Source organism: Streptomyces sp. NPDC003248 (genome assembly GCF_055563235.1).
Genome location: NZ_JBVHDT010000026.1, coordinates 13,945 through 55,311 on the forward strand (window position 1 = coordinate 13,945; position 41,367 = coordinate 55,311).

The 41,367-nt window shown below is 72.2% G+C and carries 47 protein-coding genes and 1 pseudogene; 31 read left to right on the forward strand and 17 right to left on the reverse strand.

The features are described from left to right. The 15 genes and pseudogenes from ACZ3KJ_RS34545 to mobF form a co-directional block, all read left to right on the forward strand. Window positions 1-1,035: pseudogene (locus tag ACZ3KJ_RS34545) on the forward strand (hypothetical protein); the annotation flags it as partial. Window positions 1,036-1,043: 8 nt separating this feature from the next. After that, window positions 1,044-1,457, forward strand: a complete 414-nt coding sequence (locus ACZ3KJ_RS34550; RefSeq protein WP_467532818.1) for a hypothetical protein — start codon at window positions 1,044-1,046, stop codon at window positions 1,455-1,457. Window positions 1,458-1,528: 71 nt separating this feature from the next. After that, a complete protein-coding gene (locus ACZ3KJ_RS34555) occupies window positions 1,529-2,377 on the forward strand; it encodes a hypothetical protein (RefSeq protein ID WP_467532819.1) in 849 nt (282 codons plus the stop codon). 142 nt (window positions 2,378-2,519) lie between these two features. Then, window positions 2,520-3,779: a DNA/RNA helicase domain-containing protein gene (locus ACZ3KJ_RS34560; RefSeq protein ID WP_467532820.1), complete on the forward strand. Its 1,260-nt coding sequence runs from the start codon at window positions 2,520-2,522 to the stop codon at window positions 3,777-3,779. Between the two features lie 86 nt (window positions 3,780-3,865). Further along, on the forward strand, window positions 3,866-4,357 hold the full coding sequence (locus ACZ3KJ_RS34565) for a hypothetical protein (RefSeq protein ID WP_467532822.1): 492 nt from the start codon (window positions 3,866-3,868) through the stop codon (window positions 4,355-4,357). Window positions 4,358-4,406: 49 nt separating this feature from the next. After that, a complete protein-coding gene (locus tag ACZ3KJ_RS34570) occupies window positions 4,407-4,685 on the forward strand; it encodes a hypothetical protein (RefSeq protein WP_467532823.1) in 279 nt (92 codons plus the stop codon). Window positions 4,686-4,761: 76 nt separating this feature from the next. After that, window positions 4,762-5,001 (forward strand): hypothetical protein, encoded by a 240-nt coding sequence (locus ACZ3KJ_RS34575; RefSeq protein ID WP_467532825.1) that lies wholly within the window; start codon window positions 4,762-4,764, stop codon window positions 4,999-5,001. Beyond that, complete coding sequence (locus tag ACZ3KJ_RS34580; RefSeq protein ID WP_467532826.1) at window positions 4,998-5,345, forward strand: DUF7739 domain-containing protein; 348 nt, start codon at window positions 4,998-5,000, stop codon at window positions 5,343-5,345. Before ACZ3KJ_RS34575 ends, ACZ3KJ_RS34580 begins: the two co-directional genes overlap by 4 nt. After that, window positions 5,342-5,791, forward strand: a complete 450-nt coding sequence (locus tag ACZ3KJ_RS34585) for a Pycsar system effector family protein (RefSeq protein ID WP_467532827.1) — start codon at window positions 5,342-5,344, stop codon at window positions 5,789-5,791. The genes ACZ3KJ_RS34580 and ACZ3KJ_RS34585 overlap by 4 nt, the downstream gene beginning before the upstream one ends. Before the next feature lie 15 nt (window positions 5,792-5,806). Beyond that, on the forward strand, window positions 5,807-6,460 hold the full coding sequence (locus ACZ3KJ_RS34590; RefSeq protein ID WP_467532828.1) for a hypothetical protein: 654 nt from the start codon (window positions 5,807-5,809) through the stop codon (window positions 6,458-6,460). Between the two features lie 817 nt (window positions 6,461-7,277). Continuing rightward, window positions 7,278-7,841 (forward strand): hypothetical protein, encoded by a 564-nt coding sequence (locus ACZ3KJ_RS34595; protein WP_467532829.1) that lies wholly within the window; start codon window positions 7,278-7,280, stop codon window positions 7,839-7,841. Beyond that, window positions 7,838-8,077: a pRL2-19 gene (locus ACZ3KJ_RS34600; RefSeq protein WP_467532831.1), complete on the forward strand. Its 240-nt coding sequence runs from the start codon at window positions 7,838-7,840 to the stop codon at window positions 8,075-8,077. Before ACZ3KJ_RS34595 ends, ACZ3KJ_RS34600 begins: the two co-directional genes overlap by 4 nt. Window positions 8,078-8,106: 29 nt before the next feature. Continuing rightward, window positions 8,107-8,472 (forward strand): hypothetical protein, encoded by a 366-nt coding sequence (locus ACZ3KJ_RS34605; protein ID WP_467532833.1) that lies wholly within the window; start codon window positions 8,107-8,109, stop codon window positions 8,470-8,472. An 83-nt stretch (window positions 8,473-8,555) separates the two neighbouring features. Further along, the gene (locus tag ACZ3KJ_RS34610) at window positions 8,556-8,891 is read left to right on the forward strand and encodes a hypothetical protein (RefSeq protein ID WP_467532835.1); all 336 of its coding nucleotides are present in this window, start codon (window positions 8,556-8,558) and stop codon (window positions 8,889-8,891) included. A 756-nt stretch (window positions 8,892-9,647) separates the two neighbouring features. Then, entirely contained in the window at window positions 9,648-13,880 is a 4,233-nt protein-coding gene (mobF, locus tag ACZ3KJ_RS34615) for a MobF family relaxase (RefSeq protein WP_467532837.1), read from the forward strand. 87 nt (window positions 13,881-13,967) lie between these two features. On the opposite strand, the gene ACZ3KJ_RS34620 is transcribed toward mobF, so the two are convergent. Both ACZ3KJ_RS34620 and ACZ3KJ_RS34625 read right to left on the reverse strand, forming a co-directional pair. Then, complete coding sequence (locus ACZ3KJ_RS34620; protein WP_467532839.1) at window positions 13,968-14,513, reverse strand: GNAT family N-acetyltransferase; 546 nt, start codon at window positions 14,511-14,513, stop codon at window positions 13,968-13,970. Further along, on the reverse strand, window positions 14,498-15,784 hold the full coding sequence (locus ACZ3KJ_RS34625) for an XRE family transcriptional regulator (RefSeq protein WP_467532841.1): 1,287 nt from the start codon (window positions 15,782-15,784) through the stop codon (window positions 14,498-14,500). The genes ACZ3KJ_RS34620 and ACZ3KJ_RS34625 overlap by 16 nt, the downstream gene beginning before the upstream one ends. A 203-nt stretch (window positions 15,785-15,987) precedes the next feature. Here ACZ3KJ_RS34625 and ACZ3KJ_RS34630 point away from each other — a divergent pair, with 203 nt between their 5' ends. From ACZ3KJ_RS34630 to ACZ3KJ_RS34640, 3 genes are all read left to right on the forward strand, one after another. Continuing rightward, the gene (locus tag ACZ3KJ_RS34630; RefSeq protein WP_467532843.1) at window positions 15,988-16,374 is read left to right on the forward strand and encodes a hypothetical protein; all 387 of its coding nucleotides are present in this window, start codon (window positions 15,988-15,990) and stop codon (window positions 16,372-16,374) included. Further along, the gene (locus ACZ3KJ_RS34635) at window positions 16,371-16,592 is read left to right on the forward strand and encodes a hypothetical protein (protein ID WP_467532844.1); all 222 of its coding nucleotides are present in this window, start codon (window positions 16,371-16,373) and stop codon (window positions 16,590-16,592) included. Before ACZ3KJ_RS34630 ends, ACZ3KJ_RS34635 begins: the two co-directional genes overlap by 4 nt. Window positions 16,593-16,796: 204 nt before the next feature. Continuing rightward, complete coding sequence (locus tag ACZ3KJ_RS34640) at window positions 16,797-17,381, forward strand: hypothetical protein (protein WP_467532846.1); 585 nt, start codon at window positions 16,797-16,799, stop codon at window positions 17,379-17,381. A gap of 371 nt (window positions 17,382-17,752) precedes the next feature. Here ACZ3KJ_RS34640 and ACZ3KJ_RS34645 read toward each other — a convergent pair whose 3' ends face one another. The 3 genes from ACZ3KJ_RS34645 to ACZ3KJ_RS34655 all read right to left on the reverse strand — a co-directional run bounded on the left by ACZ3KJ_RS34645 (window position 17,753) and on the right by ACZ3KJ_RS34655 (window position 21,291). Further along, window positions 17,753-19,021: a competence protein CoiA gene (locus ACZ3KJ_RS34645; protein WP_467532848.1), complete on the reverse strand. Its 1,269-nt coding sequence runs from the start codon at window positions 19,019-19,021 to the stop codon at window positions 17,753-17,755. Window positions 19,022-19,308: 287 nt separating this feature from the next. Further along, entirely contained in the window at window positions 19,309-19,662 is a 354-nt protein-coding gene (locus ACZ3KJ_RS34650; protein ID WP_467532850.1) for a hypothetical protein, read from the reverse strand. A 237-nt stretch (window positions 19,663-19,899) separates the two neighbouring features. Beyond that, window positions 19,900-21,291 (reverse strand): hypothetical protein, encoded by a 1,392-nt coding sequence (locus ACZ3KJ_RS34655; protein WP_467532852.1) that lies wholly within the window; start codon window positions 21,289-21,291, stop codon window positions 19,900-19,902. Window positions 21,292-21,529: 238 nt separating this feature from the next. On the opposite strand from ACZ3KJ_RS34655, the gene ACZ3KJ_RS34660 reads away from it, so the two are divergent. The 5 genes from ACZ3KJ_RS34660 to ACZ3KJ_RS34680 all read left to right on the forward strand — a co-directional run bounded on the left by ACZ3KJ_RS34660 (window position 21,530) and on the right by ACZ3KJ_RS34680 (window position 25,280). Next, window positions 21,530-22,210, forward strand: coding sequence for a hypothetical protein (locus tag ACZ3KJ_RS34660; RefSeq protein WP_467532853.1), 681 nt, complete (start codon window positions 21,530-21,532; stop codon window positions 22,208-22,210). Next, the gene (locus ACZ3KJ_RS34665) at window positions 22,207-22,821 is read left to right on the forward strand and encodes a hypothetical protein (RefSeq protein WP_467532855.1); all 615 of its coding nucleotides are present in this window, start codon (window positions 22,207-22,209) and stop codon (window positions 22,819-22,821) included. The genes ACZ3KJ_RS34660 and ACZ3KJ_RS34665 overlap by 4 nt, the downstream gene beginning before the upstream one ends. Then, window positions 22,818-23,942, forward strand: coding sequence for a site-specific integrase (locus ACZ3KJ_RS34670; RefSeq protein WP_467532857.1), 1,125 nt, complete (start codon window positions 22,818-22,820; stop codon window positions 23,940-23,942). Before ACZ3KJ_RS34665 ends, ACZ3KJ_RS34670 begins: the two co-directional genes overlap by 4 nt. Before the next feature lie 32 nt (window positions 23,943-23,974). After that, the gene (locus ACZ3KJ_RS34675) at window positions 23,975-24,667 is read left to right on the forward strand and encodes a DCL family protein (RefSeq protein WP_467532858.1); all 693 of its coding nucleotides are present in this window, start codon (window positions 23,975-23,977) and stop codon (window positions 24,665-24,667) included. A 382-nt stretch (window positions 24,668-25,049) separates the two neighbouring features. After that, window positions 25,050-25,280, forward strand: coding sequence for a hypothetical protein (locus tag ACZ3KJ_RS34680; protein ID WP_467532860.1), 231 nt, complete (start codon window positions 25,050-25,052; stop codon window positions 25,278-25,280). Between the two features lie 253 nt (window positions 25,281-25,533). Here ACZ3KJ_RS34680 and ACZ3KJ_RS34685 read toward each other — a convergent pair whose 3' ends face one another. The 6 genes from ACZ3KJ_RS34685 to ACZ3KJ_RS34710 form a co-directional block, all read right to left on the reverse strand. Next, window positions 25,534-26,442 carry a hypothetical protein gene (locus ACZ3KJ_RS34685; protein ID WP_467532862.1) on the reverse strand — a complete coding sequence of 303 codons (909 nt, stop codon included), beginning with the start codon at window positions 26,440-26,442 and terminating at the stop codon, window positions 25,534-25,536. Window positions 26,443-26,687: 245 nt separating this feature from the next. Further along, window positions 26,688-27,671 carry a helix-turn-helix domain-containing protein gene (locus ACZ3KJ_RS34690; RefSeq protein WP_467532864.1) on the reverse strand — a complete coding sequence of 328 codons (984 nt, stop codon included), beginning with the start codon at window positions 27,669-27,671 and terminating at the stop codon, window positions 26,688-26,690. An 11-nt stretch (window positions 27,672-27,682) separates the two neighbouring features. Then, a complete protein-coding gene (locus tag ACZ3KJ_RS34695) occupies window positions 27,683-27,946 on the reverse strand; it encodes a hypothetical protein (RefSeq protein WP_467532866.1) in 264 nt (87 codons plus the stop codon). Between the two features lie 642 nt (window positions 27,947-28,588). After that, window positions 28,589-29,110, reverse strand: a complete 522-nt coding sequence (locus ACZ3KJ_RS34700) for a hypothetical protein (protein ID WP_467532868.1) — start codon at window positions 29,108-29,110, stop codon at window positions 28,589-28,591. 2 nt (window positions 29,111-29,112) lie between these two features. After that, a complete protein-coding gene (locus ACZ3KJ_RS34705) occupies window positions 29,113-29,589 on the reverse strand; it encodes a hypothetical protein (protein WP_467532869.1) in 477 nt (158 codons plus the stop codon). Window positions 29,590-29,960: 371 nt separating this feature from the next. Then, complete coding sequence (locus tag ACZ3KJ_RS34710; RefSeq protein WP_467532870.1) at window positions 29,961-30,728, reverse strand: replication-relaxation family protein; 768 nt, start codon at window positions 30,726-30,728, stop codon at window positions 29,961-29,963. 363 nt (window positions 30,729-31,091) lie between these two features. Between ACZ3KJ_RS34710 and ACZ3KJ_RS34715 the strand changes: the two genes are divergently transcribed. Beyond that, the gene (locus ACZ3KJ_RS34715) at window positions 31,092-31,469 is read left to right on the forward strand and encodes a hypothetical protein (RefSeq protein ID WP_467532872.1); all 378 of its coding nucleotides are present in this window, start codon (window positions 31,092-31,094) and stop codon (window positions 31,467-31,469) included. A gap of 108 nt (window positions 31,470-31,577) precedes the next feature. Here ACZ3KJ_RS34715 and ACZ3KJ_RS34720 read toward each other — a convergent pair whose 3' ends face one another. The 5 genes from ACZ3KJ_RS34720 to ACZ3KJ_RS34740 all read right to left on the reverse strand — a co-directional run bounded on the left by ACZ3KJ_RS34720 (window position 31,578) and on the right by ACZ3KJ_RS34740 (window position 35,489). Continuing rightward, complete coding sequence (locus ACZ3KJ_RS34720) at window positions 31,578-32,270, reverse strand: zinc finger domain-containing protein (protein ID WP_467532873.1); 693 nt, start codon at window positions 32,268-32,270, stop codon at window positions 31,578-31,580. Beyond that, complete coding sequence (locus ACZ3KJ_RS34725; RefSeq protein WP_467532874.1) at window positions 32,267-32,806, reverse strand: hypothetical protein; 540 nt, start codon at window positions 32,804-32,806, stop codon at window positions 32,267-32,269. The genes ACZ3KJ_RS34720 and ACZ3KJ_RS34725 overlap by 4 nt, the downstream gene beginning before the upstream one ends. A gap of 199 nt (window positions 32,807-33,005) precedes the next feature. Continuing rightward, on the reverse strand, window positions 33,006-33,215 hold the full coding sequence (locus ACZ3KJ_RS34730) for a hypothetical protein (RefSeq protein ID WP_467532876.1): 210 nt from the start codon (window positions 33,213-33,215) through the stop codon (window positions 33,006-33,008). Further along, window positions 33,215-34,267 carry a hypothetical protein gene (locus tag ACZ3KJ_RS34735; protein WP_467532877.1) on the reverse strand — a complete coding sequence of 351 codons (1,053 nt, stop codon included), beginning with the start codon at window positions 34,265-34,267 and terminating at the stop codon, window positions 33,215-33,217. Before ACZ3KJ_RS34735 ends, ACZ3KJ_RS34730 begins: the two co-directional genes overlap by 1 nt. 586 nt (window positions 34,268-34,853) lie before the next feature. Beyond that, window positions 34,854-35,489: a hypothetical protein gene (locus tag ACZ3KJ_RS34740; protein WP_467532879.1), complete on the reverse strand. Its 636-nt coding sequence runs from the start codon at window positions 35,487-35,489 to the stop codon at window positions 34,854-34,856. A 300-nt stretch (window positions 35,490-35,789) separates the two neighbouring features. Here ACZ3KJ_RS34740 and ACZ3KJ_RS34745 point away from each other — a divergent pair, with 300 nt between their 5' ends. The 7 genes from ACZ3KJ_RS34745 to ACZ3KJ_RS34775 all read left to right on the forward strand — a co-directional run bounded on the left by ACZ3KJ_RS34745 (window position 35,790) and on the right by ACZ3KJ_RS34775 (window position 40,480). Next, window positions 35,790-36,716, forward strand: a complete 927-nt coding sequence (locus ACZ3KJ_RS34745) for a ParA family protein (RefSeq protein WP_467532881.1) — start codon at window positions 35,790-35,792, stop codon at window positions 36,714-36,716. Further along, entirely contained in the window at window positions 36,713-37,033 is a 321-nt protein-coding gene (locus ACZ3KJ_RS34750; protein ID WP_467532883.1) for a hypothetical protein, read from the forward strand. The genes ACZ3KJ_RS34745 and ACZ3KJ_RS34750 overlap by 4 nt, the downstream gene beginning before the upstream one ends. Window positions 37,034-37,180: 147 nt before the next feature. Beyond that, window positions 37,181-38,452: a site-specific integrase gene (locus ACZ3KJ_RS34755; RefSeq protein WP_467532884.1), complete on the forward strand. Its 1,272-nt coding sequence runs from the start codon at window positions 37,181-37,183 to the stop codon at window positions 38,450-38,452. 335 nt (window positions 38,453-38,787) lie between these two features. Continuing rightward, window positions 38,788-39,036 (forward strand): hypothetical protein, encoded by a 249-nt coding sequence (locus ACZ3KJ_RS34760; RefSeq protein ID WP_467532886.1) that lies wholly within the window; start codon window positions 38,788-38,790, stop codon window positions 39,034-39,036. Window positions 39,037-39,265: 229 nt separating this feature from the next. Then, on the forward strand, window positions 39,266-39,430 hold the full coding sequence (locus ACZ3KJ_RS34765; protein ID WP_467532887.1) for a hypothetical protein: 165 nt from the start codon (window positions 39,266-39,268) through the stop codon (window positions 39,428-39,430). Further along, window positions 39,427-39,933: a DUF6420 family protein gene (locus ACZ3KJ_RS34770; protein ID WP_467532888.1), complete on the forward strand. Its 507-nt coding sequence runs from the start codon at window positions 39,427-39,429 to the stop codon at window positions 39,931-39,933. Before ACZ3KJ_RS34765 ends, ACZ3KJ_RS34770 begins: the two co-directional genes overlap by 4 nt. Before the next feature lie 85 nt (window positions 39,934-40,018). Next, window positions 40,019-40,480, forward strand: a complete 462-nt coding sequence (locus ACZ3KJ_RS34775; RefSeq protein WP_467532890.1) for a hypothetical protein — start codon at window positions 40,019-40,021, stop codon at window positions 40,478-40,480. Between the two features lie 43 nt (window positions 40,481-40,523). On the opposite strand, the gene ACZ3KJ_RS34780 is transcribed toward ACZ3KJ_RS34775, so the two are convergent. Further along, window positions 40,524-41,111: a DUF6245 family protein gene (locus ACZ3KJ_RS34780; RefSeq protein ID WP_467532891.1), complete on the reverse strand. Its 588-nt coding sequence runs from the start codon at window positions 41,109-41,111 to the stop codon at window positions 40,524-40,526. Between the last annotated feature and the right edge of the window lie 256 nt (window positions 41,112-41,367).

Sequence of the window (41,367 nt, forward strand, 5' to 3'; positions counted from 1 at the left end):
GCCAAGGCGAAGAAGACCGGCAAAGGCACGTCCACCGGCCCGTCCACTGGCCCGTCCACCGGTCCGGCGACGTCGCCGAAGGTCAACCTCAAGAAGGCCAAGGCGAAGAAGACCGGCAAAGGCACGTCCACCGGCCCGTCCACTGGCCCGTCCACCGGTCCGGCGACGTCGCCGAAGGTCAACCTCAAGAAGGGGTCGGGGGCGAAGAGGCCGAAGGTCAACCTCAACAAGCCCAAGGCCAAGAAGAAGACGTCGACCGGTCCCGGTCCCACGTCGCCGACCGGCACCGGGCCGACGGGGACGGGGCCGACGGGCGGCGGGAAGAAGTGGTTCGGCCGCAAGCCCGGGTCCAAGTCGCGGCGTAACCAGCAGCAGCAGCCCCCGCCCCGGCAGACGCCGCGTACGGACGGCGAGTGGCTGCGCCCGCCGCCCGGGATGAACGCGGCCTACGTCACCACCCTCGAACGGCTCGACAAGGAGAAGCCGCAGCCGAGCGCCCCGCCGGCCGCCATCACCCAGGGGCGGGCGGGGCTTCCGGCCGGGAAGCCGAAGCCCTCGAAGGCCACCACCGCCGCGCCGACCGGCGCGGCGGCAGCACCACAGAAGGGAGCACGCCCGATGGGCACCAGCGGACCGGCCGCGGTGAAGGATGTCCAGTTCGCCGACGCCGAGTTGACGGTCTACGACGTCATCGAGTCCGACGCCGACATGGCCGAGGAGATCACGGCGGGCGCCGAGCACGCCAAGCAGGTCGCCGACCGCTGCCAGAAGCTGGTGAGCTCGCTGGAGTCCCTGCAGGCCGAGCTGGCCGCCAAGAGCGTCCCCGGCCGTCTCCTCGGATGGTGCACCCGCCTGATCGAGCGGGCGGGCGTCGTCGAGACCAAGGCGGACGCCCTCGCCAAGGGCCTGCCCGCCGCGTCGGAGGCCATCGCCCACGCCGGGCAGGTGGCAGCCGACTACGACAAGCACCCCGCCGATGTCACCAAGGACATGGGGCACACCGCACCCGCCGACGCCTCGTATCACCAGGAGTAGCAGTGTCCATGGATCTCGCACGCATCGGCGGCAGGGTCGCCGACGTCATCGCGGACGGCGTCACGTACACGATCATCCTGGCGCGGCTGGCCGCCGCATCGCTGGCCATGCTCTCGCTCAGCGAGGCCGTCCGGGGCGCCTTCAACTACGTCGAGGAATGCGCGACGTCGGTCAACAGGCTGGCCGACACCGCCGCCGGCCTCGGCGTGGACGACGCGGTCGTCAGCGCGCACAACGACGCGGCCACCGTCATGCGCGGTGTCCTCGCCGACGCCGAGTCGCTGTCCAACGAGGCCGCCGAGTTGTCGCGCGACTTCGAGGCCGCCAAGGCCGAGCACGAGGCCGACTACGGGCCGGTGCACGAGGCGATGACGAACAAGCCGGGCGCCATCGCCGACCGGACGTACTACAGCAACCGCTGAATCCCCTGGTGGGGCGGCCGGAGCCTGCGGGCCCGGCCGCTCCCTTCCGTTTCTGACCGGAGGTACCTTCCATGCTCGTCGCTCGCGTGCGTGCCGTGGCCGGCCGCGTCGCCACCGTCGCCGGGTCCGCGGTTCTCACCGGGGGCCTGTTCGCCGAACCCGTCGCCCTCCCCGGCGTGTTCGCCGCCGCCGCAGCCGCCGGTGTGGGCCTGGCGACGAACGGCAAGATCCTCCGTGCCCCCGACGCCGCGAAGGGCACGGCCATCGCGGTCTACGCCGCGCCGCACGCGGGCGTCGCCGCCCTCCTGGTCGGCGAGCGCCTGGCGCCGGACGGCACGGTGTCCGTGCTCGTGCAGGCGGGCATCGTGGCGCTGTGGACCGGCGCCACCTGGTGGATGCGCCCCGGCCAGCTGGCCCGCGAACTCGTCGACGAGAGCGTGGACCAGGAGATCGCCGAGGCGAACGGGGAGGACACCGACGCGGCCACCGAGGTCGCCATCCCCGAACAGCCCGCCTACGCAAGCCCGGCCGCCCGCTGGTGGGCCGAGGAGATCGCCGTCGAGGACGGCATCGCCCCCGGCACCGTGCTCCTGGAGCACGACCAGGTCGACGAGAACTGCGTCGCCGTCATCTTCGGTTCCGGCAAGCGCGGAACGCCCGTCACCGTGCCCAGCGACGCCAAGGCCCGCCTGTCGGCGTACCTGGACGTGCCGGAAGAACTGATCGAGATCGGGCCGGTTTCCGGGCGCGGCGCGGGAGTTCGGCTTTTGGTCGTCGGCCAGCGGCCCAAGCCCGCCGAGGAAGAGAAGAAGACCAGCAGCAGTGACGAAGAGGTGTGGGCGGAAATCGCCGCCACCGCAATGCCGGGTGTCGAACTCGTCGAGGCGGCCACCTACGAAATCCGAAGGGAGCTCACCTGAAATGCCGGTCGTCAAAGAATACGTGCTGAGCACCCCGCCGGGCGGGGTGAAGCGGTACGACCACGAAGCCCTGTGTGACCTGCTGAAAGTCGATGACCGGAGCAGGGTCATCTTCGAACAGGGAGTAGGGCGTGAGGCAATCGTGAGGATCTACCCCTCGAACCCGCTCATGAACATGCGCGAGATCAGCGTCAACGACCTGCTGATGGATGAGCGCGGCCGCATCGTGCTCGGCACCTATTACGACAGTTCCCCGCTGCGTTTTAGGCTGTTCGACCCGAAGACCGGAAACGCGCAGCGCGGCGCGGTATTCGGCACCACCGGCGCCGGGAAGTCCCGCCTGTGCCAGGCGATCCTGATCGCCTGCAAGCTCTCCGGGATCGTCGTCCACCTCGCCGACCTCAAGTCGGGGCAGTCGGTTCCCGAGGCCAAGGGACAGGTCGCCACCCGGGTCACCACGCAGTACGAGACGATCCTGATGCTGCGGGGCCTGGTCGCCGAGGCCGAACGCCGGATGAAGGCGTACGCCGAGATGGGCCGCTCCGGGTTCGTCAAGGATCTTCCGGACCCGCTGGTGTACGGGATCGTCGACGAGGCCAACCGGCTGCTGGAGAAGGGCGCTCCGTTCCGCGACGAGGGCGCCTACCTCATCAAGGAGCTCGGGCGGACCGGCCGGAGCGTCGGCGTCGGCATCATCATCCTCGCGCAGGCCGGCCACCTCGACGAGCTCGGCGGCAGCGACACGTTGCGCGCCATGTTGAAGGAGGGCGAGGTCATCCTGCTGCGCTGGAGCAGCGGCATGATGCAGCAGCTCGTCTCCGACGGCCTGCTCCCCCGCGGCGAGGCCCTCCAGCCGATCCCCAAGGTCGTCGGCCGCGTCCAGCGGGTCCGCCGGTACAACGAGGTGGCCACCGACGACGACGAGGACGCCAACTCGCAGGGAATGCTCTACCACCTCACCGGCGCCCGCCCGATGAGCATGGCCCGCACGTTCATCGTCGGCTCCGTCGAGCCGACCGAGGGCTTCGACCCGCTGATCCTCTCCCTGTACGGCGACCACGCGCCGCCCGGCGAGCCCATCGACCTCATGGCGTACGTGACGGAGAAGGAGCTCAAGGCCCTGCGCGACGCCCCCGACGGCGACGGCCCCGCCGCTGCCGCCGCGGCCGCCGCGCCTCCCGAGCAGTCCACCGCGCCGAGGACGACCGCGCAGCGGATCCTCGCCGTCCTGCCGGCGGACGGCATGACCGAGCCGGAACTGCTGGCCGCCCTCAACGCGGACGGCGGCCGCGAGGTCAGGCGCGGTTCCGTGATGACCACCGTCAGCACCCTGCGCGGCAAGGGCCAGCTGGCCCGCCCCGACGGCAGCAACCGCATCGTCCCCGTCCAGCAGGGCGGCTGACCCTCCCGCAACGACCAGGACCCCGGAGACCGGATCTCCGGGGTCCTCGCCGTCCCCCACCCTCGTCACAGAAGGAGGCACCCGTCATGGTGTCCGAGCCCCGCAACCTCACGGACCAGCCCGAGGCCGAGCGTCTGATCAAGGACGCCTACGACGGACCGGCGTACGACGGGCCGACCTCGTACCGCGACCACAGCCCCACCCCCCGCGTCGGCACCGCGCCGCCCGTGCCGCAGACCGGCCGGGCCCCGATGTCGCAGCGGGCCGTCGACGTCAGCACGATGATGCTGTCGGCCAGCGCCGCCACCATCCCCCCGGGCGCCATCGTCATCGGCGTCATGCTCGCCTCCGGCTCCGCCAACCCCACCGTGATCGGCATGATCTGCGCCGCACCGGCCGCCGTCGCCGTTCCGATCTTCGCCGTCGCCCGCGCACTGCGCCGCGCCAAGGAGGTCGCGCAGGCCGCCCCGCCCACGCACCACCACCACTACGAGGGCACGGTCGTCCAGGACCACAGCAGCGTCACCACGACCACGCGCGGCATGATCGCCCGCACCAACAACGACCTCCGCCGGTGACCGACGCTCTCCCCTGGACGACGCCACCCGCGCCCGGGCCACGATCCCCGTGGGCCTGGACCGGCTCCGCGAACTCGCCCTCGGCGACATCGCCGACATCGAGGACACGGCCGGCGCCCTGCAGGCCCTGCACCACGGCGGCGACTCACGCGACGGCGCCCTGGACGTCCTCGCCGACCTGCTCGACGACATCGCGGCCCGCTGCGACGACGACGGCCAGGAGCACGCCGCCGAGCACCTCAGCGAGGCGGCCGCCGCCATCCGGGGCCAGGCCATCCCCCGCCTCCGCAGCGCACTGGCCGACCTCGAACGGCTCCCCGGCGAGTAGCCGCCCCCTCGCAACGCACCAGATGAACACCCATCAGACCTATTAGCCCCAACACCCCTAACCGGAAGGTCCCGTCATGGAGTTAGAGCCCGGCAAGCGCTACGAGTTCACCGGCACCCTCACCCCCGCCGCCCCGGCCGCCGCGGCCGCGTCCCGGATGCCCGGCTGGGTGTACCGGGGCGGGATCGGTCTCGCCCTGCTCGCCGCCCTGTGGCTGATCGGACAGCAGGACAAGGCCGCCCCCGCCGGTACGCCGAGCCCCACGGCCACCACCCAGCCTGCCGACGCCCGTCCCGGTCAGGAGGTGCACAAGTGACCGGCTCCGCCATCACCGTCAGCCACGGCAGCGACTTCTTCGGCGTCGACACCGTCCCCGTCAAGGCCGTGCGCGAGCTCGGCGAGTACGTGCGCGGCATCCTCCCGGCCGCCGACCGGGAGCCGCTCGCCCGGCTCCTGGAGACCGCCGGCGAAGCCGAGCGGCGTATCGACTCCGATCAAGCCGCGCTGCTCGCCGTCCTGCTGCGCCGCACCGCCGCGGCGAAGGGCCTGAAGAAGAAGTACGCCGAGATCGCCGCCCGGCTCGGCATCGCGGCCGCCAACTCCGTCGCCGACGCCGAGCCGTGGACCTGGACGCTCACCGACGAGGGCAGCGACTCATGAGCGACATCGACGCCCGCCTCGACGCCGCCAGCACCACCGTCCTCGCCGAGATCTCCCGCACGGACGCGAAGTCCGGCGTGCTGCTCACCTCGTTCAGCCTGCCGCTGGCCGCGCTTGTCGCCGCCGTGCCCGGGCACGCCTTACCGCCCGCGGCCGCCGTCCTCATCGGGGCCGGCACCGTCGGCCTGGTCGCCGCGATGCTCGTCGTCCTCCTGGTCGTCCGCCCCCGGCTGACCGGCGCCCCGCGCGGCAGCTTCCTCTACTGGTCGCTGTGCACGCCCGAGGACCTGGTGAAGGACCTGCAGAACCCCGGCGACCGTGCCGCCCACGTCATCCACCTCTCGCGGATCGCCCGCCGCAAGTACCGCGGCTTGCGCCTGGCCGGCGACATCACCGGTGCCTCGCTCGTCACCCTCGCCGCCGCCCTGCTCGCCGCCCTGATCTGACCGAGGAGACACACCATGCACGTCGGAAACCGCATCGAGCTGACCGCCGAGATCGAGGCGTTCGGCCGCGTCGCCAAGGTCGGCGACCAGGGCGTCATCCAGGAGATGCACACCGGCGGCCACCTCACCGTCCGCATGGACGACGGCCGCCCCCAGTTCCCCCGCCGCGAGGAGGTCACCGTCCTCGACGTCGCCGCCCCGGGCTCGACCTGCGAACGCGACCTCGCGGCCGCCAAGCGCGCCCGCCGGGTATGGGGCTGCACCTGCGGCGCCGACAACCCGGCCTCGTACGACGCCTGCCACGAGTGCCAGCGCCCGTCCTGGAGCTGCGCGGCCTGCGGCACGGTGAACACCTGCGGACGCAGCGACTGCAACGAGTGCGGCAACACGATGCCCGCCGAACTCCTGGGCAGCCGGGAGGAGGGCTTCGAGATGACGTACGAGGAGTGGATCGCCACCCAGATCGGGCCCCGCGTCGTCGGCGGCCGCTACGACCACGGCGACGACGCCACGGCGTACGACGTCCTCGCCATCGACCCCGGCCCGCGCCCCCTCGGAACCTGGCCGGTCTGGCAGATCACCGTGCGCGGCACCGACGGCCAGGAGCGCACCCACTGCTCCGGCTGGGACCCCTGCCGCGACCGCGTCCGCACCGACCAGACCCGTTAGACCCAACACCCCTAATGGTGAGGTTCGGGCGGATCCGCCCGCACTGTCACCGCCACACGACAGCATGAGCCCGGGGCCGCCGAAACCGGCCCCGGGCTCTCTGAGAGGAAACCATGGCCACCACCGACAGCCCCACCACCGAAGGACCCGTCTTCTCCGCCGAGGCGTACGCCGCCGTCGAGAAGGCCGCCAAGGGCCGCCGCGCCCTGTACGTGCCCAGCGTCCTGGAGCACGCCGCCGAACTCCTCACCGCGCTGTGGGCCGCCGGCGAGAAGCACGGCGTCACCCCGACCGACTGGAACTGGACGACCGACCTGGCGGGCGGCGCGCTCGACGTCGTCTCCCGCCAGTACGAGTACGAGAGCGCCCCGAAGCCCGGGGCGCACCATCGCCGAGGTCGTCTCCCTGCAGGGCCACCTCGTCAGCGCCCTGAAGGAGCTCGGGCTCACCGCCCGGCTCGGCGGCCCGGGCGTCATCGTCGACCGCGGCCCCGACACCCCGCGCGGCGGCTACCACGGCGACGCCGACGTCGACGTCCGCATCCACAGCGACGGCGGCTGGGCGTTCTCGTTCGCCGCCCAGGGCGCGTCCGTCATGTCGATCGTCGCCCCGGCCTCCCAGGCCGGCGCCTCCCAGGTCGCCGAGATCATCCGCGCCTTCGTGCGGGGCGAGCTCGGCAACGTCTTCCGCTACTGACCCCACCCCGACCGACCCGGCGGGGCCGCCGAAACCGGCCCCGCTCCTCTTGAGGAGCCCCACCGTGACCGACTGGTCCAGTACCACCCTTGTTCGCGTCGCAGACGACTACGGCCGCGAGATGGGTGACAGCAACGCCCCGCTCGACAGCCGCTTCGGCCGCTACCTCGCCCAGCACATGAACGACCTGTGGGACGAGGACCGCACCGACCCGGCCGCCTTCCTCGTGTGGGCCTGGAGCGTCGGCACCGGGCCGATCATGTCCCCCGGTTACGTCCGCATCCGCCCCGACGTCGGCGCCGTCCGGCTCACTCAGTCCCAGGAGGACGGCCGCCTCCTGGTCGAGGTCGAGACCCCCGTCCAGCACGGCCAGCTCGCCCCCAGCGTGCGCCCGCCGTACGCCGCCGTCCGCGACTGGGAGACCGACCGGTACGCGTACTCCTCCGACGGCCCCAGCCCCCTGCAGGCCCCCCAGGACGAGTCCAAGCCCGCGCTGCTCCTGGCCGCCACCCTGCGGGTGCCGGCGGACGGCTGGACACTGCACCGGCCCGCCGGGAAGTGGCCGGTCGAGGAGCTGCTCATCGACGACGCCAAGCAGGCCGTCGCCGTCGCCGTGGCGGCCATCAACCGCGACGTCGGCCCGATGGTGGCCAAGCTCGTCGGCGCCGAGGGCGGCCACTGGTGAGCGGCCTGCCCGACCCGGCGGACCTGTCCCACGCCGCGCTGATCGCCGTCCTGATGCACCACGGCGGGAGCATGGACCTGCCCGCCGCCGCGTTCGAGCCCGACGCCCTCGGCGACGGCCGCGGCGCCCACCACGCGCTGCAGATCACCGCGCTCGACGACCACACGGTGCGGCTGTCCGTCGTCGCCCGCCCGCCCGGCGACGACAACGCCGGCATCGAAGTCCACCACCCGTGATCACCCCCCGCGTACGAGAGGATGGAGGCATGAGCGAGGACGAACTGCTGCGCCGCCTGAACGAGCTGGAGGGCAAGGTCGCGCGCATCGGCGAACTCGAGGCGGAGGTCGCCCGGCTGCGCGAGGACGCCGCCTCCGCCCGCGCCCTGGCGGGCATGGCCGACCGCGACGTCGCCGAGATGCGCACCACCATGCGCGGCCACACCGGCGTGCTCAACGCCCTGCGCGAGACGCAGCTCGAACACGGCCAGGCCCTCAACGCGGTGAACGCCACCGTGCGCCAGGTCGCCGAGGTCCTCGGCGGCGTCGCCGCCGGACAGATGCAGATCGCCGAGCAGCTCGCCGAGCACCGCGAGATCCTCGACCGGCTCGACCCCGGCGAACCGCAGTCCTGACCGCACCGCGCAGCGCCCCCGACGGACCACCCGCCGGGGGCGCTGTCGTCTTCCCGGCCGTCGCGCGAGAGGAGCCGAACACCGTGCGTGTCCCCGGTCTGCTGTACGCCGCCCTGCACGCCTGCCACCCACCCGGAACCCTCCCGGACTGGCTCACCGCGCGCGGCCCGCGCTGCGCGACCGGCACCGCCGCCGACGTCGACCAGGAGCACGCCGAGGAACTGGCCGACCTGGTCGCCACGGCGTGGTGGGAGTGCCTGCAGGACGACGCCGCCGACCCGTTCACCGCCGCCTTCGCCGCCGCGTGCGAGGCGTACCTCCACCCCCCGCCCCGTCCGCCGGCCACCGCATCGGGAACACCCCGGCTCGACCCGAACGACGGCCGCGGCCGTCTCCGCGCCGACACCGCAGACCGGTGACCGCGCCACCGCCCGACACCCCTTTGAAGCCCCCGACCGCGCACCCAGCGGTCGGGGGCTTCTGTCGTTTGGGGACCGGTCCCCGCGCACCGGAACACGTCGCGCGAACCGGGGACGGTCCCCCCGACGGGGGTGTCACGGGGACCGTCCCCCTGACACTCAGTCGGGGACCGAGCGGCCACGAAACCGCGCCGACCAGCGGGTAAAGCGGGGGCAAAGTGTGCGCGGAACGCGGTCCCCGAAGAACACCAAGAACAAGCAAAGCGCGTGTGCGCCGGGGGTCGTCACGGGACGGAGGCGGGGACCGTCACGGGGGCGCCGGGGCGGTCGCCCGGGGGCCGGGAAGGGGGCCGTCGACGACGACGGCGACGCCGTCCGGCGGCGCGGTCCGGCCCCCGTCGGCCTCGCCGCGGCGACGACCGCCGGCCACCGTCCGCAGTCACCTCCCGGGGAAACCGTCCGCGAATCGCGGACGGCTCCCGGGCCGGGTTCCCCGCCCGGCAGGGCCGCCCGGACGCCTCCCGACAGACCTCCTGGCAGACCTGTACCGAGCCGGCCGTCCCACCAGGCCAGACGTCTTTTCGGCAACCGTTGATCTAGAGCTACTGTCAATGATCCCTGTGGCTGATTCGATCACCTGTCCACAGGTTCAAGATCAGACAAGACCTAGGCACAAAGGGACCTCCCCCCGGCGGGGGAGGTCCGGCACGGCCGGGCCGAACAGCGCACAAGCGCACAAGCGGGGAGGGTGGCCGGATGGCCTGGCTGACGAAGATCAAGGCGGACGCACAGGTCGAGTACCGGCTGCGCGAGCAGGCCGGATGCGGTGTCGTCGAGGCCGACGCGGCGGAGACCCTCGTCCTGGACGACTCGGTCGACGCCGCCGTCGACTACCGGCTGCGACCGGAGGGCGACGGCCACCTGGTGTGGGTCGGCAGCGGCATGAGCACCTTCGGGTACGCGGCGGGCGAGCGCCTGGACGACGAAGCGAAGGACGCCGCACGCCGGATCATGAACGGCTGCCACCCCGCGACCGGCGCCCGGCTGCTCGCCTCCACCGCCTCGGTGCGCGTCCACCCCGACGCACACCTGACGGTGGCGCGGCTGACCGAGGCGATCGAGGCGCTGGCCGCCGAGAAGGGTGTCGAGCCGGCCGACCTGCTCGCGGGCAAGCCGAAGCAGCAGCGCGAGCTCGCCACCCAGCAGCGGATGGTCAACCGGTTCGGCGAGGGCCAGCGGCTCCAGGTCGGCACGCTGCACAAGCTCGCCCGCGCGGCCGGCCTCGACCTCGCCGACGTCTACGGCACCGACACGGTCGAACGGGCGTGGGCGAGCAAGGACAAACGGATCGACACCCGCGTGCGCGGATGGGACCTCGTGCTCGATCTGCCGAAGTCCGACAGCACGGTGTCCGGGCTCATGCGCGACCTCGACGAGCGCACGTTCCGGGAGCTGGTGCAGCGGGCGAAGGACGACACGGTCCGCCAGGCCGAGGAGTGGATCGGCTACTCCGTCACCGGCGAGGACGGGGAGAAGGTGCGCATCGCGACCGGCGGTCTGCTCGGCTGGTCGGTGGAGCACCTCGCCGCCCGTCCGGTGACGCCGGGCGAACCGGGAGACCCGCACCTGCACGTCCACGTCACGATCGCCAACATGGCGCTGTGCGAGGACGGCGAGTGGCGGGCCGTCGCCAACTCGGGGAAGGACTTCCACCGGCACGCCAAGGCCCTCGACGGCTACTTCAAGGCACGGGTGCGGGAGCTGACGTACGAGACGTTCGGCGTGCGCCGCGAGTACAACCCGGAGACCCGCGCGTGGGAGATCCGGCACGTCCCCGAGGAGCTGCGCGACGCGTTCTCCCGCCGGCACATCGCGCTCGACGAGCGGGTGGGCACGGACGCCTCGCGGCAGGACCGTCAGCGCGTCGCCGACGAGACCCGTCGCGCGAAGGTCGACGCCGACGCGTCCGGGATGAGGGCGAGCTGGCGCACCCGCGCCGAGGCGGTCGTCGGCGACGTCGACGCGATGGTGGCGGCCGCCGCGCCCGGGCCGCCCGACGGCAGAGGCGGTGCGGGCATCGACGGTCCCGGCGGCGGCCCGCAGCGGCCCGGCCCGGACGACCTCGCGCGGATCGTGTTCGACCCCGAGACCGGGCTGACCGCGTCGGAGAAGTCGTTCTCCCGCGCGCAGCTGCTCGCCGCCGTGGCGACGGCGATGGAGTTCGGCATCGGCGCCGAGCCGGGCCTCCTGGACGACCTCGCGGACCAGGTCCTCGCCGTCGAGGGGTACGCGGTGCGCCTGCCGCACGTCGGCTCCACCGTCATGTCGTCGACGGACCGCTACACCACCCGCGACATCCTCGACGCCGAGGAACTCGTCACCGGCCAGGCCCTGGCGCGGTTCGACGAGGGGACGGTGCAGCTGACCGCCGAGCAGGCCGCGGCCGCCATGTCCGTCTTCGAGGTCGCCAACGGCTTCGCCCTGTCCGACGAACAGCGCGCCGCGATCGAGCGGACGCTGACCGCCGGGCACGGCATCGACGCGCACATCGGCGCCGCCGGCACCGGCAAGTCCACGCTCATGGAAGCGTGCCGGATCGCGTGGGACGCCACCGGCCACACCTACGCCGGCGCCACCGTGTCCGCCGTCGCCGCCAAGAGTCTGGAGGACGCGTCGGGCATCCCGGCCCGCTCGATCGCCTCCTGGCTCCAGCAGATCCGCGACGGCCAAGGGCTCACCGGCATCGACGTCCTGGTCGTCGACGAGGCCACCATGTCCAACGACCGGCAGGCCGCCGTCCTCATGACGGAGGCACAGCGCACCGGCACGAAGCTGGTGGCGATCGGCGACCCGCAGCAGCTGCAGGCGATCGGCCCGGGCGGATGGTTCAAGGAGGTCCACCGGCTCGTCGGCGGCCTGGTCCTCACCGAGAACCGGCGGCAGCGCAACGACGCCGAGCGCGCCGCCCTGGAGGTGTGGCGCACCGGCGACCACGAACAGGCCCTGCGCATCCTGGCCGACACCGGCCGGGTGCACGCCACCGAGAGCGCCATCGAGGCGCACGGGCAGATTCTGACCACCTGGGACGAGGTGCGCGGCCGCTGGAGCGACCCGCACGACCTGATCGACTCGCTGACCGTGCTGGCCGCCAAGAACAGCGATGTGGACGTGCTGAACCTGGGGGCGCAGCAGATCCGCCGGCAGCGCGGCGAGCTCGGCGCGGAGCACCGCTACGCCCTGTCCGGCGGCGCGGAGCTGACCCTCGCCGTGGGCGACCTGGTCCGCGTGCGCCAGAACGACTACCGCAGCCGCCGCGGCGAGGGCCCCGACGTCCTCAACGGCTACCGGGCCGTGGTCACCGCGATCGACGAGGACCACCGCGTCGAGATCACCTGGCGCGACAAGAAGACCAGCGAGACCGTGTCCGCCTGGTACGAGCCGAAGGCCCTCAGCTCCGGCGCCCTCTCCCTCGGCTACGCCATGACGGTCGCCGCGAGCCAGGGCCTCACCAGCGAGGTGAGCCTGCTCTACGGGCACGGCGCGAACGCCTTCGCCGTCTACCCGGGCATCACCCGCGGCCGCGCCGAGAACCACCTGTGGCTTCCCCTGGCCGCCATCGAGGACGACGACACGCAGGCCCGTCTCGGCGAGGCCCGCACCGAGGCCGAACGGCTGCACCGCGCGGTCACCGCCTTCGCCAAGTTCCTCGGGCAGGACCGGGGCGATTCGATGATCTCCGACCTGCTGCGCGAACCGCCGGCCCCCGCCCGCGTGCCCGTCCAGGCCGTACGCGATGACGAGGCCGCCGCCCGTGCCCGCGAGGGGGCCGTCGCCCAGGCCCGAGAGGAGTCCGAGGCCGCGCTGCGGCGGGCCCGGGCGGCGACCGCCGTCTCCACCGGCCTCGCGCGCCAGGCGCAGGAGGAGGCGCTGCGGGCCGCCGCCGAGGCGCAGGGGGACACCGCGGCCGCCGATGTCGCCGTGCAGGTGCAGCCCGCCACCGAGGACGACGCCCGTGAGCGGGCCGCCAGCGAGAAGCGCCTGGCGGAGATCCAGCGCCTGCGGGAGATGGCCTCGGTGCAGTCCTGGAAGACCCGGCCGTACGGCAAGCGGTCGGACGCCGACCTGGCCCGGGCGATCGGGCTGGCCTACGAGCGGGCCGGGATCGCCGAGCGCGCCGCGGTGCAGAAGGCGGAGGAGGCCCGCGCCCTCGAGGAACGCCTCGCCGAGGAGAAGGCGTCGGGGCAGACCCGTGGGCAGGCGTTCGTCGCCGCGGCCGCCACCGTGCTGGACCAGGCGGAGGCCAAGGCGAAGGAGGCGGCCGAAGAGGCCGGCCGCGCCCTCAACGCACGGAAGGAGGCGGAGCAGAGGGACACCTATCTGCGCGAGTACCTGGAGCCCAAGCGGGACCTGAGCTTCATCGAGCGGCGTCGCGCCAAGCTCACCCTGAAGCGGTTGGAGGCCGACATCAGCGACGTGTCCGCCGAGCGCGCGGCCCTGCGGGCGGAGGCGAGCCGGGCCGCGAACGCGGCGGACCAGGCCCGCGACGAGGCGTGGAAGCTGGTCCGCGAGAGCAACTTCGTCGGGCAGTTCCGCGACCTCGATGCCGACAAGCCCGCGCCGAAGGACATCGACGTCGTCACCGCGCGGCTGGCCGCGATGCGCGAGCGGCTGCCCGACGTCGAGATGCGCCTGGACCGCCGCGACGCCCAGAAGCTCGCCCGCCTGCAGGGCGAGGTGACCCAGTACACCGACGCGGCCGCCAAGAGCCGGAAGGCCGTGGCGGCCGGGCAGGCCGAGCGTGCCCTGCGCAAGACCATCGCCACGAAGTACCCCGAGCTGCACGACATCGAGACCAAGGCCCGCCGCTCGCACATCGTGGAGCAGAAGCGCACGGCCGCCGAGCAGTCCCGGGCCCGGGCGCAGGAGTCGGCCGGCTACCACCACCAGCCGCCCTCTCAGGGCCGTGGAGGGCCGTCTGCGGGCCGGTAAGACCTGTTGGGTCCAATAGGGCCAACGGGTGCTGAACAGCAACGAAAAGGCCCCCGGCACACCGGGGGCCTCGCTGTGGGCGGGAGGTCAGGACGCGGCCCGGACTCGCAGGTCGCGCAGCATCACCGAGAAGTTCGGTGAGTCCGGGAAGGGCTGCCGGTTGCCGATCCGCCGGTAGCCCCACGCCTCGTACAGGGCCTCCACCTTCGGGTGGTCGGGGTCGACCAGGAGCACGGCCAGGGCCTCCGGCCGGTCCTCGATGAGCGCGGCGTGCAGCCGCTCGGCGGTCCCGGTCTTCCGCCAGGCCGGGCGCACCATCAGCTCCGAGACGCTGAAGGTCGAGGCGTCCGCCGGCGGCTCGCTCAGGTGCTCGCGCCACCACTCCCGGTCAGGGGCCGCCGGGGCCCCGTACGCGAAGCCGACCGGCTCGTCGCCGTCGTAGCCGATGACGCAGGCGAAGCCGGGATGGCCTCCCCAGTGGTCCACGAACCAGGGGAAGCGCTGGTTGAACTCGTCGTCCATCTCGTCGGCGTAGGCGTCCGCGTGCACGTCCAGGAGGGTCTGCCGGATGGTCGGCAGGTCCTCGTGGCCGAAGCGGCGGAGTTCGACGGTGGTGGTCAAGAGCTGCTCCATTCGGTCCGGTAGCGGTCCATCCACTCGTGCGCGATGTGCGCGGAGGGGGCTTGAGCGATCAGGTCGCGCTGGAAGTCGCCGAGGAGCTGCCGCATCCGCCCGGGCAGCGGCGTGCCCTTCATGGTGGTGAAGACCTCGCCGCTGGTCTCACACGCCTGCTCGACGTCGCCCTGGTGCAGCTGCGCGAGGGCGAGCCGGGCCGTGGTGTGCGCGCGGTTGCGCCGGTAGGACTCCGGCAGCGCCGCCAGCGCCCGGTGGGAGGCCGCCTCCGCCTCTGCCGGGTGTCCCACGACGTCCCGCACGATCGCGGTCAGCGAGTACAGCTCCGCCGGACCGTAGAAGGCGATCCACGTGGAGCACGGTTGCGCCAGGTCCGCCTTCGCGAGGGCGTCCTCGGCGCGCCCGAGGCAGCCCAGCGCCGCGCGGGCGTCGCCCTGGTGCGCGAAGCCGACGGCGGTTCGTGCGTGAGCGAGGGAGACGTGCAGCGAGCTGCGCCGTGCGACGGCCGTCGCCTGGGCGGCCTGGGAGGCCGCCACCGCCTCGGGGTACTCGCGGCGCTGCCGGGCGAGCATCGCCCGCAGGTTCCACACCTGCATCGCCATCTCGGAGTCCTGCGCCAGGCCCGCGAGGGTCAGCGCCCGGTCCAGGTGGCGGCCGGCTCCGTCGAGCTGCCCGGCGTCGATCAGCGACCACGCCGCCGTCGCGGTGAAGTCGGAGGCGAGTGCGAACAGCCGTTGCCGTACGCGCTGGGTGGTGGACTGCTTCTGCAGTCTCAGGGCCTCGGCGGCCCCGTCGACTGCGGCCTGCTCCAGGCCGTGGCCGCCGCGTTCGGCGTCCAGCGCGACTAGGCGCTCGACGTCGTCACGCAGCCGGATCACGTCGGAGGTGCCGACCCGCGAGGGCCGCGCCGAGGAAGGGGAAGCGAGGGGTATGGCGGCGGCCGCGGTGCCGGCGGCCGCGCCGAAGAACTTGCGACGGCGCACGTCGGGGTCCTCCGATGGTGCTGGGACGAGCTGCTGAGACTTCCCCCGGGGCACGAACCCTAGAGCCGTGACGGGCAGACCGGTGACGATCTCCAGGCCCCTGCGCTGGCGTTCCTGCGGCCACCGGGTCTTCCTCGACAGCCAGCGGAACACCGTGCGTTCCGAGGTGGTGCCGTCCCGGCCGGTGAAGCCGCCGATGGCCTTGTTCACCTCGTCGGCCAGTTCCCCCGGCGACATCTGGTGCTGGTCCATCCAGGCGGCTAAGGACTCGTTTCTGGTGTCCGCCACGACAGCACGGTAGGGCGTGCGCCCCGGCTGCGGGAGATAACGGAAGAGTCAATTTGTCAGTCGGCCCGAGGCGAGCCGGGCCAACTTCGTCATGCACCCCGAGCGGTGACGGGCGGTTAGGTGTTGTGTACGGCCCCGCCGCGCCTCATCCCCCGTAGGCGCGGCGGGGCACCGCCCACCTGATTCACCTGCTGAGGGCAGCGATGAGTGCAGGAACTCCCCAGGATGACGCCGCTGCGGCCGTGCTGTACGTCTGCGCTGACCGCGGCACCCTGATGCCGGGCCTGGCCACCGAGCGCGCGGAAGAGGAAGGCCACGCCTTCGCGGAGCAGCACCGGCTGACGATCACCGAGGTGATCACCGACGAGTACGGCGAGCCCGACCCGGCCCGGCGCACCGGGTGGCAGCGGGTCAGGAAACTCGCGGAGGCCGGCACCGTCGCCGCGGTGCTCGTCCGCTGGCCCGCCGCCATCGCCCCGGAGGCCGCCCACGAGTTCCGCCACCGCGAGACCAACTGGCTCCAGGAGCACGGCGTACGCGTCCGCTACACCTGGGCGCCGCTGGCCAAGGCGGGCGGTGAAGTCCGGTGAGCCTGCTCGATCAAGACCACCCCTGGATCGGCCGCGAGGTCGAGGACACTGCGACCGGCCGTCGCGGAACCCTGCGCGCCATCGCCCCGGATGACGGCGTGAGGCCCCGCCTGATGGCCTGGCTCCAGCCGCCCGGCGGCGGCATGGAATGGACCACCGACCCGGACGCCCTCGACAACCCCGCCCCCATCACGCCGGAAACCCTCCCCGCCTCATGACCAGCCACCGGCGACGCCGACGCCGCGGACTGCCCTGGTGGGCCTGGTGGCAGACCTGGCTCCTCGGCGCCGCGCTCACGGCCCTGGTCCTCGTGATCATGCGGCCCCTGTAGACCCCGGCTGGACCGGGGGCGGACGTCACACCCCCCGGTTCAGCCGGTCAGCACCACCGACCGAGCACCACCCCCGATGAAGGGAAGACACGTGACCACCGCAACTGCACTTCCCGCTCCCGCCGACGTCGCCGCGCGGGCCCGCGAGATCCACAGCGCCTGGCAGGCCGACGCCGAGATGCAGACCGTCCTCGACGGCTGTGCCAAGTACAACAGCGAGTGGGACGACTTCTACGGCGGCCCGCTCATCAGCACCTACAGCGTCGCCCGCGACGCGCAGCACCTCATCGGCGACGCGCTGCGCGTGATGGCGCTGAAGACGGCCGTGTACGAGATGACCGGCGACGAGCTGCTCGCCGAGCTGCCCGTGCCCGTGCCGGTCGACGTCACCTGCCACGCGCTGTGCGCCCAGTTCACCGCCCTGTCCCGCGTCCAGCAGCGCACCGGGCACCCGTTCGTGCACTCCACGGTGAACGAGCACGCCAACGCGACCCCGTGGGACACCGGCGACTTCACGCACCAGGCGTACGAGGCGGCCTTCGGCCCGGTGGACGAGCGCTACTGGATCCCGGCTGCCGAGGCCGAGCGGCGCCGCCAGGTCCTCGACGGCAAGTACGCCGCCATCGGCATCACCGACCGCGGAATGACAAGCGCCATCGACTACGCCGCGGCGTAGCCTCCGGTTCGGCCTCCGGCTCCGTCCTGGGCGGCGGCGCGATCCGGTCCGGCTCCAGCCCCACCTTGTGAGGGTGCACGCACGCCGGCGTCCGGTCGTCCAGGGTGTAACGGAAGCCGTCGGCCGGGTCGAACGGGCACTCCCACGAGGGGCGCGAGTACACCACGAACCCCTCGCGCGGCAGGCGCTTCGACGGGCAGATGCCACATGCCGGATGGTCCTCGCCCTGGGCGAACGGCTCGCTCATGACGGCACGGTAGCCGAGCTAAGGCACCCGCCGGGACCGGAACACCCGAACGTGGACGGCGCTCACCCCACAGCGGTACGGGGTGAGCGCCGTCGCACGTCACGACCTATCAGGCCCGTTGGGGCTAACAGGGGCAACGCCCGAAGTCGGCGTGACGCGGATGAAGGAGCTGCGCCCGGTAACGGGGTCCAGCACCGCGAACCTTCAGCGGAGACCGGGCAGCGGCCTGGATGCGAGAGAGCCAGCCCTGGTTCGGGACCAGGATCGTCAGCTCCGCCGGCCATTCGGCGAGTGCTCCTGGATCGGGGCACACCACGCCCGCCAGCGTGAACGGGTCGCTTGCCCACCGAGGCCGGGCGTAGACGAGCAGCCCATTGCCGTGGGAGGAACTCTGATCGCCGTACAGGATGGCTTTGCCCGAGGCGGAGCGGACCATCTGTGTGAAGCTCTCCCACGCCACTGGGGCGAGGCCCATGTGCTGGAAGAAGTCCGCCAGGCGCTGCAACTCCGCCTGTCGCTCCTGCAGCTCTGCCTGCCGCTCTAGCGCCATCCGTTCGGCATCCCGGCGGCGCTGGGCGGCCACGGCGGCCCGCTCCTCGGCGTCCTTCCGGCGGCGCTCGGCGGCAGCAGCCCGCTTGATGGCCTCGGCGTCGGCCTCCATCCGGGCGCGTACCAGGGCCAGGTCCTCGTACGCGGGAGCCGTCCACCACACTGTTCCGTTCGCTGCGGTGTGGACACGCACCCGCCCGTCGAGGACCCACTTGATCGCATCGCCGAGCGGGCAGGTGATGTGCACCCACTTTGCCTTCGCCTTCAGCGTGCGCGGCTCCCAGGCGTAGCGCGCCATCCCATGCCACACCGTCCAGCTCTCGCCCCGCTGACTCGGAAAGCGCACCCGCAGCGAGGGCACGACGCGCTCCCACGGCCGGTCCTGCAGGGCGACCCAGCACACCGCCACACCGTCCCGGGCGTAGCGGTCCGTCCGCATCTGCGCCTCCTCCTGCGTCATGGGTGACAACTGCGCCTCCAGCGCCATGAAGGGGCGGTCGTGCTCGTCGAAGACCATGACGTCGGCCCGCCAGTCCCGGGCCTCGCTGCTCACTTCCAGCTCGGCTCGCCATCCCGCCGCCCGGGCGGACATGGCCAGCTCCAGCTTCAGCAGGTGGTGCTCCGCCGACTCGTTCGCCAGCTCGCAGTCCCGAGGCCGAACCTGGTGGTAGAAGTGCCGGATGACCTGCCGGGAGGCCCGGGCGAAGACCCGCCCGCCGCACTCCGGACACGCCAGACGCAGCCCCTTGACCCGGTGGACGTCCGCCCAGGCGCGGCCACACCCGAGGTCGTCCATCGACGCGTCCAGCCGACCCCACACCGGGTGTACGGCGGTGTACCCCATCAGCCCCCCTCGCGCGCCCAACGGCAGCCAGCGTCCCCACGCCGAGACGATCTCGCGCCGTAGATCCCGGAGAAGGGCGGGAACCCAGCGCCTTTCCGGCCGGACCTGGCCTGCCCGCCCGCTGCACCGCCCGGTCCTCCACCAACTCCTCCGCCAGGCGGTGGACGACCTCCAGCACGGCCGTGTCCGCTTCGCAGGTCAGGCTCCCTTCCGCGCCGCCGAGACGCGGCGGCCGCGCGCCAACTACAGGGAGAGGACAAGGCAGTGGAGGCAGGGACGACGGGGGTCTACCGGGAGCGGGCGGAACGCCGGCGGCGTACGCGCGGCGCGGGCGAGGGCCGGGGGGACGGCTGGCAACGCACCGAGGAGGACGAGAAGCTGCTGCGACTGGCCACGCGGTACAGCACGCTGACGCTGCACCAGTCCCGCGTCCGCCAGGGCGAGGGCTCGGCGCGCTGCCGGAGGAGTTCGCGGGCTTCCGCGCGCTCCTGGCGCTGCCGTGCGGCGAGGCTGGCCGGGACCATCCGGACGTGCACCTCGACCTCGTACGGGCCGTGCTCGCCGGCCTGGCCGATGGCCAGCATGGCGCGGGCCAAGGCCGCTGCGGCTTCGGCAGGGTCGGCGAAGGGGCTGTCCGTCATCGCAGGCGTCCTCTCGTTCGGCGGCGTTGGAGGAAGCCTCACCCGGGCGCGGGCAACCGGGGCGAGGCTCCGGAGAGGAAGCGCCCCGCTCCCGCCAGGCGGGCGGGGAACTCCCCCTTCGCCCGGCCGGCGGGCAGCACCTACGCGTCCCACGGCCGTCGCGGCTACAGTCCACGCGACGGGGGCCGGAGCCACTGGCATTGGCTCCGGCCCCCGTCGCCCGGCGGCGTAGACGGATCAGTCGGTGTCCTCGTGCGGTTCGAGCAGGGCGAAGTACGTCGCACGCTGCTCGTCGGTCAGCTCACCGTCGAGCGAGAGCGCCGACCGCAGCGCGCTCAGGGTGTCCGCCGCCGGCGCCTTCCACGTCTTGTGGGCCTGCCGCTGGATCTCCCCGATGGTGGCGTACGCCTCGGCGGGGAAGCACCGGATGTACCAGTCCAGCGTCTTGGCCACCGACGGCGTCAGGTTGAGGTGCCACCAATGCTCCGGCCCCTCACCCTCCTCGTCCGCGTCGTCGCCGAGCATTTCGAGGGACTCGGCGAAGTCGAACAGCACCGCGGCCCGCACGGTCCGGCCCAGGTGCTCGGTGGGGACGATCTCGTCGAGGCTGACGGCCACCGACCAGGCCAGCGTGCCGGCGACCTCGGAGACGGACTCCTTGTTGCGGTGCCGCAGCACCCACCGCTTGCGCACGTCGGGCCGGTCGTACAGCGTGTGCTGGAAGTCGACGGCGAACCGGTCGCGGACCTCGACCGCGCCGGGCGAGAGGCTGTCGGGGTCGCCGCCCGACATGGCGGTCTTGACGCCCTGGTAGGAGCGCTGGCGGGACTCCACCCAGTCGTCCGCCACGGCCCGGGCCCACTGGTCGCGGCCGCCGACGACGGCCTGCGGCAGCGGCACCTCGGAGTTGCCGCGCGAGATGTAGGCGCGCAGCGTCGAGGCGGTGATGCCGCCGAGCTCCGCCAGCTCCGGGGCGCCGATCAGCTGCGCGCCGGTCAGCTCGGGGCTGGAGACGTCGACCACGCACCGCTCCAGCGGCAGCGCGTTGTCCTGCTCCTGGTGGCGGGCGGCCCACAGCGCCAGGTGGTCGAGCCAGTTGTCCGGCCGGGCGGCGTCCGGGGCGAAGGTGGCCACCTTGCCGACGTACGCCCTGGCCGCATCGGCGCGGCCGTCGAGCATGTCGGCGGCGGTGACGGTGAGGGCCATGCGGGCCTTGCGCTTCTCGTAGTCCTCCTCGACCGGGTTCCAGACCTGCTCGGGCCGGTACCAGGTCTCGCCGTTCCACCAGTAGCCGCCGGCGCGGAACAGCAGCTGCTCGCCGTCCCAGTTCATGTGCAGGGTGGAGGTGTCGCCGTCGCGCAGCAGCAGCACGGTCCGGCCCAGCTCGGGGTGGTGGCGCACCGCCCAGCCGAGCGTGTGGTCGATCGGGTCGGTGGTGAAGGCGCGCCAGCCGCCGTCGGCGCGGTTCTTGTCGAAGCGGCCCCACATGCCCGGGCCCTTGTTGCGGCCGACGGCCTCGATGGCCTCCGGGCCGTCGTCGAGCGGGAGGTGGGAGTCGTCGACGAAGGGCAGGCCCGGCACCGGGTGGTCGGTGCGCAGGCCGTTGGCGAGCGGAACGACGTGACTCAAGGCTGATTCCTCGTTTCCCTTCGAGTGCTGCACTCTTTGTGCATCACTGAACCTGTCTCCCTTATACATGCGCGCCAACCCTCTTCGTGCAGCGAAAACCGGCCAACCTGCCAGGCAGGTGTCCGCGAATCACGGACAACCATGATCGCGTCGGATAAGCTCTCGTTATCCGACGCGACAGAACGGGACATGACACCCCGTCAACCCGGGCGCCGGAACCAGGGAGGGACGCCACCGCATGACCACCACCACGCCCCTGCGCTACGCCGTTGACATCACCCCGGACGACGTGAACGCGCTCACCCGCTTCGTCATGGACCGGCTCATCCACCTGCCGACGATGAAGGTCGGCACCGAGGAGTACCGGACCAACGCTGCCCTGCGCACCGTGGTGCCCGGCTTCGCCGGCTCCCTCAGCCACGAGTTCCGCGACGAGGTCGTGGCCGAGGCGCAGGAGGACGGCCTCAAGGGCCTGCACCGCATCCAGGAGATCTCCAGCACGTGGAACGACCTTGTCGCCGTCGCCTCCCAGTGGGAGGACGTCGAGGGGTTCGACACCGCCCGCTGGTGCAAGGTCCGCTTCTACGACGCTGAGGACGAAGAGGACTTCCGGCAGTGGGAGGAGAAGGAGAAGGCGTCGGCGGCCGAGACGGCGGCCTTCGTGTCCGAGTACCGCATCCCCGGCCCACGCAACGGCGGACAGGCCGTCGGCGAGTTCGTCGTCGTCCGCGACCCCGACGCCTCCGACCGCTGGGCCGTCTTCGAGGGCAACTCCCAGGGGCGCCACTGGGACGGCACTGCCTGGCAGCACGCCCGCTTCACCGGGACCAGCCCCTACCTGTTCGGCCGGGCGACGGCCCTGGCCACGGCGCACCAGCACGCCAGCCGCGACGGTGCCGACGAGGAGACCCCGCGATGAGCCGCAGCCGTCAGGCCGCGCTGCTGGCCCGGCATCTGTCGGAGGTCACCAGCGTCAACGTGGAGCTGTACTACGACACCGGCACCCGGTGGACTCTGGGCTGGACGGACGGGCCCCGGTGGGAGGGGATGCGCGGCCACCTCGACACCGTCCTCGCCGGGTACCGCTACGTCGAGATGCGCGACCGCAAGATCGACTGCCATCGCTCGACCTCGGAACGGGCCTGGGCCGCGCGGGCCATCGCCTCCCGCCGGGAGGGCACCCTAGGACCCGCGATCGCCGACGGTGCGGCCTGGCGCCGGTCGCTGGGGGTGGAGCTGCCCCGCTTCGGCGTCCGGGACCCGGGCGCGACCCACGAGTACTACGCCCTGCTGCGCCACGTCGGGGAGCTGTGCGAGCAGACCGCGTACCCGGATCGCGCGAGCGCGCCCGAGGACGAGCCGCTCATCGAGCAGCTGCTCGCGGCCGGCACCCGGGACCGCGCGAACACCGGCAGGCCGACCGTCAGCGAGTACGACATGGCCAAGGCGCTGCTCGCCGCCGAGCAGGCCCCCGCCGGTGACCAGCCGCCCAAGCTCACCGTCGTCGCCGCACCGGAGGAGGGCCGGTGACGGGGGTGACGGTCACGGTCGACACGGCGGCCGCCGGCGACGTCGCCGAGCCGGACGCCGCCCCGGCGACGCTGGACCCGGCGGCCGCCGAGCGCCAGGAGCTCATCGAGCGATGGGCCGAACGCCACGGCGTCGACGCCGCCCGCCGTCTGGCCGAGGCCGAGGACCTGGCCGACGCGGTCGCCGCCGAGATCACTCCGGACAACACCGTCGACACGTACGCGAAGTCGTGGCGGGTGTGGGAGCGGTTCTGCCAGTCGACCGGCCTGCCCGAGCTGGAGGGTTCCCGGGGCGCGCTGGTGGCGTTCGTGACGTGGATGCTGCGCGAGGGCCAGCAGAACGGCACGGGTTACGCCCCCGCCTCGGCGTCCACCCACCTGGCGGCCGCCGTCGTCGGGCTGCGTGAGCGCGGGGTGAAGGTCTCCGGTGACGACCAGGCCGAGGCCCGCGCCGCGCTGGAGGGCCTGGCGGTCAAGCTTCTGCAGGTCGGGGAACGGCGCGGCCGCGGACAGGCGGTCGGCGCCGACCTCGACGGGCTGCGGGCCATCGCCCGGGCCTGCCCCGACACCCTCACCGGTGACCGGGACAAGGCGCTCACGCTGACCGGGTTCCACTACGCCAGCCGCAGCCAGGACCCGGCCGGACTGCTGACCGGCGACGTCACCCTGCACCCGCGCGGCCTGGTCGTCGCCGTCCTCACCGGCAAGACCAAGCACTCGGTGCGCAACGCCAAGATCCGCTACGCCGACGATCCCGAGATCTGCCCGGTGCGGGCCTGGACCGCGTACCGCGCCCGACTGGTCGCCGAGCACGGCCCGCAGTGGGCCGACCCGTCGACGCCGGCGTTCGTCGGCATCGACCGGTGGGGCCACGTCACCGGCGGCATGGGCCCGGACTCCGTCACCCGCGCCATCAAGCGGATCTCCAGCCGGGCCGGGGTGCCGATCGCCTGGACCGGGCACTCCCTGCGCATCGGCCTGGCCTCCGTCGCCCGCCGCAAGGGCCGCGACGGCATCGCCATCGCCGACCAGGGCGGCTGGGCCCGGCACTCCCGCTCGATGCTCGGCTACATGCAGCGTGACGACGGATGGGACGACAACGCCTCCGCCGGTCTCACCTGACTTCCCATCACCCGACAGGCAGGAGAACTCCCGTGCCCAGAGGCGTCACCATCGGCGTAACCCACTACACCAACAAGGAGGCCGTGCGGGACGTCTGCCGCGGCATCACCCGGCGATACGGCGTCGGCGGTGAGGTCACCGACCCCGACGACGACGCGTTCCTCCGCGCCCTTCTCGAACGTCATCCTGAGTACGACCTCAAGCGGGGCGCCGGCATCGCGCACTTCCGCGTCATCGCCCATACCGACCACGGTCGTAGAAGCGTCGGGCTCGCCCTCGTACGGCTCGATGGCGAGGTGGTCGACTTCTCGTGGAACGCCTGCCTGACTCCGCTCGGGCACCGCACCCAGGTCCTCGCCGCGTTGCGGCACGCGGTCACCGATCAGGTGGCGGCCGAGCGGAACGCAGTGCTCGGCTCCGGGCAGCCGCTGGTCTGCTCCGTCACTGGGGCACCGATCCCGTCCGCTGCCGAGCTGCATATCGATCATGCGGCCCCGACGTTCCTCGTCCTCGCCGAAGAGTTCATCGCCGGCAACGGTGGCGTGGACGTTTTCCGGATCCTGCCCGACTCGGGTGCCGGGGTCAGCTACATAGAGCTGGAGGACAAGGTGCTCGAGGGGCGCTGGCAGGCCCACCATCAGGAGCGTGCCGTGCTGCGTCCGGTGCTGAAGCGAGTCAACCTGTCTGATCTGCGGCGTCGGGCGGATAGGCCAGGCACGTCGTGAACCTCACCACCAGCAGGGTAGGCACCCCCAGTCGACCGGCGACGCGTTCCCCGGCAAGGCTCATCTGTGCGAGCCGAGCCCGGGGCAACCCCCGAGAATCTGCCGAGGCATAAATGCCGTCACGAATTGTTTACCAGTAGTGACGCTGTGCGCTTATCTGTAGACGTGCAACACGGTCATGGACCTGTTTGCTGGTTCCGGCGGCCGCGACATGTAGTGGTAGGCGGACCTCCGTACTCGACTTGTTGAAAGAGTTGAATCTGGCATCTCCGCAGCTAGAGGCACCATTTGACCGCTGCTCATGTAGATACGCCCCCATACAAGTTGTGGTCCTCCGGGTCTTTGTGTGTCAGCACCCCATCTATGCTTGGGGCGTTCCTTCGTGGCGTCTGCCCAGTACTTCACCACCCTGGTGAAGGCCCGGCAGCCCAGCCGGGCTATCTCGGACGCCGCGGAGGCGCACATGGAAGGCAAGACGCCCGTCGACAACGGCGACGAGCAGGACGAGCAGGAGGCCGCCGAGCGGCGCAAGCTCATCAGGCAGCTCCTGGTCGACTGGTCGCCGGTACTCGCGGGAGTCGCCAACCTCGTGGTGCAGCACCTCTCCCAGTGAGGAGCAGTGAGCGGGTCGCAGCGACTAGGGCAGCAGTGAGCCCGGTCGGGTAGAAGGCGACCGGGCTCACTGGCTGTGTCGCGGACGAAGGGCCCTGGACCTGGGGTGCGACCCGGGAAAGGGGCCCTCTGCGTCAAGTTTTACGTGTCGTCCGCGCGGATCGATCGTACGGGAAATAGCGCCTCGGTCTATAACCTGGGCTACTAGACGCTCGTATACGCATACCGCAGGACCGGCCGGGGCTGAGGTGCACCTACCGGATCACCAGAGAGTTCGCCGCTGATGACGTGCACTGGGTGGAGCAGTACCGGGCGGGCACGTTCGCCTCTGGATCGAGATGCAGGGTGGCTCCGCAAATGCAGAAGCCGCCGGCCAGCTTGCGGATGTGGGCGGCGGCGGACCTGGCCCTCTCCTTCAGACGCAGGTGTTCGTTGTCGATCGCATGCCGGACGGCCGTGGCCTCTGCGTCGTTGAGGTAGACCTCGTCGATCAGATCAGGGTCTCCGTAGCAGCCCTCGACCAGCTCGGCGGCGACCTTGGAGAACGCTCCCCGGGCGACAGCGGCTGCGATCAGTGCGTTGCCCTGGTCCCCCGCATGCGCGGCAGCCGGGGTGCTTTCGAACTCCTGTCGCCGGTTGTTCCCCCAGGCCCAGGCCATCTTGGCGAGTTCCGTCTCGGGGCGTTCGGCGAGGTGCGGGCTCTCGCAGTACGGGATCAGGGCTTCAGCGACCGGAAGGCGCTTGCACCCCGGGACGAGGCACAGCTCGGCGATCCAGTCATCTTGGGACAACACGAGCTCGAAGCGGCGGCCGCCGCATGCCACCACCATGGTGCGGAAGCTGTCGCGTGACTCCACCGTCATCTCGGCGGACAGGCCCATCGGCGCGAGGGCACCGGTCAGCAGCAGGACCGACTTGGGTGGCACGGGGCCGCCCAGCAGCGTCGAGTCGAACATGCGCGGTGCCCACTCGGCGTCGACCTCGGGGTGGTCTCCGGTCCACTCGGGGGATCCCGTGCACTCGGCGAGCAGTTCCCGCAGGGAGAACACCGTCGGTGAGGTGCCGGCTGCGGTGGCCTGGCGGAGGGCTGCGGTGTACTTGGCACCGGTCTGGCGCTGCGCCGCACGGGCGCGCTGAGCAGCGGTGCTCTGATTACGTGGCATCGGTCTTCTCCGACTCGACGGGCACGCCCACGCTGCCCGTCGACGAAGAGATGCAACGTCACAGGGCGTCGCGGGCCCCGTAGGACCTTGGCCGATCGCGGGACGATGGCGTGGGCATCGACCTGCGGCGGGCGGCGGTGCGCGTCCAGCCAAAGGCACCGTAGCGCAACGTCCAGCACCTGCGCTCCATGCAGCGCTCAGACCTGGTTGGACCTGCTGGGGGCAACAGGTCCAACTGGCCGTCTTCAGAAGAGGGCGTCCGGTTCCCGCGGCGGCTCAGCGATGGCGAAGGCCAGCTGCCCCTGGACGGGCTGCTCGGAAGCGTGCCGAGAAGCCATACGCCGTTGCGGACGCCGAGCATGCTGAGGGCGCTTCACCTGGTCAGGCACCAAGGGCATGCCGTCACGCGTCATCAGGACCTCACCGGTCTGCAGGGGCATACCGTTGCGCGTCGCCGAGATCTCCCCGGTCGCGCTGATGCTCACGCGAACGTTGGACTCCTGTCGGGCACGCTCTCGCAACTGCTGCACCGTCGTGTGTGCCCTCTCCAAGTTGGTCTGCAGGACGACGTCCTTCGACGCGAGCCCTGCCGCCGCGAGGACATCCCGCAATGGTGTGGGAGCGGTGCTGGCAGCGCTCCGGGCCGCGAAGTCGTCCTGCTTCTCATGGCGCCAGGCGCGTGTCCAGGCGCTTTCCCAGTCGGGCCACTCCGTCTCCGGAACCTCGCAGGCCCGCAGGTACGCCTGGAACTGCTGCTTGCTGTGAGGCATCGCCTGCTTCGTCACGATGCGGTGCACCGTGCTGCGCGGCAAGACACCGAAGTTGCCAGCCCGCTGCTCCATGGTGCGCAGGGCCGGAGAGCCGGCCTTCTCGTACAGGTCGTGCAGGGCCGCGCTCATGTCGACGAAGTCCCGGATGAACTCCGGGCGAGGGGACGGCAGGCCGCGCCCTCCCCTCGCCCGGCGAGTCTCCTCGTACCGGGCCCGCTTCCACAGCCGCCGGGCCTCCTCGGGCGAGGCATCGCACGCCCGGGCGTAGCCGAGCACGGTCTGCAGCTTGGGCACGCTCTCGCCGGAGGCGGCCCGCTGCAGCGTCGTGGCGTGGAAGCCGGCCCGCACCGACAGGGCTCGGTAGCCCTGCCGGGTGCGCTCCCGCTGGTCACGCAGCCACTCGGCGAGCTCGCGCAGCGCCTTGTTCCTGGTGGTGATCGGCTTTTCGGGACGGCACACGACCCGTCACCTCACGCAGTCGGCGCCAGCAGGGCGCGCAGCGCGGCGCGAAGGCCCCGGGCCGAGGCTCCGGTGACCAGGCCGACCAGGAGGACGGCGGTCAGGCCGGCGCCCACGAGCAGCTGCAGCATCACGGGCACGCTCATGCCCGCGACCGCGACCAAGACCGCCGCCACGGTGACGATCACGATGATGACGACGGCCTCGGCACCGTTGAGGCGCCGGGGGGACGGGGCTCCGGTCTCCACACAGGAGACGGACGGGGACTTGGGCACAGGGGCTCCCTGCTTTTCGGGTCCGGCGACCCACCGGTCGCCGGACCGCTGCTGACTCGAACTGAGCACGAACCACGGGCGGTTGCAGCCGCCCTTTCGTGTGGTGCGTGGCATTGATGGTGACAGCCGCAAGGGGCCGGAAGTCCCTCCGAAGGGTCTTTCGCGGGGGGTTGATGCGCGAGCGTCCCCGTCCGCCCGTACGGACTTGCATGCGAAAAATGCCACGCAGAGTCAACATCACGCCGCGTACGGAACGGTGACCTGCGGCTCTGTCCCGCCGAGCGAGATCGGGAACAGTGTCAGTCACACGTGGTAGTGAATGAGTTGATGCAGGCGTGCGCCGATCGCAGTTGCATGAATGTCAGTGCTTGAGCCACGATCCGCGCATCTGGGCTTGCACCGACAGGGGCGGGCCCTGCCCTGATTGCTGCTGACTCGAACCGAAGAGTGAACAGGGACTACCCGGCCTCGCGTTGCAGCGTGAGGCCGCCGAGAGCCGGTACCGCCCCGCGGTGCCGGCTTTTTTGGTGTGCGCCCAACCCGGCGGCCCTGCCCGAAGCATCGCAGAAGGTCCATCCTCGTAGCCGATCGGACCTGTTAGTACCAACAGGTCCGAATCGGGGCTGACGTGCGCTTATGGACTCAGCTGGGCGGCGGGTCGAGCCGCTGCCTGGGCCGGAGGTGCCGAGGCTCCCGCGCCCGCATGTGCTCGCACAGATGAGCTTCCCGGGGGAATGCCACGCCCGTCGCCTCGGTGATGACCGGGAAGAACGCCCGGGCGTCCTCCGACTGCGGCGTCGTGGTCCATCGGTACCCGTCACGGCCGCGCAGCGCGAAGCGCACCATGCGGGAGCCGTACCCGTGGCGCTGCCACGGTCCGGTGACCCTGATCTTCACGATCAGCCCGAGGCGGCACACCTCGCAGGACTGCCAGACCAGGCGGGCGAAGTCGTACCCGTCCGGCGCACAAGCCTGGATCTCCTGCAGCCCGGCCGGAGCGTTGGGTGGGTGCCACCAGGTCTCCGTGTCGGGATCGACCCTCCACTCCAGGCTGTTCCACGGAACAGCTGGCGCTGCGGGCACCGGGGCGTCCCGTCCGTGGAAGGCGTCGACCAGGCGGGTCCACAGGGAGCCGCGCGGCTGTGCTGAGTTCGGCGAGTCCATGGTCAGGTCTGGCTCTGGAGCGGCGGGAGCTCCCGCAGGGCGGCGGGCAGGTCGTTGATGCCGCGCTGCAGGTACCAGGCCAGCGACCAGCGCAGGATCACGCCGCGGCGCAGGCGCCACTGGTCGCAGAGCTGGGAGAGGACGTCGTCGCAGAAGTCCTCCCGCAACTGGAACAGCACCTCGTCCTCGGAGTGGGACATGTAGCCGATGCCGCACTTGTCCGGGTCGCCGAGGTCGAGCGCGTCGGCGAGGATCACCCCGGCCGCCGCGCTGGTGCCGCCGCCGTTGTAGCCCCAGCCGAAGCCGCCGGCCCTCGGCTCCGCGAGCTCACGGAGCACCGTCACCCCTTCCTGTCGCTCGGTGGGGCCGAACTCGGGGTTCTCGACGAGGATCCGGGCGGGCTTCCACTCCTCTCCATCGTCCCGGTCGGTCTCCGGGCCGTACTGGATGCCGTGGTACGTGCGGTCCTCGTAGGCCATGCTGTTCCCTCCCGTTGATCTCCTGTGGCGAGACCAGCCTGCCGCACCTCACGGACCGGCAACAGAGCGCGATTGGTCAGCCGCCGGAGAGCGGCATAGACAAGTAGTCGGCGGCCGATGCCGGAGGAAAACGCGCCGTACATGCTGGTCACAGCGGTGCTCAAGGCCCGCGCCGGGGAGGAGCGGTGTGACTTGGGGCGCGACCCAGGATGCGCCCCGGGGCGCATCCGAGGATGGAACCAAGGACGCGACCCAGGGGGCGACCCGCGACCGGCGCGGCCGCGGGGCCCGGGTCGTCGCCATGACAGCTCCGGGCCCCGCCGTTCAGCGTCGACGTGGACGCCCGGCCCAACGAAGGGCACCCGGCCGGGTCACGCCGCGAGCCGTGCCACCTGGTCGTCGGGGCAGCCGATCGACCGCCACGCCCACCGGTCGTACGGGAGCCGCTGGAGCATCGGCAGCGGGGCGTAGTCGATCCGGATGCCGATGCCGCGGATCCGCCGGTCCAGCCGCGCCGCCCGCCGGTTGAGCGCCTCCTCGTCGCCGTTGTCCAGCACCAGGCGCACGACGGGGAACTGGTCGCTGCGCCGGTACCGCTGCCGCCACAGCAGCCGGGTGGTGCCGATCGTGCCGCGCTCGCCCTCCTGGTACGTCGCGCGGCTGTACGCCTCGTACGCGAACAACTTCTCGACGAGCCGGGACATCGACATCGTGAAGCGGTCGACCTCGACGAACTCGACCTCGGCGCCGCGGTTCGGTCGGTACAGCACCGCGTCGGAGATGACGCTGCGCACCTTGTCGATGGGGTGGGCGACCTCGACGTCCCAGTCCATGAGGGCGGCGTTCCACTGCACCAGGGTCCCGGTGACGGCCAGGCCGTGCTCGGCGAGGCCGGCGGCTATCGCCTTCTCGCCCGTCGCCGCGTTCGGACGGATCGGGATCTCACCGCTCTCCAGCACGGCCCGCTGCCCAGCCGTCGTCAGGTGGTAGACGTTGCTCCGGCCGGACTTGCCGTGGCCGACGAACCCGAGCGTCTCCAGGTCGCGCAGCGCCCGGCGGACGTAGCCGTCACCGACCCGGTTCTCCGTCGTCACCGTGGCAATCTGCGACGCGGTGGCCATCCGTACGCGGGCCAGCATTCCGATCGCCAGACCACGCTGACGCGGGGTGGAGGTCAGTGGCCTGTCTCCTTCCTCCGCCGGGTCGGAATCGGGAGTAGAGGTGTCCTGCTGTCCGGAGTCCCCTTGATTAGGCTTGTGACCTGCGCTTTCGGCGTTGTCCGGGCGGCGGGGCGGGGGACCGCCGGTGTTCCCGCCCGTCTGCCCGCCGGTGTGCCCGTCGGCAGACCCGTCGCCCGCAGTGTCCTGGTGGTCGTGGCCGCTGTTGTCCACGGTGGTGCTCCCTCGGGATCACGGGGCCCTTCGAGCCGGCGCCCCTCTCACCTCCTACGGGTGTTGAAGATCGTCGCGGTGTGACACTTCGGTCGAAGAACTTCGGAGCGGATGGCGACAGGGCGGTTCATGGAACTGGCGGAGCGGGCAGCGCCCGGGGTCGAACAGCACGCTGAGCAGGCCGCCGAGACCGCCTGCCACCTCGCGGACGCCGCAGGCCCGGGCGGGTGGAGCACGGCGGCCGCCGAGGACGTCCTCGACGCGATCGACACCCTGACCGAGGCCCTGGGCAGCGCCGGGCCGGAACTCGCGCAGGCCCTCGCCGCCGTGGCGACCGCGACCGGCGGCGCCCGCCGGCTCCTGGGCATCGCCGTCGACGACCAGGAGCCGGAGCAGCCCGCCGCCGCGGCGACGGTCCCCGCCCCGCGCAGGCCCCCGAGACGGCGCGGGCTCGGGCCCGGCTTCCAGGGCATCCGTACGGCCCGCTGACGGCCGCACACGACGACGGGCCCCTATTGGACCTGTTGGGCCTAACAGGTCTTACAGGGGCCCGTCTGCCGTTACGTGAGCGGGTCTGTCCGGGGGCTGTCGGCGGGTCTAGTAGGCGTCGGGCACGGCGACCGGGTTGTCCCCGAGGTAGCCCAGGCGCTCATCCACGTTCGCCTCGGCCTGCCGCTGACGACCGACGTGCGCCTTGTCGGCGGCCCACCCGGTCTTCGTCTTGCACTGCTCGCCCTCGGTGGCCCCACACTTCTCGCACGTCAGCGTCAGGACCTCGACGGCCACCGCGGCGTCCCGCTCCCGGCGGCGCCGGACGGCGGCCGCCTTGGACTCCCAGCCGATGCCGATGCCGTCCATCGCCTCCGGGTACGTCGTGGTCTCGCCGCCGCCGGGGCGCTTGGCGTCCTGCGCGAGCTTGAGCAGCTGCCAGACGGTCGGCACGATCGCCGGGCCGCCGTAGCCCGGCCGGTCGGTCCCGCGCGCGGCCACGCCCCACGGGTCGTCGGAGTCGCGGAAGCGGGTGGCGAGCGGCACGTCGCCGGCGGCGATGCGGGCCAGGAAGCCCACCCGGTCGCCGGTCTCCCGCAGGTTCGAGGCGCTGGTGCGCAGCGTGTCGATGATGTCCGCGAGCTCCACCGGGGACGCCGGCACCTCGGCGGCCCGGGCCAGCTGCCGGAGCCTGAGCTCGATGGCCGACAGCTCCGTGGCCAGCTCGTCCAGGGTGATGTTCCGGCCCTCCATCACGGCGGAGGTGTCGGTCTCGGCGGCACTCTCGTGGGTGTTCTTCACGGTCGGGTCTCCTTCTGGGTGGTGGTCGTACGGGCTGCGGGGATGCCGAGGCGGGCGACGGCGTCGACCTCGGCGGTGAGCCGGGCACGGGCCCGGGTGAGCTTCTCCTTGGCCGCACGCTTGGCGGACCGGGTGCGGGCCAGCGCCTTCTTCTGGCGCTGCTCCCGCTCGGTGAGGGTCCGTAGTACCTCCTCGTAGTGCGCCGTCTGTTCCGCCGCGATCTCGGCGCCCGGACGCTGCGGGCTCCTGCGGCCGGTCCGGTCGCGTTCCCTGGTGCGCTGGTCGCGGGTGAAGGCGACCAGCTCGACGGCGACGACCCACTTGGTCCGCTTGTGGGGCGGCCCGGTGAGCAGCGCGAGGTCCGGGAAGTCCTCCGGGTAGCGGTTCTGCCAGTTCGAGACGGCGGCCGCGCTGACGCCGACGAGCCGGGCGCCGGCGGCCAGGGTGACCAGCTCGCCCTGGCGGCCCTGGTACTCGGGCCGGAGCCAGACCACGCCGTCGGCCGGGGCGGCGGGGGGATCAGGTTGTTGGTGCATATGCGGGTCTCCTCGGTGGGCCCGGGGCTGGGGCCGGTGGCTGCCGGGGGGCTTCGCCGCCCCCCGAGCCCCCGCTCCCCCGGCACCGCCCGGCGCGGTCAGCGCTCCCGTGGTGCGGGTGCGTGCGCGCCGGACGGCACCGGGACCGTGGCCTGTGACCTGGGCAAGTTTCAGATTTCCGACCGGAAATGAGGCGGCCTCAGTCCGCGTCGGGGTCGGTGCATCCGGTGTCGAGGTCGAGGTAGGCGCGCTGGCCGTTGTCGTACTCCCGGGCGCTGGTGGTGCGGAACTCGCGCTCCAGGACGTCGAGGACGGCCTGGACGGTCTCCTTGGTGCCGCAGATCCGTACGTCCGCGATTCCGGGGAGGTACCTGCGTTCCGGGCGCTCGTGGCGGGCACGGGCGGCCATCAGACGAAGCTCACGCGCGCGACGACGGCCAGGAGCTCGCCCGCGTCGCCCGCGGCCTGCAGGGCCCCGGGGTCCTCGGGCGTCTTCACGGGCCCGGCGACCAGGACGTGCTGGACGCGGTCGAGCAGGTCCCACCAGTGCGCGGGCAGGCTGACGGTCTCGGCGGCCCGCCACAGCTCGATGCCGTCCTCGCCGTCCGGGCCGACGTGGACCAGGCCCCGCAGGGAGCGGTCGGCGATCCGGGCGCGCACCCGCCAGTGCGGGTCCATGTCCGGCATCCCGTGCAGGCCCCAGTGCTCCCAGTCGGTGCGGCGCTCCAGGTCCTCGATCCCGGCGTCCTCGGTCTCCGGATACAGCACGAGCATCGGCATCGGCTGGTCGTCGGGCGTGTCCGTCTTCATCAGCGTCACGCCGTAGTTCGGCGCCAGGTGGTAGGCGTCGACGTCGCCCAGGTCGAGGTCGTCGAGCGTGAAGACCTCGATCCCGGCCTCGCGGAAGGCGTCCAACGGGTCGGCCGGCCGCTGGCGCGGCGGCGCGTCCCGGACGACCTTGATCATGCTGGCGATCTCGTCCGGGTCGGCCCCGCCCACAGCCCAGTGGTCGAGCGTGTCCTCCAGGAGGTCGGAGGCGGACGCGTCGTCCATCGCCTCGACGGCGGCCAGGGCCTCGGCGGCCGCCGCCGGGTCCGTCTTCCCGGCCCGGGCCAGCGGCGCCCACTCCTTGGTGGTGGGCGAGGCGATGAACCCGGGGGTGGGCATCGTCGCGTAGACGGCGGCGGCGAGCGCGGCGAGGGTCGGCCGCTGTTCGGTGCGCAGCTTCCGGGCCAGGGTGCGCTGGCAGGGCTGGCACCGGCTCCGGCAGGCGGCGACGAGGCGGGCGGTGAGTTTGAGGTCGAGTTCCCGGCCGGCGGTGTGCGGGAGTTCCTCCAGGAGTGTCATGTCCGGCAGCGGCTCGTGCTGGTGGAGGGTGTTGGCGGCCGCCGATGCGTGGGCGGCTCCGGTACGGCGCGAACGGTTCTTCGCGCGCTGCTTCTTGCCGTGCTTCTTGACCACGAGTTTCTCCTCGGTGGCGTGCAGCGGTTACCCATGACCCGATGCACGCGGAGAACTCGGTGGGTCTGCGCGGGCATACGGAAGTACGTCGTCGAAGACGAGCTGGTGGTGCTCTCCGCACTGATGCGCTGGGACCGTGTGGTCCTGGCACCTTCGCCTCAGATCGCTCCCAGTCATGGGCTGAGGCTGGCTTGGGCCTGTGCGTGGCCGTGCACTTCGCACGATATCCGGTGGGTCCGACAGCGGTCACCGGAACGCGCGAGCTCCGCCCGAAAGAGGGGCGCCGGGAAACTCCCGGAGTTCGCCGGCGGGCAACTCCCGGCGGCCGCCTGGGGTGTAAACGCGCCTGTAAACCAGGGTGCGACAGACGCTGTCCCGCACACCCGCTCCGACCTGCGCGTCCTGCCCCCCAGACATGAGCCCACCCACTCCCCTCGTCCCTCAAGGAGTGGGTGGGCTCATCTCAGTTGGTCAGGAGGCCGGAGCGGGTGTGCGGGACAGCGTGGAAGTACGGGAGAAGGCGGTAGATGACGGTTCTGAACGAATTCGGGGCGGGTGGGGCTGGTGTGACGGAAAGCCGGGAGTCTCAGGCAGCGGAGGGCGAGGACGGGGCGGGGAGTTCGGCGGCCGGGGCGTCGGGGGTGGTCTGGGCGAGGGCGAGCTGGAGGCGCTCAGCGAGGCCGGCGAGTTCGGTGGACTCGGCGCGGTCGCGTTCGTCGTGGAGCTCCTGGGCGGTGAACTCGTCGAGGACCTGGTCGAAGCTCAGGGCGTTCGGCCCGTAGTGCTCGGGGAAGACCCGGGCGAGCCACCAGGCGGCCGCGCGCCAGTCCGGCCGCAGGTAGCGCACCTGCCGTTCCTCGACGTCGAGGCCGGTGACCGGGTCGGCGTAGGTGCGCACGCGTTCCTCCAGGACCAGGCTCCCGGCTCCGGCCTGCAGCACGCGGGCGAGGGCACGGGTGGCCATCTGCGCCCGGGCCTGTTCCACCCGCCGGTACAGGTCCACGAACGCGTCGTCGCGCGGGTTCTCGGGTTCTCCGTCCTCGCGGGCCTGGGCGGCGTCGCGGCCGCGGGCCATCCACCGGGCGAGGGTGGCCCGGGAAACTCCGGCGGCCTCGGCGGCGAGGACCGTGTTGGCCCCGACGGTGGAGGCCCTGACGATGGCGTTGACGCGCTCCGGGGTCAGCAGGCAGGGGCGGCCGGGGCGGCGGTTGTTCGATCTCATGCGGGCGGACCGTACGGACGCCGCTGGCTACCGTCGCGGCCTTATCGCGCGTTGTGAGACAGACCCACGCGCGCGGGCGCGAGGTCTCATGGGGTCCGAGGACGGTTCCCCCTGGTCAACGCGGCAGGTAGTCAGTCCCGTTGGACCCAATGGGGTCAACCCTGTTGGGGGCAACGCGCTGGCCTGCGGTTTTCCCCGTTCGAGCGGACCGGTGCGCGGTGCGCGTGCGGCTGAGGCGGAGGCGGTACGGTCTGGCGGTGATGAGTGCACGGGGAGAGACCCGCGGATGAGGAGAGAGCCATGGGCCAGGTAACGCTGGAGCCCCTGAAGATCCCGGACCGGCTGCGTATGGAGACGACCGTCGAGCGGGCGTGGACGGAGGCGGCCAACCGGCTGCGGCCGCGCGTCCTGCTCCCTGCGGCCTTCACGGCCCCGTCCCCGATCGCGCCTGGCGAACACCGGGTGTTCATGGTCTTCAACCGCAAGGGCGGGGCGGGCAAGACGACGACCACGCTGGAGCTGGCCTGCGCCTGGGCGGCGATGGGCTACTCGGTGCGCGTGATCGACGCCGACCCGCAGGACGCGGGTCTGTCCGGCTGGCTGGAGCCGGTCTACCCCGAGGGCTTGAAGGCCGAGAACCGCAAGTCGCTCCTGCACGTGCTGTACGAGAAGGCCGGCCTGGACGACGCGACCTACTACACGCGCTACAAGAACATCTACATCGTGCCCAGCTACGAGGACTGCGCGGTCGCCGAGTACGACCCGGCCGTCTCCGGGGAACGCACCCTGCGCCGTGCGATCAAGCGGTCCGAAGCGCCGGTGGACATCACCATCGTCGACTGCCCGCCGAAGGTCGGGAAGCTCTCCACCTTCACTCTCGCCATCGGCGGCAAGGTCATCGTGCCGAGCCAGGTCAGCGCTCTGGACGCCAAGTCCAACGAGTCCCTGCGCCAGACGATCACCAACGCGCAGGACGAGTACGACGTCGAGGTCGTGGCCGCGGTCCTTACCGCCTGGGACGCCACGAACATCGCCAAGGACGTCGGCAACGAGATGGCCGAGCACTACCCCGGTGCGCTGGTCTGCCCGGTGCGCAAGTCCGTGGACGCGAAGACCGCGCCACGCGAGAACAAGTCCGTCCGCGAGTTCAACAGGCGCTCGAACACCACGCGCGACTTCGACCAGCTCGGTCGGATGCTGGTGGCGCCGCGAGAGGAAGCAGCATGAGCGAGGGACTGCCCTTCGGCCGGGGGAGCATCCTCGGCAAGGAACTGGGCGGCAAGGCGCCGCAGGCGGCGCCGGGCGCCAAGGAGAAGGTGCCCGCGTACGTCACCCCGGACGTGATGAACCGGCTGCGCAACACGGTGGTCGCGCTGCAGAAGCTCGACGACGAGGACGCCGATGTGCCGGTGTCGCTCTCCGCGTACGTGGAGGCCGCCGTCCTCGCGCAGATCCGCCGCGACGAGCGCGAGTACAACAGCGGCAACCCCTTCCCGCAGCGCCGGCAGAAGAACCTCAAGACCGGCCCGCCGGTCACGAAGTAGGTCCCGGCCGCGATGACGGGCCCCGCCGATCTCCGGCGGGGCCCGTCGTGCGTCCGCACGTCAGCATCGGTTGGGCCTGTTGGTTCTAATGGGTCTAATTCCTCGTTCGGGCCGTGGGGCTGTCCGGACGTGGCTACCGTGCGATCCGTGAAGAACAAGCCCGTCGACGTCCTGGACGAAGTGCCCGAGCTGCAGGAGGCGGTCGAGTCCGCCTGCCAGGCCGCCCCCTCGGAGGCCCGCGAGCGGCAGATCCGCGCCCACGCCCGGGAACTGGTCCGCGCCCTCAAGCACCCCGAGCATCCGCTGGACGTCGACGCGGACCTGGCGGACGTCTTCGCCCACGACGCGCTCAAGGCGTACGAGCGCCTCGCGCTCGTCGGCGAGCTGCGCGACCGGGGCCCCAAGCGGCCCACCTCCGAGGCCACAGCGAACGTCCGCTCCGGGGTGATGACGCTGCTGCAGCGCGAGCTCGGCCTGGAGGTCGTCCACCTGCGCCCGCAGGAGGAGCAGCCCCGCAAGGAGCCCGTCGACGTCGTCCGCCGCGAGCTGATGCGCACCAGCCTGCAGACGGTGGCCGACTACATCGGGCGGCGCACCCGCTGGACCGCCGAGGGCGGCCTGCTGACCCGGGGGTTTCCCCGCTGGGTGCGGATGCTGGCGATGGCCTCGGTCACCCTGGACACCGGTTCCCGGGTCGGCGAGCTGTGCGCGATCCGGCTGGAGGACCTCTCCCCGGCGCTGGAGGAGGTCCGCATCGTGCGCCGGCCGCAGAACGCCCGCCCCGACGATCCGGTCTCCGTCGAGGTCTACCCGCTGCGCCGCGCGACCCGGGCCGCCCTCACGCGCTGGTTCCTCGTGCGCCGCCTGCTGATGGTCGACGTCACCGGCAGCGCCGACGCGGCCTGGGTGTCCGTGCGCGGCAACCACTCCGGGGAGGTCGAGGAGGAGACCGGCCCGCAGTACCGGCCCGCCGGCACCACGCTGCAGCCGCGCGGTGCCCAGCGCGCCTACACCGCGGCGGTCGCCAAGGTGAACGTCGAACTCGGCGGCACCGAGGGCTGGAGCCCGCTCCCGGAGCGGATGGAGCAGCTGCGCCGCGGCGTCGCCGCCCCCGAGCTCCACCTCGTGCCGCCGCGCCCGGACGCCGAGAAGGCCGCCGAACTCATGGGCCGCCTGGAGAAGGCCGGCCGCCAGCTCGCCGCCCTGCCCGACGCCCGCGCCGCCGCGACCACCGGCCGCGCCGCCCGCGACGAGGCCCGGCACGTCCTGCGCGAGGCGTGGCGGCTCGGCGTCGAGCACCAGGTGCAGCTCGACGTCCTCGAAGCCTCCGGCCTGCTCGCCTACGACACCCCGCGCGCCGGATGGGAGCCCGAGCTGTTGCGCGCCCTGGACCGCGCCGCCCGCCTCGCCCCGCTGTAGACCTGTTGGACCCACGGCGCACCGCGACCCGCTGCTTGGCCTTCGAGTACGTGGTGCAGTCAGCCTTGGCGGGCGTGGCCGAGGCGGCCGTAGGGGCGGCGGCCGCGGTCACGGCGGTGATCAGCAGGTGTTTCATGTCCGCCACACCTGCGGCCGGGGACCGGGGATCATGCCTCTCCGTAGCTGATCACCCGGACGTGGCTGCGCGGCGGCTACCGGCGAGTGGGCGCTGGCGTGGTCACCCCGTGGTCGGTTTCGGGCTTACCGTGGCCGGGTCCCTGAGGTTCGGTGAAAGATGACCAGCGGACTTTGCAGGGAGGAGGGGGGATGGCGGCGTGCGCGACCGCGACGTACTGGGGGTCCTGTTCAGCGTTCTGATCGGTGTGCTGTGCGCCGTGATCTGGAGGATGGGTGAGGTCGGCAAGCCTGCTTCGATCACTGTCGGCCTCGTCCTGGGAGGATTTCTTTGGGATTGGTCTGAAAAGCCCGATGATGGACCCGTACGTCCGCATTTGACCGTACTTGCTGAAGTCTTTGGCATTGTCGGGGGTGTCGTCGCTCTCATCGAATTGATCAGGCGCTGACCTTGCAGGGTGGCGCCGGGCAGGTGCCGAGGCGTCAAGGGTGCCCGGCCCGGCAGCTCGACACAGGGCCGGTTCGCATGTCCCGAGCCGCGCGGAATCGCAGCTCACCTCGGCGTCACCCCTTATGAGACGTCCTACGCGTGCGCGCGGGCCGGATCTCACCCGCCGGGCCACCGGGAGGGGCCACCATGGCGCCGTACGCGACGCCGACCGCAGGAGAACCGCGCCCGTGATCCGCGACCACCACCGGCTCAAGGGCGGCGCCGCCCAGCTCGGCGCCACCGGCCCCGGCCGGGTCGGACCGTTCGGCCGCTGGCCCGCCGACGACCACCAGGACGACGAGGACCAGGACCACGAGCCCGCCGACCGCGCGGGGGAGACGAGGAGCGCATGAGCGAGGACCGCGGCGCCGCCGGCCCTTACGTCGAGTACGACGGGCTGCCCGTCCTGCACGGCTCGGAGGTGAAGCTGCCGCTGATCCATCCGTACGCCCCGGTGGAGGCCGGGCGCTACGTCACGCCCGGCGGCGGGCGGCTGACCATCCGGAAGGCCCAGAAGAACGCCGTCCATCTGCGGATCACACTGGATCACCTCGGTTGCCCCGCGCAGTGCACCCCGGAGAAGGACGCCGCGTTCCGGCGGCTCGCGCTGGCCGTCGAGGGCTACTGCGTCCACGCCGGGTGTCGTCACCGTCCCGCGTTCTCGGACGGGGTGCTGCGCTGCTTCGAGGTGCGCAACGGCGCCGTCTCGCTGGCCGCGTTCGTGCGCGCCGTGCTTGCGATCGAGCTGGGCGACCTCCTCCCTGCCGGTCGGATCGTCGAGGAGTCCGAGGCGCGGTTCGGGCCCGTCCGCCGGGCGGAGGAGCTGGACACGGAAGACCAGGCAGAGGCAGGTTAGATCTGTTGGACCCAACGGGTCTGACTACCGAGCGGCGGGGACTGGCGGCGTGGCCGTCGTGCGATAGCGGACGTACGGTCCGGTTATGGACGACAGCGGCCCGGGCCCGGGCCCGCGCTGCCTGTGGTGCGGCCAGCCGTTCCCCGAGGGCGCCTCTCCCCGCCGACGGTACTGCGCCCGGCCGCGCGGGTGCCGTGACAAGGCGTACCGCGACCGCCGCCGTGCCAAGCAGGCCCAGCCGGCCCGGGGCGTCCTGGCCCGTGCCGGGTACAGCCTCGACCGCCACCTGCAGAAGGTCCGCGAGGTCCTGCTGCAGTCCGTGCTGGGCGAGGACGCCTGGCCCGGCGTCTTCGCCCTCGCGGCTGCGGGCATCGAGTCCCGCGCGCAGGACCTGGTGCGCGTGTGCGTCCTCGAGGAGCGCGCCGCCGGCACCTCCTGGGAGCAGATCGGCAAGCCGTTCGGCATCAGCGCGGACGCCGCCCGCAAACGCTGGGGGCACTGGGCACTGGCCCTGCACCCCGACGACGACCAGCTCAGCGGCGGTTAGGTCTGCTGGCCCTAACAGGGGCAATCCCCCGGTACCCGACGCCTTACAGGTCGGCGAGGCCGCCGGGGAACATCGCCGCGGCCGTCGCGGGCAGCTCGTCGACCGCGGCGAGCGCCTCGGCCAGGTCCGTACGGGCCCGGGCCAGTTCCTCGGGGATCTGCCCGGCGCGCACGTCGTCCGTGGAGAAGACCGCCGAGCAGGCCAGCAGTGCGAGCAGGGCGCTCGCCGCACGGGCCGATGCCGCGACGACCGGACCGCACCCCTGCTGGTCCAGTCCCTTGAGCACGTGGGAGACCTGGCCCGCCTGCCAGTGCAGCGCCCCGATCACGCCCGGCCCGTCGGCTCCGGAGGCCCTGATCACCTGCTGGCGTGCCAGCGTCATCTCCTGCGCCCCCGCGCCCCGGGCGAGCATGTGCCCCTCGGCGAGCATCCCGGCCCCGATCGAGGCGCCGTACAGCGCGTTGGCGAGGACGGCGGCCAGGACGTGCTCGCCGCCCACCGCCGCGGCCTGCTGCTCCAGTTCGTCGGCGGTGGGCGGCTGGGCGTAGGCACCGAGCGCGGCCATGGCCGCCGAGACGGAAGCGGCGCTCGGTGCGGGCGCGGGGGTCTGGTGCGGGTTCGTGATCGACATGGGCCGGACCGTAGCGGCACCTCGATCGGGGAGAGCGGCTTCCCGCCAAACCCGCCCTGGCCGGACCGGGCGCGTGATAGCCCGGTGCGCCCTCCCCAGCGCCAACGGCTGGACCGGTGGTCCTCGCCGACGCCGCACTCACCCCGCGCCGACGGCGACCACGGCCCCGGGGATCAATGGAACCGTGATTGGCGCTGAGGTTGATCATGGTTGGCTAGCACACGGCCGGGTGCTGCGTCGGGTTTCTGGGGAAGCT

What these genes read in the sequence shown, in the direction of transcription:
- ACZ3KJ_RS34550 (WP_467532818.1), top strand. Translation starts at nt 1,044, where the DNA reads ATGGATCTCGCACGCATCGGCGGCAGGGTCGCCGACGTCATCGCGGAC.
- ACZ3KJ_RS34555 (WP_467532819.1), top strand. Translation starts at nt 1,529, where the DNA reads ATGCTCGTCGCTCGCGTGCGTGCCGTGGCCGGCCGCGTCGCCACCGTC.
- ACZ3KJ_RS34565 (WP_467532822.1), top strand. Translation starts at nt 3,866, where the DNA reads ATGGTGTCCGAGCCCCGCAACCTCACGGACCAGCCCGAGGCCGAGCGT.
- ACZ3KJ_RS34575 (WP_467532825.1), top strand. Translation starts at nt 4,762, where the DNA reads ATGGAGTTAGAGCCCGGCAAGCGCTACGAGTTCACCGGCACCCTCACC.
- ACZ3KJ_RS34585 (WP_467532827.1), top strand. Translation starts at nt 5,342, where the DNA reads ATGAGCGACATCGACGCCCGCCTCGACGCCGCCAGCACCACCGTCCTC.
- ACZ3KJ_RS34590 (WP_467532828.1), top strand. Translation starts at nt 5,807, where the DNA reads ATGCACGTCGGAAACCGCATCGAGCTGACCGCCGAGATCGAGGCGTTC.
- ACZ3KJ_RS34595 (WP_467532829.1), top strand. Translation starts at nt 7,278, where the DNA reads ATGGGTGACAGCAACGCCCCGCTCGACAGCCGCTTCGGCCGCTACCTC.
- ACZ3KJ_RS34605 (WP_467532833.1), top strand. Translation starts at nt 8,107, where the DNA reads ATGAGCGAGGACGAACTGCTGCGCCGCCTGAACGAGCTGGAGGGCAAG.
- mobF (WP_467532837.1), top strand. Translation starts at nt 9,648, where the DNA reads ATGGCCTGGCTGACGAAGATCAAGGCGGACGCACAGGTCGAGTACCGG.
- ACZ3KJ_RS34620 (WP_467532839.1), bottom strand. Translation starts at nt 14,513, where the DNA reads ATGGAGCAGCTCTTGACCACCACCGTCGAACTCCGCCGCTTCGGCCAC.
- ACZ3KJ_RS34630 (WP_467532843.1), top strand. Translation starts at nt 15,988, where the DNA reads ATGAGTGCAGGAACTCCCCAGGATGACGCCGCTGCGGCCGTGCTGTAC.
- ACZ3KJ_RS34645 (WP_467532848.1), bottom strand. Translation starts at nt 19,021, where the DNA reads ATGGGGTACACCGCCGTACACCCGGTGTGGGGTCGGCTGGACGCGTCG.
- ACZ3KJ_RS34650 (WP_467532850.1), bottom strand. Translation starts at nt 19,662, where the DNA reads ATGACGGACAGCCCCTTCGCCGACCCTGCCGAAGCCGCAGCGGCCTTG.
- ACZ3KJ_RS34660 (WP_467532853.1), top strand. Translation starts at nt 21,530, where the DNA reads ATGACCACCACCACGCCCCTGCGCTACGCCGTTGACATCACCCCGGAC.
- ACZ3KJ_RS34665 (WP_467532855.1), top strand. Translation starts at nt 22,207, where the DNA reads ATGAGCCGCAGCCGTCAGGCCGCGCTGCTGGCCCGGCATCTGTCGGAG.
- ACZ3KJ_RS34685 (WP_467532862.1), bottom strand. Translation starts at nt 26,442, where the DNA reads ATGCCACGTAATCAGAGCACCGCTGCTCAGCGCGCCCGTGCGGCGCAG.
- ACZ3KJ_RS34700 (WP_467532868.1), bottom strand. Translation starts at nt 29,110, where the DNA reads ATGGACTCGCCGAACTCAGCACAGCCGCGCGGCTCCCTGTGGACCCGC.
- ACZ3KJ_RS34705 (WP_467532869.1), bottom strand. Translation starts at nt 29,589, where the DNA reads ATGGCCTACGAGGACCGCACGTACCACGGCATCCAGTACGGCCCGGAG.
- ACZ3KJ_RS34710 (WP_467532870.1), bottom strand. Translation starts at nt 30,728, where the DNA reads ATGCTGGCCCGCGTACGGATGGCCACCGCGTCGCAGATTGCCACGGTG.
- ACZ3KJ_RS34715 (WP_467532872.1), top strand. Translation starts at nt 31,092, where the DNA reads ATGGCGACAGGGCGGTTCATGGAACTGGCGGAGCGGGCAGCGCCCGGG.
- ACZ3KJ_RS34725 (WP_467532874.1), bottom strand. Translation starts at nt 32,806, where the DNA reads ATGCACCAACAACCTGATCCCCCCGCCGCCCCGGCCGACGGCGTGGTC.
- ACZ3KJ_RS34730 (WP_467532876.1), bottom strand. Translation starts at nt 33,215, where the DNA reads ATGGCCGCCCGTGCCCGCCACGAGCGCCCGGAACGCAGGTACCTCCCC.
- ACZ3KJ_RS34740 (WP_467532879.1), bottom strand. Translation starts at nt 35,489, where the DNA reads ATGAGATCGAACAACCGCCGCCCCGGCCGCCCCTGCCTGCTGACCCCG.
- ACZ3KJ_RS34745 (WP_467532881.1), top strand. Translation starts at nt 35,790, where the DNA reads ATGGGCCAGGTAACGCTGGAGCCCCTGAAGATCCCGGACCGGCTGCGT.
- ACZ3KJ_RS34750 (WP_467532883.1), top strand. Translation starts at nt 36,713, where the DNA reads ATGAGCGAGGGACTGCCCTTCGGCCGGGGGAGCATCCTCGGCAAGGAA.
- ACZ3KJ_RS34770 (WP_467532888.1), top strand. Translation starts at nt 39,427, where the DNA reads ATGAGCGAGGACCGCGGCGCCGCCGGCCCTTACGTCGAGTACGACGGG.
- ACZ3KJ_RS34775 (WP_467532890.1), top strand. Translation starts at nt 40,019, where the DNA reads ATGGACGACAGCGGCCCGGGCCCGGGCCCGCGCTGCCTGTGGTGCGGC.
- ACZ3KJ_RS34780 (WP_467532891.1), bottom strand. Translation starts at nt 41,111, where the DNA reads ATGTCGATCACGAACCCGCACCAGACCCCCGCGCCCGCACCGAGCGCC.